This is a genomic window from Pseudomonas sp. UBA7500, assembly GCF_002478435.1.
GTDB lineage: Bacteria > Pseudomonadota > Gammaproteobacteria > Pseudomonadales > Pseudomonadaceae > Aquipseudomonas > Aquipseudomonas palmensis.
The window spans coordinates 1-52,634 of sequence record NZ_DLNW01000057.1 but is presented as its reverse complement, the minus strand read 5'-3'; the positions used below and the strand labels follow the sequence as shown (position 1 = coordinate 52,634).

General features: G+C 66.4%; 53 protein-coding genes and 1 pseudogene. 13 read left to right on the top strand and 41 right to left on the bottom strand.

Annotated features, from left to right (window positions below; all coding sequences use genetic code 11):
• Nucleotides 1-62 precede the first annotated feature (62 nt).
• From lysS to B4I46_RS25430, 10 genes and pseudogenes are all read right to left on the bottom strand, one after another.
• Nucleotides 63-1,565, bottom strand: a complete 1,503-nt coding sequence (lysS, locus tag B4I46_RS25475; protein ID WP_043863213.1) for a lysine--tRNA ligase — start codon at nucleotides 1,563-1,565, stop codon at nucleotides 63-65.
• A gap of 71 nt (nucleotides 1,566-1,636) precedes the next feature.
• Nucleotides 1,637-2,732, bottom strand: a protein-coding gene (prfB, locus tag B4I46_RS25470; RefSeq protein ID WP_100633065.1) for a peptide chain release factor 2 whose coding sequence is annotated in 2 segments (ribosomal slippage) — nucleotides 1,637-2,659 and nucleotides 2,661-2,732 — 1,095 coding nt in all. Because the reading frame shifts where the segments join, the coding sequence is not laid out codon by codon here.
• 140 nt (nucleotides 2,733-2,872) lie between these two features.
• Nucleotides 2,873-3,914, bottom strand: a pseudogene (locus B4I46_RS25465) (diguanylate cyclase); the annotation flags it as partial.
• Between the two features lie 48 nt (nucleotides 3,915-3,962).
• The gene (locus B4I46_RS25460) at nucleotides 3,963-4,976 is read right to left on the bottom strand and encodes a chemotaxis response regulator protein-glutamate methylesterase (RefSeq protein WP_043863210.1); all 1,014 of its coding nucleotides are present in this window, start codon (nucleotides 4,974-4,976) and stop codon (nucleotides 3,963-3,965) included.
• Nucleotides 4,973-7,288, bottom strand: coding sequence for a hybrid sensor histidine kinase/response regulator (locus tag B4I46_RS25455; protein ID WP_254997241.1), 2,316 nt, complete (start codon nucleotides 7,286-7,288; stop codon nucleotides 4,973-4,975). Before B4I46_RS25455 ends, B4I46_RS25460 begins: the two co-directional genes overlap by 4 nt.
• On the bottom strand, nucleotides 7,285-7,953 hold the full coding sequence (locus tag B4I46_RS25450) for a chemotaxis protein CheW (protein ID WP_054915016.1): 669 nt from the start codon (nucleotides 7,951-7,953) through the stop codon (nucleotides 7,285-7,287). Before B4I46_RS25450 ends, B4I46_RS25455 begins: the two co-directional genes overlap by 4 nt.
• The gene (locus tag B4I46_RS25445) at nucleotides 7,950-9,215 is read right to left on the bottom strand and encodes a CheR family methyltransferase (RefSeq protein WP_286902312.1); all 1,266 of its coding nucleotides are present in this window, start codon (nucleotides 9,213-9,215) and stop codon (nucleotides 7,950-7,952) included. The genes B4I46_RS25450 and B4I46_RS25445 overlap by 4 nt, the downstream gene beginning before the upstream one ends.
• Nucleotides 9,212-9,727: a chemotaxis protein CheW gene (locus B4I46_RS25440; RefSeq protein WP_286902311.1), complete on the bottom strand. Its 516-nt coding sequence runs from the start codon at nucleotides 9,725-9,727 to the stop codon at nucleotides 9,212-9,214. Before B4I46_RS25440 ends, B4I46_RS25445 begins: the two co-directional genes overlap by 4 nt.
• Nucleotides 9,728-9,734: 7 nt before the next feature.
• Nucleotides 9,735-11,297: a methyl-accepting chemotaxis protein gene (locus B4I46_RS25435; protein WP_387518486.1), complete on the bottom strand. Its 1,563-nt coding sequence runs from the start codon at nucleotides 11,295-11,297 to the stop codon at nucleotides 9,735-9,737.
• Between the two features lie 196 nt (nucleotides 11,298-11,493).
• The gene (locus B4I46_RS25430) at nucleotides 11,494-12,213 is read right to left on the bottom strand and encodes a tellurite resistance TerB family protein (RefSeq protein ID WP_054915019.1); all 720 of its coding nucleotides are present in this window, start codon (nucleotides 12,211-12,213) and stop codon (nucleotides 11,494-11,496) included.
• Nucleotides 12,214-12,388: 175 nt separating this feature from the next.
• Between B4I46_RS25430 and ydcS the strand changes: the two genes are divergently transcribed.
• The 5 genes from ydcS to B4I46_RS25405 all read left to right on the top strand — a co-directional run bounded on the left by ydcS (nucleotide 12,389) and on the right by B4I46_RS25405 (nucleotide 17,846).
• Nucleotides 12,389-13,540 (top strand): putative ABC transporter substrate-binding protein YdcS, encoded by a 1,152-nt coding sequence (gene ydcS / locus B4I46_RS25425; protein ID WP_286902310.1) that lies wholly within the window; start codon nucleotides 12,389-12,391, stop codon nucleotides 13,538-13,540.
• Nucleotides 13,541-13,650: 110 nt separating this feature from the next.
• Nucleotides 13,651-14,691 carry an ABC transporter ATP-binding protein gene (locus tag B4I46_RS25420; protein WP_043863202.1) on the top strand — a complete coding sequence of 347 codons (1,041 nt, stop codon included), beginning with the start codon at nucleotides 13,651-13,653 and terminating at the stop codon, nucleotides 14,689-14,691.
• A gap of 1 nt (nucleotide 14,692) precedes the next feature.
• Nucleotides 14,693-15,598 (top strand): ABC transporter permease, encoded by a 906-nt coding sequence (locus B4I46_RS25415; RefSeq protein ID WP_286902309.1) that lies wholly within the window; start codon nucleotides 14,693-14,695, stop codon nucleotides 15,596-15,598.
• Nucleotides 15,588-16,397 carry an ABC transporter permease gene (locus B4I46_RS25410; RefSeq protein WP_043863200.1) on the top strand — a complete coding sequence of 270 codons (810 nt, stop codon included), beginning with the start codon at nucleotides 15,588-15,590 and terminating at the stop codon, nucleotides 16,395-16,397. Before B4I46_RS25415 ends, B4I46_RS25410 begins: the two co-directional genes overlap by 11 nt.
• 24 nt (nucleotides 16,398-16,421) lie before the next feature.
• Nucleotides 16,422-17,846 (top strand): gamma-aminobutyraldehyde dehydrogenase, encoded by a 1,425-nt coding sequence (locus B4I46_RS25405; protein ID WP_286902308.1) that lies wholly within the window; start codon nucleotides 16,422-16,424, stop codon nucleotides 17,844-17,846.
• A gap of 65 nt (nucleotides 17,847-17,911) precedes the next feature.
• Here the strand turns inward: B4I46_RS25405 and B4I46_RS25400 are convergent, their stop codons facing one another.
• The 3 genes from B4I46_RS25400 to B4I46_RS25390 form a co-directional block, all read right to left on the bottom strand.
• A complete protein-coding gene (locus B4I46_RS25400) occupies nucleotides 17,912-19,018 on the bottom strand; it encodes an NADH:flavin oxidoreductase/NADH oxidase (RefSeq protein ID WP_043863198.1) in 1,107 nt (368 codons plus the stop codon).
• Between the two features lie 107 nt (nucleotides 19,019-19,125).
• Nucleotides 19,126-20,835, bottom strand: coding sequence for a single-stranded-DNA-specific exonuclease RecJ (recJ, locus tag B4I46_RS25395; RefSeq protein ID WP_274096543.1), 1,710 nt, complete (start codon nucleotides 20,833-20,835; stop codon nucleotides 19,126-19,128).
• Between the two features lie 45 nt (nucleotides 20,836-20,880).
• Nucleotides 20,881-21,423, bottom strand: a complete 543-nt coding sequence (locus tag B4I46_RS25390) for a YaeQ family protein (RefSeq protein ID WP_054915026.1) — start codon at nucleotides 21,421-21,423, stop codon at nucleotides 20,881-20,883.
• A gap of 153 nt (nucleotides 21,424-21,576) precedes the next feature.
• Between B4I46_RS25390 and B4I46_RS25385 the strand changes: the two genes are divergently transcribed.
• Both B4I46_RS25385 and B4I46_RS25380 read left to right on the top strand, forming a co-directional pair.
• Nucleotides 21,577-22,776 (top strand): CaiB/BaiF CoA transferase family protein, encoded by a 1,200-nt coding sequence (locus tag B4I46_RS25385; RefSeq protein ID WP_043863195.1) that lies wholly within the window; start codon nucleotides 21,577-21,579, stop codon nucleotides 22,774-22,776.
• 8 nt (nucleotides 22,777-22,784) lie between these two features.
• Nucleotides 22,785-23,642 (top strand): TIGR02285 family protein, encoded by an 858-nt coding sequence (locus tag B4I46_RS25380; RefSeq protein WP_043863194.1) that lies wholly within the window; start codon nucleotides 22,785-22,787, stop codon nucleotides 23,640-23,642.
• A 171-nt stretch (nucleotides 23,643-23,813) separates the two neighbouring features.
• Here B4I46_RS25380 and B4I46_RS25375 read toward each other — a convergent pair whose 3' ends face one another.
• The 6 genes from B4I46_RS25375 to xerD all read right to left on the bottom strand — a co-directional run bounded on the left by B4I46_RS25375 (nucleotide 23,814) and on the right by xerD (nucleotide 29,453).
• Nucleotides 23,814-24,101: a DUF3509 domain-containing protein gene (locus B4I46_RS25375; RefSeq protein ID WP_054915027.1), complete on the bottom strand. Its 288-nt coding sequence runs from the start codon at nucleotides 24,099-24,101 to the stop codon at nucleotides 23,814-23,816.
• A gap of 117 nt (nucleotides 24,102-24,218) precedes the next feature.
• A complete protein-coding gene (locus B4I46_RS25370) occupies nucleotides 24,219-24,617 on the bottom strand; it encodes a response regulator (RefSeq protein WP_052504291.1) in 399 nt (132 codons plus the stop codon).
• Between the two features lie 227 nt (nucleotides 24,618-24,844).
• Nucleotides 24,845-26,254: a threonine synthase gene (thrC, locus tag B4I46_RS25365; RefSeq protein ID WP_054915029.1), complete on the bottom strand. Its 1,410-nt coding sequence runs from the start codon at nucleotides 26,252-26,254 to the stop codon at nucleotides 24,845-24,847.
• A gap of 27 nt (nucleotides 26,255-26,281) precedes the next feature.
• The gene (locus tag B4I46_RS25360) at nucleotides 26,282-27,586 is read right to left on the bottom strand and encodes a homoserine dehydrogenase (RefSeq protein ID WP_043863191.1); all 1,305 of its coding nucleotides are present in this window, start codon (nucleotides 27,584-27,586) and stop codon (nucleotides 26,282-26,284) included.
• 81 nt (nucleotides 27,587-27,667) lie between these two features.
• A complete protein-coding gene (dsbC, locus tag B4I46_RS25355; RefSeq protein ID WP_043863190.1) occupies nucleotides 27,668-28,405 on the bottom strand; it encodes a bifunctional protein-disulfide isomerase/oxidoreductase DsbC in 738 nt (245 codons plus the stop codon).
• Between the two features lie 151 nt (nucleotides 28,406-28,556).
• Nucleotides 28,557-29,453, bottom strand: coding sequence for a site-specific tyrosine recombinase XerD (gene xerD / locus B4I46_RS25350; protein ID WP_054915031.1), 897 nt, complete (start codon nucleotides 29,451-29,453; stop codon nucleotides 28,557-28,559).
• 68 nt (nucleotides 29,454-29,521) lie between these two features.
• On the opposite strand from xerD, the gene B4I46_RS25345 reads away from it, so the two are divergent.
• Entirely contained in the window at nucleotides 29,522-31,324 is a 1,803-nt protein-coding gene (locus B4I46_RS25345) for a cation:proton antiporter (protein ID WP_078480092.1), read from the top strand.
• A 21-nt stretch (nucleotides 31,325-31,345) separates the two neighbouring features.
• On the opposite strand, the gene B4I46_RS25340 is transcribed toward B4I46_RS25345, so the two are convergent.
• From B4I46_RS25340 to ffh, 6 genes are all read right to left on the bottom strand, one after another.
• On the bottom strand, nucleotides 31,346-31,753 hold the full coding sequence (locus B4I46_RS25340; protein WP_043863187.1) for an acyl-CoA thioesterase: 408 nt from the start codon (nucleotides 31,751-31,753) through the stop codon (nucleotides 31,346-31,348).
• Nucleotides 31,754-31,849: 96 nt separating this feature from the next.
• On the bottom strand, nucleotides 31,850-32,200 hold the full coding sequence (rplS, locus tag B4I46_RS25335; protein ID WP_043863186.1) for a 50S ribosomal protein L19: 351 nt from the start codon (nucleotides 32,198-32,200) through the stop codon (nucleotides 31,850-31,852).
• Nucleotides 32,201-32,242: 42 nt separating this feature from the next.
• Nucleotides 32,243-32,995, bottom strand: a complete 753-nt coding sequence (gene trmD, locus B4I46_RS25330; protein ID WP_043863185.1) for a tRNA (guanosine(37)-N1)-methyltransferase TrmD — start codon at nucleotides 32,993-32,995, stop codon at nucleotides 32,243-32,245.
• Nucleotides 32,996-32,998: 3 nt separating this feature from the next.
• The gene (gene rimM, locus B4I46_RS25325) at nucleotides 32,999-33,535 is read right to left on the bottom strand and encodes a ribosome maturation factor RimM (protein WP_043863184.1); all 537 of its coding nucleotides are present in this window, start codon (nucleotides 33,533-33,535) and stop codon (nucleotides 32,999-33,001) included.
• A gap of 5 nt (nucleotides 33,536-33,540) precedes the next feature.
• A complete protein-coding gene (gene rpsP / locus B4I46_RS25320; protein WP_028942918.1) occupies nucleotides 33,541-33,792 on the bottom strand; it encodes a 30S ribosomal protein S16 in 252 nt (83 codons plus the stop codon).
• Between the two features lie 238 nt (nucleotides 33,793-34,030).
• Nucleotides 34,031-35,407, bottom strand: a complete 1,377-nt coding sequence (ffh, locus tag B4I46_RS25315) for a signal recognition particle protein (RefSeq protein WP_043863183.1) — start codon at nucleotides 35,405-35,407, stop codon at nucleotides 34,031-34,033.
• A gap of 196 nt (nucleotides 35,408-35,603) precedes the next feature.
• Here ffh and B4I46_RS25310 point away from each other — a divergent pair, with 196 nt between their 5' ends.
• From B4I46_RS25310 to B4I46_RS25300, 3 genes are all read left to right on the top strand, one after another.
• Nucleotides 35,604-36,416, top strand: a complete 813-nt coding sequence (locus B4I46_RS25310; protein WP_043863182.1) for a cytochrome C assembly family protein — start codon at nucleotides 35,604-35,606, stop codon at nucleotides 36,414-36,416.
• A gap of 10 nt (nucleotides 36,417-36,426) precedes the next feature.
• A complete protein-coding gene (locus B4I46_RS25305; RefSeq protein WP_088514564.1) occupies nucleotides 36,427-37,626 on the top strand; it encodes a transporter associated domain-containing protein in 1,200 nt (399 codons plus the stop codon).
• Between the two features lie 73 nt (nucleotides 37,627-37,699).
• A complete protein-coding gene (locus B4I46_RS25300) occupies nucleotides 37,700-39,010 on the top strand; it encodes an MFS transporter (protein WP_043863180.1) in 1,311 nt (436 codons plus the stop codon).
• Between the two features lie 101 nt (nucleotides 39,011-39,111).
• On the opposite strand, the gene purT is transcribed toward B4I46_RS25300, so the two are convergent.
• From purT to B4I46_RS25275, 5 genes are all read right to left on the bottom strand, one after another.
• Nucleotides 39,112-40,293: a formate-dependent phosphoribosylglycinamide formyltransferase gene (purT, locus tag B4I46_RS25295; protein WP_054915034.1), complete on the bottom strand. Its 1,182-nt coding sequence runs from the start codon at nucleotides 40,291-40,293 to the stop codon at nucleotides 39,112-39,114.
• Nucleotides 40,294-40,364: 71 nt separating this feature from the next.
• On the bottom strand, nucleotides 40,365-40,832 hold the full coding sequence (locus B4I46_RS25290; RefSeq protein WP_043863178.1) for a VUT family protein: 468 nt from the start codon (nucleotides 40,830-40,832) through the stop codon (nucleotides 40,365-40,367).
• Between the two features lie 62 nt (nucleotides 40,833-40,894).
• Complete coding sequence (locus B4I46_RS25285) at nucleotides 40,895-41,107, bottom strand: DUF1289 domain-containing protein (protein WP_043863177.1); 213 nt, start codon at nucleotides 41,105-41,107, stop codon at nucleotides 40,895-40,897.
• The gene (locus tag B4I46_RS25280; RefSeq protein ID WP_054915036.1) at nucleotides 41,107-41,631 is read right to left on the bottom strand and encodes a gamma carbonic anhydrase family protein; all 525 of its coding nucleotides are present in this window, start codon (nucleotides 41,629-41,631) and stop codon (nucleotides 41,107-41,109) included. The genes B4I46_RS25285 and B4I46_RS25280 overlap by 1 nt, the downstream gene beginning before the upstream one ends.
• 40 nt (nucleotides 41,632-41,671) lie before the next feature.
• The gene (locus B4I46_RS25275; protein WP_054915037.1) at nucleotides 41,672-42,271 is read right to left on the bottom strand and encodes a CoA pyrophosphatase; all 600 of its coding nucleotides are present in this window, start codon (nucleotides 42,269-42,271) and stop codon (nucleotides 41,672-41,674) included.
• A 131-nt stretch (nucleotides 42,272-42,402) separates the two neighbouring features.
• Here B4I46_RS25275 and B4I46_RS25270 point away from each other — a divergent pair, with 131 nt between their 5' ends.
• Nucleotides 42,403-42,951 (top strand): NUDIX hydrolase, encoded by a 549-nt coding sequence (locus B4I46_RS25270; RefSeq protein WP_286902304.1) that lies wholly within the window; start codon nucleotides 42,403-42,405, stop codon nucleotides 42,949-42,951.
• A gap of 34 nt (nucleotides 42,952-42,985) precedes the next feature.
• Nucleotides 42,986-43,543: a L,D-transpeptidase family protein gene (locus B4I46_RS25265; protein WP_054915039.1), complete on the top strand. Its 558-nt coding sequence runs from the start codon at nucleotides 42,986-42,988 to the stop codon at nucleotides 43,541-43,543.
• Nucleotides 43,544-43,633: 90 nt separating this feature from the next.
• Here the strand turns inward: B4I46_RS25265 and B4I46_RS25260 are convergent, their stop codons facing one another.
• From B4I46_RS25260 to B4I46_RS25210, 11 genes are read right to left on the bottom strand one after another with little or no spacing between them, the layout of a single operon-like run.
• Complete coding sequence (locus B4I46_RS25260; RefSeq protein WP_286902303.1) at nucleotides 43,634-44,257, bottom strand: general secretion pathway protein GspN; 624 nt, start codon at nucleotides 44,255-44,257, stop codon at nucleotides 43,634-43,636.
• Between the two features lie 20 nt (nucleotides 44,258-44,277).
• Complete coding sequence (gene gspM / locus B4I46_RS25255) at nucleotides 44,278-44,664, bottom strand: type II secretion system protein GspM (protein ID WP_054915041.1); 387 nt, start codon at nucleotides 44,662-44,664, stop codon at nucleotides 44,278-44,280.
• Nucleotides 44,661-45,761 carry a type II secretion system protein GspL gene (locus tag B4I46_RS25250; protein WP_167400198.1) on the bottom strand — a complete coding sequence of 367 codons (1,101 nt, stop codon included), beginning with the start codon at nucleotides 45,759-45,761 and terminating at the stop codon, nucleotides 44,661-44,663. The genes gspM and B4I46_RS25250 overlap by 4 nt, the downstream gene beginning before the upstream one ends.
• A complete protein-coding gene (locus B4I46_RS25245; RefSeq protein ID WP_043860624.1) occupies nucleotides 45,758-46,345 on the bottom strand; it encodes a prepilin-type N-terminal cleavage/methylation domain-containing protein in 588 nt (195 codons plus the stop codon). The genes B4I46_RS25250 and B4I46_RS25245 overlap by 4 nt, the downstream gene beginning before the upstream one ends.
• On the bottom strand, nucleotides 46,342-46,710 hold the full coding sequence (locus B4I46_RS25240; RefSeq protein ID WP_054915043.1) for a type II secretion system protein: 369 nt from the start codon (nucleotides 46,708-46,710) through the stop codon (nucleotides 46,342-46,344). Before B4I46_RS25240 ends, B4I46_RS25245 begins: the two co-directional genes overlap by 4 nt.
• A complete protein-coding gene (gene gspH, locus B4I46_RS25235; RefSeq protein WP_058541462.1) occupies nucleotides 46,707-47,147 on the bottom strand; it encodes a type II secretion system minor pseudopilin GspH in 441 nt (146 codons plus the stop codon). The genes B4I46_RS25240 and gspH overlap by 4 nt, the downstream gene beginning before the upstream one ends.
• Before the next feature lie 2 nt (nucleotides 47,148-47,149).
• Nucleotides 47,150-47,584, bottom strand: coding sequence for a type II secretion system major pseudopilin GspG (gene gspG / locus B4I46_RS25230; RefSeq protein WP_043860627.1), 435 nt, complete (start codon nucleotides 47,582-47,584; stop codon nucleotides 47,150-47,152).
• 13 nt (nucleotides 47,585-47,597) lie between these two features.
• Nucleotides 47,598-48,800, bottom strand: coding sequence for a type II secretion system inner membrane protein GspF (gspF, locus tag B4I46_RS25225; protein WP_058541460.1), 1,203 nt, complete (start codon nucleotides 48,798-48,800; stop codon nucleotides 47,598-47,600).
• Nucleotides 48,801-48,803: 3 nt separating this feature from the next.
• Nucleotides 48,804-50,252, bottom strand: coding sequence for a GspE/PulE family protein (locus tag B4I46_RS25220; protein WP_100633129.1), 1,449 nt, complete (start codon nucleotides 50,250-50,252; stop codon nucleotides 48,804-48,806).
• Nucleotides 50,253-50,257: 5 nt separating this feature from the next.
• Complete coding sequence (gene gspD, locus B4I46_RS25215; protein ID WP_116053021.1) at nucleotides 50,258-52,213, bottom strand: type II secretion system secretin GspD; 1,956 nt, start codon at nucleotides 52,211-52,213, stop codon at nucleotides 50,258-50,260.
• Nucleotides 52,214-52,217: 4 nt separating this feature from the next.
• On the bottom strand, nucleotides 52,218-52,625 hold the full coding sequence (locus B4I46_RS25210; RefSeq protein WP_286902313.1) for a pilus assembly protein PilZ: 408 nt from the start codon (nucleotides 52,623-52,625) through the stop codon (nucleotides 52,218-52,220).
• Nucleotides 52,626-52,634: the final 9 nt, after the last annotated feature.

The window sequence follows — 52,634 nt, the reverse complement described above, 5'->3', positions numbered from 1 at the left end:
TGATCGATCAGCTTGTCGCAGACATGAAAAAGCCGCCCCTAGAGGCGGCTTGTTCAAGACACTCAGGCCTGCGGGCGCATGTGCGGGAACAGGATCACGTCGCGGATCGACGGCGAGTTGGTCAGCAGCATCACCAGGCGGTCGATACCGATGCCCTCACCGGCAGTGGGCGGCATGCCGTACTCCAGGGCGCGCACGAAGTCGGCATCGTAGTGCATGGCCTCGTCGTCGCCGGCGTCCTTGTCGGCCACCTGGGCCATGAAGCGCTCAGCCTGGTCCTCGGCATCGTTGAGCTCGGAGTAGGCGTTGGCGATCTCGCGGCCGCCGATGAACAGTTCGAAGCGGTCGGTGACGTTCGGGTTCTGGTCATTGCGACGGGCCAGCGGCGACACTTCGAACGGGTACTGGGTGATGAAGTGCGGCTGCTCCAGCTTGTGCTCGACCAGCTCTTCGAAAATCATCACCTGCAGCTTGCCCAGGCCTTCGAAGCCCAGCACCTTGGCGCCGGCCTGCTTGGCGATGGCACGGGCCTTGTCGATGTCGTTGAGGTCGTCGGCGGTCAACTCGGGGTTGTACTTGAGGATCGAGTCGAACACCGACAGGCGCACGAACGGCTCGCCGAAGTGGAACACCTTGTCGCCGTACGGCACGTCGGTGCTGCCCAGCACCAGCTGCGCCAGCTCGCGGAACAGCTCTTCGGTGAGGTCCATGTTGTCTTCGTAGTCGGCGTAGGCCTGGTAGAACTCGAGCATGGTGAACTCGGGGTTGTGCCGGGTCGAGACGCCTTCGTTACGGAAGTTGCGGTTGATCTCGAAGACCTTCTCGAAACCACCGACCACCAGACGCTTGAGGTACAGCTCCGGCGCGATGCGCAGGAACATCGGCATGTCCAGCGCGTTGTGGTGGGTTTCGAACGGCTTGGCCGCAGCGCCACCGGGGATGGTCTGCAGCATCGGCGTTTCCACTTCCAGGAAGTCGCGCTGGATGAGGAAGTTGCGAATATGGTTGATGACCTGCGAGCGCACACGGAAGGTGTGGCGGGTTTCCTCGTTGACCATCAGGTCGACGTAGCGCTGGCGATAGCGCTGCTCGGTGTCGGTCAGGCCGTGGTGCTTGTCCGGCAGCGGGCGCAGCGACTTGGTCAGCAGGCGCACGTTGGTCATCTCGACGTACAGGTCGCCCTTGCCCGAACGAGCCAGGGTGCCTTCGGCGCTGATGATGTCGCCCAGGTCCCAGGTCTTGACCGCTGCCAGGGTTTCCTCGGGCAGGGTCTTGCGGTTGACGTAGACCTGGATGCGCCCGGTCATGTCCTGGATCACCATGAACGAGCCACGGTTGAGCATGATGCGACCGGCAACCTTGACCGGGATCGCTGCAGCTTCCAGCTCTTCCTTGGTCTTGTCGACATACTGTTTCTGCAGGTCGTTGCAGTAGCTGTCACGGCGGAAGTCGTTGGGGAAGGCGTTGCCCTTGGCGCGCTCTGCGGCAAGCTTTTCCTTGCGCAGGGCAATCAGGGTGTTTTCTTCCTGTTGCAGGTCTTGCGGGTCGAGTTTGAGGTCGCTCATGTGGTCACATTTTCCATCAGGGGTTCATTGCCCCCGCCCGCAGGCGAGGGTCTTGTAGCGGGTCGCGAAACTTACAGCCCCTGCTTGAGGCTGGCTTCCAGGTACTCGTCGATATCGCCGTCGAGCACCTTGTCGCAGTCGCTGCGTTCGACGTTGGTGCGCAGATCCTTGATCCGCGAGGCGTCGAGCACGTACGAACGGATCTGGTGACCCCAGCCGATGTCCGACTTGCTGTCTTCCAGGGCCTGCGACGCGGCGTTGCGCTTCTGCATCTCCAGCTCGTACAACTTGGCCCGCAACATCTTCATGGCGGTGTCCTTGTTGGCGTGCTGGGAACGTTCGTTCTGGCAGCTGACCACGGTGTTGGTCGGCACGTGGGTGATACGCACCGCCGAGTCGGTGGTGTTCACGTGCTGGCCGCCGGCACCCGAGGAGCGGTAGGTGTCGATACGCAGGTCGGACGGGTTGATCTCGATTTCGACCTTGTCGTCGATCTCGGGGGACACGAACACCGCCGAGAACGAAGTATGGCGGCGTGCGCCGGAGTCGAACGGGCTCTTGCGCACCAGACGGTGCACACCGATCTCGGTGCGCAGCCAGCCAAAGGCGTACTCGCCCTTGATGTGCACGGTGGCGCCCTTGATGCCGGCGACGTCGCCTTCGGACAGTTCCATGATGGTGGCGTCGAAACCACGCTTGGACGCCCAGCGCAGGTACATGCGCAGCAGGATGTTGGCCCAGTCCTGGGCCTCGGTGCCGCCGGAACCGGCCTGGATGTCCAGGTAGGCGTTGTTCATGTCCATCTCGCCGCTGAACATGCGACGGAATTCGAGCTGGGCCAGGGAGTCTTCCAGGCCCTGGAGCACTTCGACGACGTCATTGACGGCGCCTTCGTCGTTCTCCTCGACAGCCATGTCGAGCAGCTCGCGGGCGTCGACCAGGCCGCCGGACAGTTCGTCCAGGGTGTCGACGATCTGCGCCAGCATGGCGCGTTCGCGGCCCAGTTCCTGGGCGTACTCGGGCTTGTTCCAGACGTTCGGGTCTTCGAGCTCGCGGTTGACTTCGATCAGGCGGTCATGCTTGTGATCGTAGTCAAAGATACCCCCGAATGGATTCGGAGCGCTCGGTCAGGTCCTTGATGGTGTTCAGGATCGGTTGGATTTCCATGGGCGGGCAGCTCTCGTGCGTATTCTGTGAAAAGCCGGAGAGTATAAACGAGTCTGCAGGTGCGCGGCAGCCCGTCGGGCGGCCTTTGGAGAAGCCGGCGCCTGATCGCGGATCAGCCGCCCCCACAAGGGCGGCACGATGCCCATGGGAGCGGGCTTGACCCGCGATGGCGGTCTGTCAGGCCACCCCGACCTGGTTGCGCCCGCCATTCTTGGCCTGGTACAGGCCCTTGTCCGCCGCCGAGATCAACTGTCGGCAATGGCTGCCGACTGCCGGCGTGTGGGTGGCCAGGCCGATGCTGATGGTCAGCACGCTGCCCGCCTGCGGCATGTTGTGCGAGATGGCCAGGCCCACCACGGTCTGGCGCAGCTTCTCGGCCACCAGCCGCGCCCCGCCCGGCGAAGTGTTGGGCAGCACCAGGGCGAATTCCTCGCCACCGTAGCGTGCCGGCAGGTCGCTGGGGCGGCTGCACGAGGCACGAATCGCCTCGGCCACCTGGCGCAGCGCCTCGTCCCCGGCCAGGTGGCCGAACGAGTCGTTGAAGGCCTTGAAATAGTCGACGTCGATCATCAGCAACGACAGCTGCGACTGGTCACGCATGGCCCGGCGCCATTCCAGTTCCAGGTACTCGTCGAAATGCCGGCGGTTGGACAGCCCCGTCAGGCCGTCGGAGTTCATCAGCCGCTGCAGCACCAGGTTGGTGTCCAGCAACTGCTGCTGGCTGACCCGCAGCGCCCGGTAGGCTTCGTCACGCTGCAGCAGGGTGAGGTAGGAGCGCGAGTGGTACAGGATGCGCGCGACCAGCTCGATGTTGTCGGGCAGCTTGACCAGGTAGTCGTTGGCCCCGGCGGCGAACGCGGCGCTCTTGACCAGCGCGTCTTCCTTGGACGACAGCACGATGATCGGGATGTCCTGGGTGGCCGGGTTGCTGCGGTACTCGCGCACCAGGCTCAGGCCATCGAGGCCGGGCATGACCAGGTCCTGCAGGATCACCGTGGGCTTGATCCGGATCGCCTGCGCGACGGCCTGATGCGGGTCGGCGCAGAAGTGAAAGTCGATGTTGGCCTCGTTGGCCAGGCCGCGACGCACGGCTTCGCCGATCATCGCCTGGTCGTCGACCAGCAGCACCATCGCCGAGTTTTCATTGGTGGTCGGGAACCCCACGAGCGGTAGATCATTCATGCGCGCCCTGCTCCCTGGCGAACGACCGGTTTGGTTCATTACACATCGTCATTTCGAAAAAATCTCCATCAGGCGCGGCGCAATGCGCTCCAGCGCACGTATCTCGACGGCGGCATCGATGGCCGCAGCCGCCTTGGGCATGCCGTAGACCGCACTGCTCTGCTGGTCCTGGGCGATGGTCAGAAAGCCCTGCTCGCGCATCAGCTTGAGCCCCTGTGCGCCATCGCGGCCCATGCCGGTCAGCAGTACGCCCACCGCATCGCCCTGCCAGAAGCGCGCCACGCTCTCGAAGAACACATCGATCGAAGGGCGGTAGATCGCGTTGACCGGTTCGGCGGTGTAGGCCAGGGTGCCGTCCTTCAACAGACGGATATGGTGGTTGGTGCCGGCCAGCAGCACCTGCCCGGGCTGGGGTGCTTCGCCCTCGCGGGCCAGGCGTACCGGCAGGCCGGAGGCGCTGCTCAGCCACTCGGCCATGCCGGCGGCGAACACCTGGTCGACGTGCTGAACCAGCACGATGGCCGCGTTGAAATCCTGCTCCAGGCTCTTGAGCAGCACCTCAAGCGCCGCCGGGCCACCGGCCGAGGAACCGATCGCCACCAGGCGCTGGCGTTGTGCGCCCTGGCGCTGCGGTGCTGCCACTGCCCGCACGCGGTTGCTGCCATGCTGGCCGATCAGCCAGCTGATATTGAGGATCTTGCGCAACAGCGGCGCGGCCGCCTCACGCGGGTTGCCGGCGCCTACCGCCGGGGTGTCGACCACGTCCAGGGCGCCGTGGCCCATGGCCTCGAACACGCGGTGCACGTTCTGCTGGCGGTCGACCGTGACGATGACGATGGCGCAAGGGGTCCGGGCCATGATCTGGCGCGTGGCCTCCACACCGTCCATGACCGGCATGATCAGGTCCATCAGGATCAGGTCCGGGGTGTGCTCGGCGCAGCGCTGCACCGCCTCGGCGCCATTGCCGGCCACCCAGATCACCTCGTGCTGCGGCTCGAACGCCAATGCCCGGCGCAGGGCTTCCACGGCCAGGGGCATGTCGTTGACGATGGCGATCTTCATCCCTGGGCTCCCCCGATAAGCTCCACCACGGCTTCCAGCAAGGCATCATCATGAAAACTGGCCTTGGCCAAATAGTAGTCGGCCCCGGCGTCCAGTCCACGACGACGATCTTCCTCGCGGTCCTTGTACGACACCACCATCACCGGCAACGACTGCAACCGGCTGTCGCGGCGCAGCAGGGTGACCAGTTCGATACCGTCCATGCGCGGCATGTCGATGTCGGTGATCAGCAGGTCGAAATCCTCGCTGCGCAAGGCGTTCCAGCCGTCCATGCCGTCCACCGCGACGGCCACTTCGTAACCGCGGTTGGTCAGCAGCTTGCGCTGCAACTCGCGCACGGTCAACGAGTCATCCACCACCAGCACGCGCTTGCGCGTCGCTTCGCGGGCGGCGCGCTGGCCGCGCTCGATACGTTCCAGGCGGCCGGTGCTGAGCAGCTTCTCGACCGAGCGCAGCAGGTCCTCGACGTCCACGATCAGCACCACCGAGCCGTCATCGAGCAGGGCCCCGGCCGAGATGTCCTGCACCTTGCCCAGCCGCGCGTCCAGCGGCATCACCACCAGCACGCGCTCGCCGATCAGACGCTCGACGGCCACGCCATACAGGGTGTCGCGCTCACGGATGACCACCACCTTGATGGCCTGTTCCGCCGCCTGGCTGGGCGGCCGGTTGAGCAACTGGGAGGCAGCCACCAGGCCGATGTGCCGGCCTTCATGCCAGAAATGCTGGCGCCCCTCGATCTGCACGATGGCCTCGGCGGGCAGGTCCAGGGTGCGTTCGATATGCGCCAGCGGGAAGGCGTAGGCCTCGCCCCCCACCTCGACCACCAGGCTGCGCACCACCGACAGGGTCAGCGGCACCTCCAGGTGAAAGCGGCTGCCCTGCCCGCTGTGCTGGCTGAGGTCGATGAAGCCGCGCAACTGGCGCACGCTGTGCTGCACCGCATCGAGCCCCACGCCGCGCCCGGAAACCTCGGTGACCTTGTCGCGCAGGCTGAACCCCGGCAGGAACAGGAACGTCAGCAGTTCGGCTTCGCTCATCTGCGCCACGGTGTCGGCCGGCGACAACTGGCGCTCGACGATGCTGTGGCGCAGGCGTTGCAGGTCGACGCCGCCACCGTCATCGCTCAGTTCCAGCACCAGCAGGCCGGCCTGGTGCGAGGCGCGCAGGCGGATCAGGCCCTCGGCCGGCTTGCCTGCCAGCAGGCGTTGCTCGGGCAGTTCGATACCGTGGTCCACGGCGTTGCGCAGAAGGTGGGTGAGCGGCGCCTCGAGTTTTTCCAGCACGTCACGGTCGACCTGGGTCTTTTCGCCCTCGATCTCCAGGCGCACCTGCTTGCCCAGCGACCGCCCCAGGTCGCGAACCATGCGGCTCTGCCCGTTGAGCACGTCGGCGAACGGGCGCATGCGGCAGGCCAGCGCGGTGTCGTACAGCAGTTGCGCGCGCTGGCTGGCCTGCCAGCCGAACTCGTCCAGGTCGGCGGCCTGCTGCTGCAGCATCTCGCGGGTTTCGCCGAGCAGGCGCTGGGCCTGCGCCAGCGCTTCCTGCACCTCCGGTCGCTGGCCGCCGGTGTCCAGCTCGGCCTTGAGCGTATCGAGGGCGCGAATGCTCTGGCCGTGCATGCGCTTGAGGCGCTGCAGGGTGGCCAGGTAGGGCTTCAGGCGCTGGGTTTCGACCAGCGACTTGCTGGACAGGTCGAGCAGGCTGTTCAGGCGCTCGGCCGTGACCCGCAGCACCCGCTCGCCGCCTTCGCTGCGCTTGCCCGGCGCAAGGGCCACGGGCTCGGCAGACGCCTCCGGTTGCGCGAGCGCCTCAGGCTCGGGCGCCGGGGGCACCAGCTGCGGCGCAGCCGGTGCGGGTTCAGGATTCTGCGTCGGCTCGGGCGCGTCGCCGATTGCCGGCCCCGTCGCCATCAGCGCACTGGCCGGATCGAGCAGCACGGCCATCTGCACCACGAAGGCCTGGACCGCCGCCTCGGTGGCCGCACCGCCCAGGGTGGCGATGCGCATCAGCAGGTCGGTGCCCTGCAGCAGCGCATCGATGTGCTCGGGGCGCAGGCGCAGGCGGCCTTCCTGGGCCTCGACCAGGCAGTCTTCCATCACGTGGGCGACGCTGACCCCGGCGTCGATCCCCACGATGCGCGCCGCGCCCTTGAGCGAGTGGGCGGCGCGCATGCAGGCTTCGAGCTGGTCACCCTGGGTAGGGTTGCGTTCCAGGGCCAGCAGGCCGGCGCTGAGCACCTGGGTCTGCGCCTCGGCCTCCAGGCTGAACAGCTCGAGCAGCGAAGCGTCGCGCATTTGCTCTGGGGTCATGACAGGCTCCGGTTCACGGCAGACAACAGCTGTTCTTCATCCAGCACCCGCACGCTGCGACCGCGCCACTGCAATACCGCTTCGGTGAAGCGTGCATCGGTGGCGGTGTCGCTGGCCGGCTGCCCGGGGTCGAGGGCATGGATACCGTCCACTTCGTCCACCGGCAGCACCACGGCGCCGCCGCTGGCACCCAGGATCAGCATGCGCGGCATGACCCGCGCCGACACCGCCACCGGGCTGCCGGGCTCGAGCCCCAGCAGGTCGCCCAGCGACAGGCACGGCACCAGCGCACCGCGCACATTGGCCACCCCCTGCAGCACCCGCGAGCGCTGGTGCGGCAAGGAGTGCACCGGCTGCAGCGGCGCCACCTCGACCAGGCAGCGGGTCGCCAGGGCCAGCCATTCCTCGCCCAGGCGAAACAGCAACAGCGAGCGCCCGACACTCACCGGTGCCTGCACATGCATCTGCGCATGGGCGTCCTGGGCCAGCGCATAGCGGTCCAGCAGGCGCGTGGCCGCTGCCGCGTACACCTGGCAGTTGCGACAGTGAATATGCTCGGCCAGCAACGGGCAGCTCTTGTCGCCGTGCACACCGATACGGTTCCAGCAATCGTCGATGGCCTCGACCGTGGCGGCCATCACGCCCAGCTCTGCCTGGCCGCTCATCGTTCAGGCTCCCGCTCGCTGCGCTCTCGGCGCGCCGCACGCTCCTGCAGGCGCCGGGCGCCCACCTCATCGCCCTGGGACGCCAGCAGCGCCGCCAGGTGCGCCAGGGCCTCGGGGTGCTGGGGTTGCAGGTACAGCACCTTGCGGTAGTGGCTCACGGCCTGGGCCGCATCGCCGGCGGTATCGCTGAGCAGGCCCAGCCAGTAATACACCTGCGCATCCGGTGCATGCTGCTGCAGGTAGCGTTCGCAGGCCGCGCGTGCCTCGTCGCTGCGGCCCTCGTTGGCCAGCGTGGCGATCTGCGCTAGCAGCTGTTCGGCGCCGGGCTTGCCGGCGGCTGGGGGCGCAACCCGGGCAGGCTGCGGTGCCGGGGCTGGCGCACGGCGCGCCAACGGCGCAGGCGCCCGCCGTGGACTGGGTGCAGGCATCGGGGGCGGCGGCGAAAGCACTGGGGGCGGCTCCTGCGGGATATGCCGTACATAGGCGAACGACTGCGCGATACCCAGCGGGCGCATGCCCATGCGTGCCAGCAGGCTGCCTTCGGCCGGGCCGATGAACAGTACGCCGTCTTCATGGGTGAGGCTTTTCAGTACGTCGAACACCCGTTGCTGGGTGGGTACATCGAAATAGATCAGCAGGTTGCGGCAGAAGACGAAGTCGTAGCTGCCCCTGCGGGTGCGCAGCGCCGGGTCGAGCACGTTGCCCACCTGCAGCTCGACCTGCTGGCGAACCCGCTCGTCGAGGCGATGGCCCTGCTCCACCTCGCTGAAGTGGCGCTGGCGGAAGGCGATGTCACTGCCGCGAAAGGAGTTGCGGCCATACACCGCCTGTTCGGCGCGGGCGATCGAGTTGGGGCTGATGTCGATGCCGTCGACGCGAAACCCGGGGCCGGCGATACCGGCATCGAGCAGGGCCATGGCAATCGAATAGGGCTCTTCACCAGTCGAACACGGCAGGCTGAGCACCCGCAGCGGCCGGGTGCCATTGAGCTCGGCCAGGCGCCTGAGGGCAAGCCCGACCAGCGCGCTGAACGACTCGGGATAACGGAAGAACCAGGTTTCAGGCACGATCACCGCTTCGATCAGCGCCTGCTGCTCCGGGGTCGACTGCTGCAGGCGCACCCAGTAGTCGTCCAGGTCGCGGGCCTGCAGGGCAGCACAGCGCTGGCGCAGGGCCCGCTCGACCATCGGCGCGCCAACCGAGGCGACATCCAGGCCGATACGCTCCTGCAAGAAACGAAAGAACCGCTGCTCGTCGCTCATGGCTGCACCTCCACGGGCGGGTACAGCAAGGCGCGGGCCTGGTCGCTCAGCAGGTCCTGGACGCTGATGCGTTGCATCAGGCCCTGGGCATCTTCGCGCACCGGCCCCAGGTAGGGGGCCTGGAGGTTGTCGACGCCATAGGGGCGAAACTCGTCGGGGTGGCAACGCAGGGTGTCGCTGGCCTGCTGCAGGATCAGGCCCAGCAACTGCGGCTCGGCCTGCGCCTGGCCCCGGTAGTGCACCAGCACCAGCCGGGTGCTGGTACGCAGCGGCGCCGGGGTGCCGAACCCCAGGTCGCCCACGTCGATCACCGGTACCAGCGCACCGCGATGCGCCAGCACCCCCGCCACCCAGCGCGGGGTGTGGGCGATGGGCTTGAGTGTCAGGCGCGGCAGCACCTCCACTACCTCATGGGTGTCCAGGGCAAAGCGCTGCTCGCCGATACGAAATACCAGGAACAGGCGCCCTGGCGTAGGCACCGAAGTGTCGCGGCGTGACTGAAGGTCGCTCATCGGGGCTTCAGACTTTGAACCGCGACACACCACCACGAAGGCCGACCGCTACCTGGCTCAGCTCGTCGATGGCGAAACTGGCCTGGCGCAGCGACTCCACGGTCTGGCTGCTGGCATCGCCCAGCTGCGCCAGTGCATGGTTGATCTGCTCGGCACCGGTGGCCTGGGCCTGCATGCCTTCGTTGACCATCAGCACCCGTGGCGCCAGCGCCTGCACCTGGTGGATGATCTGGGTCAGTTGCTCGCCCACCTGCTGCACCTCGGCCATGCCGCGACGCACTTCCTCGGAAAACTTGTCCATGCCCATCACCCCGGCCGACACCGCCGACTGGATCTCGCGCACCATCTGTTCGATATCGTAGGTGGCCACGGCGGTCTGGTCGGCCAGGCGGCGCACCTCAGTGGCCACCACGGCAAAGCCGCGGCCATATTCGCCGGCCTTCTCGGCCTCGATGGCGGCGTTGAGCGACAGCAGGTTGGTCTGGTCGGCGACCTTGACGATGGTGACCACCACCTGGTTGATGTTGCCGGCCTTCTCGTTGAGGATCGCCAGCTTGTTGTTGACCAGGTCGGCCGCGCCCATCACCTGGTGCATGGTCTCTTCCATGCGCGCCAGGCCCTGCTGGCCGGAGCCGGCCAGTACCGAGGCCTGGTCGGCGGCGCTGGTGACCTCGGTCATGGTGCGCACCAGGTCCCGGGAGGTGGCGGCGATTTCCCGCGAGGTGGCACCGATTTCGGTGGTGGTGGCGGCCGTTTCGGTGGCGGTGGCCTGCTGCTGCTTGGAGGTGGCGGCAATCTCGGTCACCGAGGTGGTGACCTGCACCGACGAGCGCTGGGCCTGGGACACCAGCGTGGTCAGCTCGCTCATCATTTCGTTGAAGCCGGTTTCCACCGCGCCGAATTCATCCTTGCGGTCCAGGCTCAGGCGCACGCTGAGGTCACCGCCGCGCAGCTTGTCCAGCGCCCGCACGATCAGTTGCATGGGGCCGGTGATGGCGCGCATCAGCATCAGGCCGCAGATGCCGGCTGCAATGATCGCCAGCACCAGCGAGATCATCATGCTGACCTTGGCCGTGGTCACCGCGCTGACGATGGCACCGGTGGCCTGCTCGGCCGACACCCGGTTGCCTTCGATCACCGTGTTCAGGTGCTTGCGGCCCTCGTTCCAGGCCGGGGTCATGCTGTCCTGCAGCAGGCGCTGGGCCTCGGCGTAGTTCTTCTGCCGGTAGGCCTCCAGCACGCTGTCGAGCAGCTTCAGGTAGCCCTGCTCCAGGCGCACGAACTCCTCGTAGCTGGACTGGTCTTCGGAGGACTGGATGGTCTTCTGGTAATCGGCCATGTTCTGCTTGAGGCGATCCTCGAAGCTCTTGTACAGCTCGGCGTCGGCATTGGTCAGCTCGCGGTGGTTGCTCAGGCCGAGCAACTGCTGGGTGTTGACGTAGCTGTCGACCCAGGCGCTACGGATCATCGAGCTGTAGTACACGCCAGGGATGCTGTCCGAACGCACCGCCTCCTCGCTGGACTCGATCGCCACCAGGCGCGAGTAGGCAGCGACCACCATCAACAGCATGATGGCAATGATCATGGCGAAGCTCGCCAGGATGCGTTGGCGCAATGTCCAGTTCTTCACAGTCAGCCCTCAAGGATTCTACGCGAGCAGAAAAATGCGCAGATTATAGCCCACGCACCTTATCTGCACGCGCTCTGGATCAAGACGGCTCGGGCAAAATGGCCTGCGCGATGGCCATATGCCCGCATTTGCTGACTCAGGCCTGGCGAACCTGTTTTTCCAGCTCGGCCTTGAGGGCCGGGTCGAGCTTGAGCTGCTTGGCCAGCTCGTCGAGGTAGGCGCGCTCCATGAAGTGTTCCTCGTCCACCAGCATGACGCTGGCGATGTACATCTCGGCCGCCATTTCCGGCGTTGTGGCGGCGCGGGCGACGTCGGCCGGGTCCAGCGGTCGGTTGAGTTCGGCATGCAGCCACTGTTGCAGCTCGTGGTCGTTGTCGAGCTTGACGAACTCGCCTTCGATCAGCGCCTTCTCGCGCTCGTCGACATGCCCGTCGGCCTTGGCCGCAGCCACCAGCGCCTTGAGGATGGCCTGGCTGTGCAATTCGACCTGGGCGGCTGGCAGGCGATCGAGGGTCTGCGGTTCGCGCTGCGGCGCACTGCCCTGCTGGGCCTGCCAGTTGCCGTAGGCCTTGTAGGCCAGCACACCGAGGGCGGCCAGGCCACCATAGGTGAGCGCCTTGCCCCCCAGGCTGCGCGCCTTCTTGTTGCCCAGCAGCAGGCCCATCGCGCCCGCCGCCAGCGCACCACCGCCGGCACCGGAGAGCAGCCCGCCCAGGCCACCGCCACCGGCGCCGCCGAGCAACCCACCCAGCCCGCCACTGCCCCCTGGCTTGGCGCTGGCACCTTTGCCGGCCTGGTTCTGCAGCAGCTCCTGGCCGGACTTTAGCAACTGGTCGAGCAAACCTCGGGTGTTCATCTGGACGTCCTCAAACAGGAAATGAAACGCCAGAGTAAAGCCTGACCTGCGTCGTCACGCTGCGCATTTGCTTCTGGATGTTGCATTCGCGGGAACGCACTACGCTAGTAGGGAATGCACCGCTGCAGCACCGTCATCACTGCCCCTGCACAATTCCAATAAAAGAGGGAACATCATGCTTGTGCACACCACCGCATTGCTTGGCGCCCTGGGCGCCGGGATCCTCGCCAGCGCCAGCCTGCAGGCCGCCGAGCCGCTCAAGGCCGTGGGTGCCGGCGAAGGGCAACTGGACATCGTGGCCTGGCCCGGCTACATCGAGCGCGGCGAGAGCGACAAGGCCTACGACTGGGTCAGCGGTTTCGAGCAGGACACCGGCTGCAAGGTGAGCGTCAAGACTGCCGCCACCTCCGACGAGATGGTCAGCCTGATGACCAAGGGCGGCTACGACCTGGTGACCGCGTCGGGCGATGCCTCGCTGCGCCTGATTGCCGGCAAGCGTGTGCAGGCGATCAACACCGACCTGATCCCCAACTGGAAGCACCTCGACCCGCGCCTGAAGGACGGCCCCTGGTACGTGGTCGACGCCAAGGTCTACGGCACGCCGTACCAGTGGGGGCCGAACGTGCTGCTGTACAACACCGAGGTGTTCAAGCAGGCGCCCACCAGTTGGGGCGTGGTGTTCGAGCCGCAGGACCTGCCGGACGGCAAGCCGAACAAGGGCCGTGTGCAGGCCTATGACGGGCCGATCTACATCGCCGATGCGGCGCTGTACCTGAAGACGGCCAAGCCGGAACTGGGCATCGACAACCCCTACGAGCTCAACGAAACCCAGTACAAGGCGGTGCTCGACCTGTTGCGCCAGCAACGCCCCCTGATTCACCGCTACTGGCATGACGCAACCGTGCAGATGAGCGACGTCAAGAACGAAGGTGTGGCGGCTTCAAGCTCCTGGGGCTACATGGTCAACGGGCTCAAGGCCGACAAGCAGCCGGTGGCCTCGACCATCCCCAGGGAGGGCGCCACCGGCTGGGCCGATACCACCATGCTGCACGCCGAGGCCAAGCACCCCAATTGCGCCTACAAATGGATGGACTGGTCGCTGCAGCCCAAGGTGCAGAGCGACGTGGCGGCGTGGTTCGGCTCGTTGCCGGTGGTGCCGGCGGCGTGTTCGGGCAGCGAACTGCTGGGGGCCGACGGGTGCAAGACCAACGGTTTCGACCTGTTCGACAAGATCGCGTTCTGGCGCACGCCGCAGGCGCAAGGGGGCAAGTTCGTGCCCTATAGCCGCTGGACCCAGGACTACATCGCGATCATGGGCGGCCGTTAGGGCCTCTTCGCCGTCAAGGCCGGCCCCTGCAGGCGACTCGCACACCTGCAGGGGCCGGCTTTGACGGCAAAGCGAGCGCACCGCCCTCGCAGAACCGTGGAGTACCTCGCATGCCCCCAGCCGTACAGTTCACCCAAGTGTCCCGCCTGTTCGGCGAGGTCAAGGCCGTCGACCGGGTCTGCATCGACATCGAAGACGGCGAGTTCTTCTCCATGCTCGGCCCTTCGGGCTCGGGCAAGACCACCTGCCTGCGCCTGATCGCCGGGTTCGAACAACCCAGCCACGGCTCGATTCGCATCCACGGCGTGGAAGCCGCCGGCCTGCCGCCCTACCAGCGCGACGTCAACACGGTCTTCCAGGACTACGCGCTGTTCCCGCACATGAACGTGCGCGACAACGTGGCCTACGGGCTCAAGGTCAAGGGCGTGGCCAAGGCCCAGCGCCATGCCCGCGCCGAAGAGGCCCTGGGCATGGTGGCCCTGGCCGGCTACGGCGAGCGCAAGCCGGTGCAGTTGTCCGGCGGGCAGCGCCAGCGCGTGGCCCTGGCCCGCGCGCTGGTCAATCGTCCCCGGGTACTGCTGCTGGACGAGCCCCTCGGCGCGCTGGACCTCAAGCTGCGCGAGCAGATGCAGGGCGAGCTGAAGAAGCTCCAGCGCCAGCTGGGCATCACCTTCATTTTCGTCACCCACGACCAGACCGAGGCGCTGTCGATGTCCGACCGCGTGGCGGTGTTCAACCGCGGGCGCATCGAACAGGTCGACACGCCGCGCAACCTCTACATGCAACCGGCCACCCCCTTCGTTGCCGAGTTCGTCGGCACCTCCAACGTGCTGCGCGGCGAGCTGGCCCAACACCTGGTGGCCAGCCCGCAGCCGTTCTCGATCCGCCCGGAACACATTCGCCTGAGCGCGTCGGCCATCCCGGGCGACGTCCTCCAGCTCAGCGGCGTGCTGCACGATATCCAGTACCAGGGCAGCACCACCCGCTACGAACTGCAGCTGGACAACGGCCAGTTGCTGGCGGTGAGCCAGGCCAACAGCCAGTGGCATGCCGACGCCGCCCCCTGGCAGCCCGGCCAGCGCCTGCACGCCCACTGGCCGCGCGAGGCCATGACCGCGCTGCGCGAAACCGTGCTCGACGAGGGCCGCTGAGATGATGCGGCGCCTGGCCACCTTGCTCTACCGTCGCCCCAACCTGTACCTGGCGATGCTGTTGATACCGCCGCTGATCTGGTTCGGCGCGATCTACCTGGGCTCGCTGCTGGCGCTGCTGTGGCAAGGTTTCTACACCTTCGACGACTTCACCATGGCGGTGACGCCCGAGCTGACCCTGGCCAACTTTGCCGCGCTGCTGCAGCCATCCAACTTCGACATCATCCTGCGTACTCTGGGCATGGCGGTGGCGGTGTCGATCGCCAGCGCGGTGCTGGCGTTTCCCATCGCCTACTACATGGCCCGCTACACCCGCGGCAGCACCAAGGCGTTCTTCTACATCGCGGTGATGATGCCGATGTGGGCCAGCTACATCGTCAAGGCGTATGCCTGGACCCTGCTGCTGGCCAAGGGCGGGGTGGCACAGTGGTTCGTCCAGCAGCTGAACCTGGAGCCACTGCTGCAATGGCTGCTCGGCATTCCCGGGGTGGGCGGCAGCACCCTGTCGACCTCGCACCTGGGGCGCTTTATGGTGTTCGTGTACATCTGGCTGCCGTTCATGATCCTGCCGATCCAGGCCGCGCTGGAGCGCCTGCCGCCCTCGCTGCTGCACGCCTCGGCCGACCTTGGCGCACGCCCGCACCAGACGTTCGTGCAGGTGACCCTGCCGCTGGCGGTGCCGGGCATCGCCGCCGGCTCCATCTTCACCTTCTCGCTGACCCTGGGCGATTTCATCGTGCCGCAGTTGGTGGGCCCGCCCGGCTACTTCATCGGCAGCATGGTGTACGCCCAGCAAGGCGCCATCGGCAACATGCCGATGGCCGCCGCCTTCACCCTGGTGCCGATCATGCTGATCGCCGTGTACCTGACCCTCGTCAAACGCCTGGGAGCCTTCGATGCACTCTGACAACGCCTCGCCGGGGCTGCGCCTGGCCGCCTGGGGCGGGCTGCTGTTCCTGCACTTTCCGATCCTGATCATCGTGCTGTACGCCTTCAATACCGAAGACGCGGCCTTCAGCTTTCCGCCCCGGGGCCTGACCCTCAAGTGGTTCGGCGTGGCGTTTTCGCGCCCCGACGTGCTCGAGTCGATCAAGCTGTCGCTGCAGGTGGCGTGCCTGGCCACGCTGATCGCCCTGGTGCTTGGCACCCTGGCCGCCGCGGCCCTGTACCGGCGCAGCTTCTTCGGCAAGGAGAGCCTGTCGCTGATGCTGATCCTGCCCATCGCCCTGCCCGGCATCATCACCGGCATCGCCCTGCTGTCGGCGTTCAAGACCCTGGGCATCGAGCCCGGGATTTTCACCATCGTGGTGGGCCACGCCACCTTCTGCGTGGTGATCGTCTACAACAACGTCATCGCGCGTCTGCGGCGCACCTCGCAGAACCAGATCGAGGCGTCGATGGACCTGGGCGCCGACGGCTGGCAGACCTTTCGCTACATCGTGCTGCCCAATCTGGGGTCGGCCCTGCTGGCGGGCGGCATGCTGGCGTTCGCGCTGTCGTTCGACGAAATCATCGTGACCACCTTCACCGCCGGCCACGAACGCACCCTGCCGATCTGGCTGCTCAACCAGCTCAGCCGCCCGCGCGACGTGCCGGTGACCAACGTGGTGGCCATGCTGGTGATGCTGGTGACCATGCTGCCGATTCTGGGCGCCTACTACCTGACCCGTGGCGCCGAGAACGTGACCGGCAGCGACGGCAAATGACCTGAACCAGGAGGATCGAACACCATGCAAACCCGACTGCTGATCAACGGCCAGCTCGTCGCCGGCGAAGGCCCGGCCCACAGCGTGCTCAACCCCGCGCTGGGCAGCGTGCTGGTGGACATCAACGAGGCCAGCCAAGCGCAGGTGGATGCGGCGGTGCGCGCCGCCGACCATGCCTTCGACGGCTGGTCGCAGACCGCACCGAAAGACCGCGCCGCAGTGCTGCTAAAGCTGGCCGACCTGATAGACGCCCATGCCGGGGAGCTGGCCAGGCTGGAATCGGACAACTGCGGCAAGCCCTACCCGGCCGCGCTGAACGACGAACTGCCGGCAATCGCCGACGTGTTCCGCTTCTTTGCCGGGGCCAGCCGCTGTCTGGGCGGCTCGGCGGCGGGCGAGTACCTGGCGGGACACACTTCGATGGTGCGCCGCGACCCGCTGGGTGTGGTGGCGTCCATCGCGCCGTGGAACTACCCGCTGATGATGCTGGCATGGAAGATCGCCCCGGCCCTGGCCGCCGGCAACACCGTGGTGCTCAAGCCTTCGGAACAGACCCCGCTGACCGCCCTGCGCCTGGGCGAACTGGCGGCCGAGCTGTTTCCGGCCGGGGTGCTCAACATCCTGTTCGGCAAGGGCCAGAGCGTAGGTATGCCCCTGGTCACCCACCCCAAGGTGCGCATGGTGTCGTTGACCGGCTCGATCGCCACCGGCAGCCAGATCATCACCGGCACCGCCGACAGCGTGAAACGCCTGCACATGGAACTGGGCGGCAAGGCCCCGGTGATCATCTTCGACGATGCCGACATCGACGCTGCGGTGGAAGGCATTCGCACCTTCGGCTTCTACAATGCCGGGCAGGACTGCACCGCGGCCTGCCGGATCTATGCCCAGGCCGGCATCTACGACACCTTCGTGAACAAGCTCGGCGAGGCAGTGGCCAGCCTCCGGCACGGGTTGCAGGACGACCCGGACACCGAACTCGGGCCGCTGATCAGTGCCGCACACCGCGACCGGGTGGCAGCGCTGGTGGAGCGCGCCGTGGCCCAGCCGCATATTCGCCTGGTCACCGGCGGCAAGGCGGTGACGGGCGACGGGTTCTTCTTCGAGCCGACGGTGCTGGCCGACGCCCAGCAGGATGACGAGATCGTGCGCCGCGAGGTATTCGGGCCGGTGGTGTCGGTGACCCGCTTCGAAGACGAAGCGCAGGCGCTGGCCTGGGCCAACGATTCGGACTACGGCCTGGCCTCATCACTGTGGACCGCCGATGTCGGCCGCGCCCACCGGGTGTCCGCCCGGTTGCAGTACGGCTGCACCTGGGTCAACACGCACTTCATGCTGGTCAGCGAAATGCCCCACGGCGGGCAGAAGCTGTCGGGCTACGGCAAGGACATGTCGATGTATGGGCTGGAGGACTACACCTGCGTGCGGCATGTGATGTTCAGGCATTGAGGCCCACGGCGCAGGCAGGCGTTACCTGCGCAGGAGGGCCGCTCGGCGGCCCTTTGGCATAGCCTTCAGTCGCGCAGGTCGGACTCGTGGATCGGCTGGTCGCGGTGGGTCGCACGCTGGTACTGCGCCGGCCATATGGCCTTCTGCCCGCCCAGGTCGTCGTCGGCATGCAGCGGCCAGTACGGATCGCGCAGCAGCTCGCGGGCCAGCAGGATGATGTCGGCCTGGCCGGTGCGCAGAATGTGCTCGGCCTGGGCCGGCTCGGTGATCATGCCCACCGTGCCGGTGGCGATCCCCGATTCCTTGCGCACCCGCTCGGCAAAGCGTGTCTGATAGCCAGGCCCGGTGGGAATCTCGGCATTCATCGAGGTGCCCCCCGACGAAACGTCGATCAGGTCGGCGCCCAGGGCCTTGAGGCGCTTGGCCAGCTCGACGGTTTCATCCGGGTTCCAGCCATCCTCCACCCAGTCGGTGGCCGATACCCGCACGAACAGCGGCAACTCCGACGGCCACACCTCGCGCACCGCCTCGGTCACCTGCAGGGTCAGGCGAATGCGGTTCTCGAACGAGCTGCCGTACTGGTCGCGACGCTGGTTGCTCAATGGCGAGAGAAACTGGTGCAGCAGGTAGCCATGGGCGGCATGCACTTCCACGACCTTGAAGCCGGCCACCAGTGCACGCCGGGCGGCTTCGACAAAGGCCTGGATCACCTCGTGGATCTGCCCTTCGCTCAATTCGGTGGGCGCCGTGTGCTGCGGGTCGAAAGCGATTTTCGACGGCCCCACCGGCACCCAGCCACCGTCCTCGGGCTTGACGCTGCCGTGCTTGCCCAGCCACGGCCGATGCGTGCTGGCCTTGCGCCCGGCGTGCGCCAGCTGAATGCCGGGCACCACGCCCTGGGCTGTGATGAAGCGGGTGATGCGTTGCAGGGGCGCGATCTGTTCGTCGCACCACAGGCCCAGGTCCTGGGCGGTGATGCGGCCCTCGGCCGTGACGGCGGTGGCTTCGGTGAAGATCAACCCGGCACCGCCGACCGCGCGGCTGCCCAGGTGCACCAGGTGCCAGTCGTTGGCCAGGCCGTCGACGCTCGAATACTGGCACATCGGCGAGACCGCAATGCGGTTGGGCAGCGTCAGTTGACGCAGGGTATAGGGCTCAAGCAGCAGGCTCATGGGGCACCTCTCCAGTCTCCGAATGGTGGACCGGACCGAGCGCCTTGGCTTCCCCGCGGCTCAGTGCCGGTCTCTGAGAGACTAGACCAGTTTGCCCACCCAGGGGTTCAGCGCGGCTCGATGTGGGCGATCATCAGCTGCACCGTCTCGTTGCCGCGAAACTCGTTGACGTCCAGCTTGTAGGCCAGCTCCACCCAGCGCACGGTGGGGTTGGGCCATACCTCGCGGTCGATGCCGAAGGCGATGCCGTCGAGGGTCACCGAACCGCATTCGCTCTTGAGCACCACCTTCAGGTGACGCTCGCCCACCACCCGCTGCTGCACCAGCTGGAACACGCCATGAAACAGCGGCTCGGGAAAATGCTGCCCCCACGGCCCGGCGTTGCGCAGGGCGCGGGCCAGCTCCAGGTGGAACTCCTCGACCGCCAGGCTGCCGTCGGACAGCAGCCGGCCGGTGAGGTCGTCCTCCTGCAACTGGCGGCGGACTTCTTCGTCGAACGCCTGGGCGAACGCCGGGAAGTTCTCGGCCGGCAGCGACAGCCCCGCCGCCATGGCGTGCCCGCCGAACTTGCTGATCAGCTCCGGGTTGGCCGCCGCCACGGCGTCCAGCGCATCGCGAATGTGAAAGCCCGGCACCGAGCGCGCAGAGCCCTTGAGCATGCCTTCGCCGGCGTCGGCAAAGGCGATGGTCGGGCGGTGATAACGTTCTTTCAGACGCGAGGCCAGAATGCCGATCACGCCCTGGTGCCAGTCAGCCTCGTACAGGCACAGGCCGAACGGCATCGACTCCAGCGGCAGGTCCTTGAGCTGGGCCAGCGCCTCGCGCTGCATGCCCTGTTCGATGGACTTGCGGTCCTGGTTCAGTTCGTCCAGCTGCACCGCCATCTCGCGGGCCAGGCTCGGGTCGTCGCTGAGCAGGCATTCGATGCCCAGGCTCATGTCGTCCAGGCGCCCGGCAGCATTGAGCCGCGGGCCCAGGATGAAGCCCAGGTCGGTGGAGGTGATGCGCGCCGCTTCGCGCCGGGCCACCTCGAGAATCGCCTTGAGCCCCGGGCGCGCACGACCGGCACGGATGCGCTCCAGGCCCTGGTGCACGAGGATGCGGTTGTTGGCATCCAGCGGTACCACGTCGGCCACGCTGCCCAGCGCCACCAGGTCGAGCAGCTCGCCGATGTTCGGCTGCGGGCGGTCGTCGTAGCGGCCCAGGCTGCGCAGGCGCGCACGCAGCGCCATCAATACGTAGAAGATCACCCCGACCCCGGCCAGTGCCTTGCTCGGAAACTCGCAGCCCGGCTGGTTGGGGTTGACGATGGCATCGGCCGCCGGCAGCGCATGGCCCGGCAAGTGGTGGTCGGTGACCAGCACCTTCAGGCCGGCCGCCTTGGCCGCCGCCACGCCTTCGACGCTGGAGATGCCGTTGTCCACGGTGATCAGCAGCTGCGGCGTGCGCTGCAGTGCCACCTCGACGATTTCCGGGGTCAGCCCGTAACCGTATTCGAAACGGTTGGGCACCAGGTAGTCGACGTGCGCGGCGCCCAGCAGACGCAGGCCCAGCACGCCCACGGTGCTGGCCGTGGCACCGTCGGCGTCGAAGTCGCCGACGATCAGGATGCGCTGGCGCTGGTCCAGTGCCTCCACCAGCAGGTTTACCGCCGCGTCGATACCCTTGAGCTGCTGATAGGGCAGCAGGCGTGCCAGGCTCTTGTCCAGCTCGACGGCGCTCTGTACGCCACGGGCGGCGTACAGGCGGGTCAGCAGGGGCGGCAGGTCGCCAAGAAACGGCAGGGTGGACGGCAGTGAACGCGGTTCGATACGCATGGAGTGATCAAGGCTTCTCTGGTTTGAAAAAGGTCGGCGGGCGGATCAGCCGCGCTCGCCCAGCAGCCATTGCAGCTGGACTTCGTGCTGGCCGCGGTCGTCGGTGACGAACACCGTGCCTTCGCTGATCATCACATCCCACTTGATGGCGCGTGGCATGTCCTTGGCCAGGACTTCCAGCACCTCTTGCGGCACGGCGGCGATGTTGAGGTTCTTCAGGTTCTTGACCGCCGGGATCACCTTGGTTTCCCACACCCGCAGGCTGCCGTAGGCCAGCAGACTGGTGCGCTCGGTGCGGCGCGAGCACCAGGTCAGGCGGTCGGCATCGGGCTGGCCGACTTCGATCCAGTGCAGCACCCGGTCATCCAGGCTTTTTTCCCACAGCGCCGGCTCGTCGACGTCCGACAGGCCGCGACCGAACGACAGCTGCTCGTTGTACCAGAGGGCATAGGCCAGCAGGCGCACGGCCATGCGCTCTTCGGTTTCCGAAGGGTGGCGGGCGATGGTCTGCTTGACGCTTTCGTACACGCCGCGGTCGAGATCGGTGAGGTTCAGTTCAAACTTGTAGGTGGTGGACGGCTGGGCCATGGACGGGCTTCTGGTAACAGGAAAAGTCGCCCAGTCTAACCGATGCGCTGGCAATCAACGAACCGAACCGTACAATCTGCGGCCAACAGCAGTATCTGCCGCTGCCGCCCTGTGATAAAAACTAGCGCTCTGCCCTGCTGCCACGGAAGCCCCATGTCGTTGCCCACCAAACCGCTTGCCGGCCTCAAAGTCATCGAACTCGGCACCCTGATCGCCGGCCCCTTCGCCTCGCGCATCTGCGCCGAATTCGGCGCCCAGGTGGTCAAGGTCGAATCGCCCGATGGCGGCGACCCGCTGCGCAAATGGCGCAAGCTGTACGAGGGCACCTCGCTGTGGTGGTTCGTGCAGGCGCGCAACAAGCAGTCGCTCACGCTCAACCTCAAGCACCCCGAAGGCCTGGCCATTCTCAAGCAGCTGCTGGGCGAGGCCGACATCCTGATCGAGAACTTCCGCCCCGGCGTGCTGGAAAAGCTCGGCCTGGGCTGGGAGGTACTGCACGCGCTGAACCCGAAGCTGGTGATGGTACGCCTGTCCGGCTTCGGCCAGACCGGGCCGATGAAAGACCAGCCCGGCTTCGGCGCGGTCGGCGAGTCGATGGGCGGGCTGCGCTACATCACAGGTTTCGAGGACCGCCCGCCGGTACGCACCGGCATTTCCATCGGCGACTCGATTGCCGCGCTGTGGGGCGTGATCGGCGCACTGATGGCGCTGCGTCATCGCGAGGTCAACGGGGGCCAGGGCCAGGTGGTCGACGTGGCCCTGTACGAGGCCATCTTCGCGATGATGGAGAGCATGGTGCCGGAGTTCGACGTGTTCGGCTTCATCCGCGAGCGCACCGGCAACATCATGCCGGGCATCACCCCCTCCTCCATCCATACCAGCGCCGATGGCAAGCATGTGCAGATCGGCGCCAATGGCGATGCGATCTTCAAACGCTTCATGCAGGCCATCGGGCGCGACGACCTGGCCGCCGACCCGGCGCTGGCCAGCAATGACGGGCGCGACCTGCGCCGCGACGAGCTGTATGCGGTGATCGACCGCTGGGCCCGCAGCGTGCCGCTGGACACCCTGATGCAGGTGCTCAACCAGGCCCAGGTGCCGGCCAGCCGCATCTATTCGGCCGAGGACATGTTCAGCGACCCACAGTTTCTCGCCCGCGAGATGTTCCTCCAGGCCAGGCTGCCCGACGGCAAGCCGTTCAAGATGCCGGGCATCGTGCCCAAGCTGTCGGACACCCCAGGCTCCAGCGAATGGGTGGGGCCGGCGCTGGGCGAGCACACCGCGCAGTTGCTGGGCGAGCTGGGCTATGACGCGGCGCAGATCGCCCATCTTCGCGAACAGGGCGCGGTCTGAGTCGCGCCATGTGCTGCAACCTGCACGGCGCACTGCTGGCTGTGCTGCTGAGCCTGCTGCCTGCCTCGAGCTGGGCCAAGGAAACCCTCACCTGGCTGTTGCGCGACCTGCCGCCGCTGACCGTGTTCGAGGGCCCCAAAACCGGCCAGGGCGCCATGGACCAGCTGCTGCCGCTGCTCATTGCGCAGATGCCCGAGTACCAGCACAGCATCGTGCGGGTCAACCGCGCGCGCGGCATGCAGATGCTCCAGGAGCCCTCCTTCACCTGCGACCCCACGCTGCTGCGAACCCCGGAGCGCGAGCGCTTCGTGAAGTTCTCGATACCGGCGCTGGCTGCGCAGAGCAACATGGTGATTGCCCGCCAGAGTGACCAGGCAAGCCTTGCGCCGTACCTGCATGATGGCGAAATCGACCTGGACGCCCTGCTGGCAAGCAACACGCACAAGCTCGGTGTCGTCGGCCAGCGCAGCTACAGCCCCGCCGTGGACGCGATACTGGCCAACGCCCCGCCCGCCACCATCAGCCGCCATTACGGCAACGATGCGGTGGGCAGCCTGCTGCAGATGCAGCAGCTGGGGCGCCTGAACCTGCTGCTGGCCTACTGGCCGGAAGTGCGCTACATGAACGAAAAGCAGCCGCAGCCCCAGGCCCTGACGTACTTTCCGATCAAGGGCGTGGCGCGCTACCAGCTGACCTACGTGGGTTGCTCCGACACCCCGCTGGGCCGCGAGGCCATCAGCCACCTCGACCAGTTGCTGCGCAACCTGCGCCTGCAGACCCTGGCACCGCTGTATGCACAATGGCTAGAGCCCGACCAGCGCAAGACCTACCTCGATGCGGCGCGCGAGCTGCTGAGCCAGCACTGACCCCGGCACGCGCTTTTACGCAGGCAAAAAGAAACCCCGAGCGGTGGGGAGGCCGTCGGGGTTAAACGAGGGCTGCTTGGAGCCTCGCACGAACAGCCTGGCGGCATCGGAGCAAAATGCCGTTCAACTGTCCTTAAGCTGTCTGAGTACCTGTCTGGACAAAGGTTCCCGTCACGCCGCAACGATTTGCGCGCGGCCCTGGCGGGCATGTTTGAGGGCTGCGATCACGCAGGGTTGCAGGCGTCCTTCGTGGATGCGCAGGTCACGTTGGATACCGTCCACCAGGTCGATGAGCAGGCGCTGGTCATGCAGCTGGCTGGCCTTGACACTGCGCTGCAGCACGGTGTCGCCGGCAGGGTCGACCAGCTGCAGGTCGAAGTCGGCACTGGCATGCCGGGAGGTCAGCGTGACCTGATAGGGCGTCAATGCTTCACTTAGCAACAAGCTGATATTGTCCATCCATTCACCGTTCACGTTGTTGTTGAAGGGGGTCTTTCACTGACCCTCGGCACAGGCTGAAAGTTCTGCCGCGGCGCGCTGCACGTTCATCGAGCATGCCCGGTGCACATGACAGATTCATGCCACGGGCCCGGCCTCCGGGTGTTGCAGCAGCAACGGGTGCAACTGGCTGGGGCTGGCTGGCGCGGGGGTGCTGCCCAGCACCCGCAGGCCCGACAGCTCGATCAGTTCGACAACCCCCTGGAGCACGCTGCGTCTGGCGCCACTGAGGACAATCAGGGCACTGGCGAGGCCGTGCAGCGCCAGGTGCTCGATGAAGCCCATGCCATCGTGCTCGGGCGACAGCGGGTCACAGATGACGATATCCACCGGCCCCCGTCGTTCGAGCACACCGTGCGCCTGGAGGGTCGTTTCAGCCACGCGCACGTCGTAGATGCCCAGGCCATTGAGCATCTGGTGCAGGTTCATCAGCCGATAGGCATGGGGCTCCAGAAGCAGAACCTTGAGTGAGCGCATGGGCGACTCCGGATTGGACGGGCGCCCACTCTAGGAAAGCCCGCGCGGGCGTCCCATAGGAAAAATCCGAAACCAGGGGGCGGCAACGTCCTCCTGTCGCCACGGTATCGACGCGTCGCGTCGGTTCGCCAGCAAGCCAGGTTCCTGCCGTGGCATGGCGGGCCGCGCAACAAAAAGCCCCGGGGCTTGCGCACCGGGGCCTGGTTCAACGCTGCATACCTCTGCCGTCAGAGCGGCTTGCCACGGTTGCCGTGCTGGCTGACGAAGGCCTGCACCGCTTTCAGGTCGTTGGGCAGTACCGTGCATTTCTCCTCGCGGGAGAACAGGTCGGTCAGGTGCGCCGGCAGCTCCAGGGCTTTGCCCACGCCCGCCTTCTCCACCGCCTCGGGGAACTTGACCGGGTGCGCGGTACCCAGCACCACCATCGGCGTGTCCAGGCTGCGACGGCACTCGCGGCCGGCCTTGACGCCAATCGCGGTGTGCGGGTCGAGCACTTCGCCGGTTTGCGCGAACACGTCGGCGATGGTCTCGCAGGTTTGCGCATCATCCACCGCCAGCGAATCGAACAGCTTGCGCGCCTCGGTCCAGCGGTCTTGCTCGACGCTGAAGCCGCCACCCTGCTTGAAGGTGTCCATCAGGCCGGCAATCTCGGCGCCATTGCGACCGTGCAGGTCGAACAGCAGGCGCTCGAAGTTCGACGACACCATGATGTCCATCGACGGCGACAGGGTGGCGTGCAGGGTTTCCTTGACGTACTGGTTGCCGCTCATGAAGCGGTGCAGGATGTCGTTGCGGTTGGTTGCCACGATCAGCTGGCTGATCGGCAGGCCCATGTTGCGCGCCAGGTAGCCGGCGAAGATGTCGCCGAAGTTGCCGGTAGGCACCGAGAACGCCACCGAACGCGCCGGGCCACCCAACTGCAGGGCGGCGTGGAAGTAGTACACGATCTGGGCCATGATCCGCGCCCAGTTGATCGAGTTCACGGCCACCAGGCGGGTGCCCTTGAGGAAGCCCTGGTCGGCGAAGCTGGCCTTGACCATCTCCTGGCAGTCGTCGAAGTTGCCTTCGATGGCGATGTTGTGGATGTTCTCGCCGAAGATGGTGGTCATCTGGCGGCGCTGAACTTCCGACACACGCTGGTGCGGATGCAGGATGAAGATGTCGACGTTGTCGCAACGCCGGCAGCCTTCGATGGCAGCCGAACCGGTGTCACCGCTGGTGGCACCGATGATCACCACGCGCTCGCCGCGCTTGGCCAGCACGTGATCGAGCAGGCGGCCGAGCAGTTGCAGGGCGAAGTCCTTGAACGCCAGGGTCGGGCCGTGGAACAGCTCCAGCACCCACTCGTTGCTGTTCAGCTGACGCAGCGGGGCAACCGCGGCGTGGGCGAACTCGCCGTAGGTTTCTTCGAGGATCTTCTTGAAGTCGGCATCGGCAATGGAGCCGGTGACGAACGGGCGCATCACTCGGAAGGCCAGCTCGTGGTACGGCAGGCCGGCCCACGAGGCGATTTCTTCCTGGGTGAAGCGCGGCAGGTTTTCCGGCACGTACAGGCCGCCATCGCTGGCCAGGCCGGCCAGCAGGACATCTTCAAAATTCAGGGCCGGTGCCTTGCCGCGGGTACTGATGTAACGCATGACCTATTCCTCTAACTCAAAGACGGCTCAGTTCAGTTGTTCGACGCGGATGCGCACAACGCTGCCAACCACATCCTGCAGGGCTTCCAGGGCGGTGATCGCGTCGTCCATGCGCTGCTCGAGCACGCTGTGGGTGAGCAGGATCATCGGCACCAGGCCATCGTGCTCCTCGACTTCCTTCTGCATGATCGACTCGATATTGATGCCGCGCTCGGACAGGATGCTCGCCACCTGGGCCAGCACGCCCGGACGATCCTTGGCCTGGATGCGCAGGTAGTAGGCGCTCTCGCAGGCTTCGATCGGCAGGATCGGGTGAGCCGACAGCGAGTCGGGCTGGAAGGCCAGGTGCGGCACGCGGTTTTCCGGGTCGCTGGTCATGGCACGGACCACGTCGACCAGGTCGGCGATCACCGACGAGGCGGTCGGTTCCATGCCGGCGCCGGCGCCGTAGAACAGGGTGGAGCCTGCGGCGTCACCGTTGACCATCACCGCGTTCATCACGCCGTTGACATTGGCGATCAGGCGGTCGGCCGGAATCAGCGTCGGGTGCACGCGCAGCTCGATGCCATTGGCCGTGCTGCGGGCCACGCCCAGGTGCTTGATGCGGTAGCCCAGCGCTTCGGCGTAGTTCACGTCGGCCGTGGTCAGCTGGGTGATACCTTCGGTGTAGGCCTTGTCGAACTGCAGCGGGATACCGAAAGCGATGGACGCCAGGATGGTGAGCTTGTGCGCGGCGTCGATGCCCTCGACGTCGAACGTCGGGTCGGCCTCGGCATAGCCCAGCGCCTGGGCTTCGGCCAGCACGTCGGGGAAGGTGCGGCCCTTCTCGCGCATTTCGGTGAGGATGAAGTTGCCGGTGCCGTTGATGATACCGGCCACCCAGTTGATGCGGTTGGCCGACAGGCCTTCGCGGATCGCCTTGATCACCGGGATGCCGCCGGCCACGGCCGCTTCGAAGGCGACGATGACGCCCTTCTCGCGCGCCCTGGCGAAGATTTCGTTGCCGTGCACGGCAATCAGCGCCTTGTTGGCGGTGACCACGTGCTTGCCGTTCTCGATGGCCTTGAGCACCAGCTCGCGGGCAATGGTGTAGCCGCCAATCAGTTCAATGACGATATCGATCTCGGGGTTGCTCGCGACCTCGAACACATCAGCGGTAATGGGGGTACCGGTAATCTGGCAGTTCGGGTTTGGCGTACGCATGGCGATTTGTGCCACTTCGATTCCACGCCCGGCGCGGCGGGCAATCTCCTCGGCGTTACGCTGAAGTACATTGAAGGTACCGCCACCGACGGTCCCCAACCCACAGATGCCTACTTTGACCGGTTTCACTGTGAACTCCCCATTGAACGACCGGCCATGCGCCGGTCGAAAAAACAGCCGTCTCCCCATGGTGACGGCTCACTGATTGAATTACTTGCTTGCGGTCAATGCCAGCTTGGCCACTTGCGGGGCCGGCTGATAACCCGGGATCACCTGACCGTCCTCGAGCACGATGGCCGGCGTGCCATTGACGCCGATCGACTGCCCCATCTGGAACTGCTTGCTGACCGGGTTCTCGCACTTGGCGGCCTTGATTTCCTTGCCGTCGACCATCTTGTCCATGGCCGCCTTGCGGTCGGTGGAACACCATACCGCCTGCAGCTGCTGGTCACCCGACGAGCCCAGGCCCTGACGCGGGAAGGCCACGTAGCGCACCTCGATGCCGCGCTTGTTCAGCTCGGGCACTTCGGCATGCAGCTTGTGGCAGTACGGGCAGGTGGTGTCGGTGAACACGGTGATGTGCGACTTGGTTTCGCCCTTGGCAGGGTAAACCACCATTTCGGAAGCCGGAATCGCATTGATGGTCTTGGCGATGGCCACGCGCTCGGCCTTTTCGGTCAGGTTGACCGGCTTGCCGTCCTGGATCTGGAACAGATAGCCCTGTACCAGGAACTGGCCGTCGGCGCTGGCGTACAGCACACGGCCGCCCTTGAGCTTGACCTCGTACAGGCCGTTGACCGGGCTGGCAGCGATGCTGTCGACCGGTATTTCCGACTCCAGCGACTGCAGCGACTTGCGAATCGCCTGCTCGGCATCGTTGGCCGCAGCCACGGCGAAGGAACTGGCCAGCGCCAGGGCGGCGGCGGCTAAAATCTGGGTCACGCGCATGAAAACTCCTGAAGGCGGACAGGGGGCCGAAAGCGGAACAGACGTACCGAAAAACGGCCGCGATCCAGGGCCCGGGTGTAAACCGCGAAAGCGTACCACATTCGCCGCCCTGCATTGACTGCTGGCGACGCATGCAATGTGCGATCAGCGCTCAGCCGCGCGGGTGATGACGGGCATGCAGTTCCTGCAGGCGGGCGCGGGCCACATGGGTGTAGATCTGGGTGGTCGACAGGTCGCTGTGGCCCAGCAGCATCTGCACCACGCGCAGGTCGGCGCCGTGGTTGAGCAGGTGGGTGGCGAAGGCATGGCGCAGGGTGTGCGGCGACAGCGCCTTGCCGATCCCGGCCACCTGGGCCTGGTGCTTGATGCGGTGCCAGAAGGTCTGGCGGGTCATCTGCTCGCCACGCTGGCTGGGGAACAGGACATCGCTGGGGCGGCCGTTGAGCAGTTCGACGCGGCCGTCGCGCAGGTAACGTTCTACCCACACCACCGCCTCCTCCCCCATCGGCACCAGGCGCTCCTTGCTGCCCTTGCCCATCACCCGCAGCACGCCCTGGCGCAGGTTGACCTGATCGAGGGTCAGGCTCACCAGCTCGGTGACGCGCAGCCCGCAGGCATACAGCACCTCGAGCATGGCGCGGTCGCGCTGGCCGATGGCCTCGCCAAGGTCGGGAGCCTTCAACAGGGCCTCCACATCGGCCTCGGACAGCGACTTGGGCAACGGCTTGCCCAGTTGCGGCATGTCGACCTGCAGGGTCGGGTCGAGGGCGATCAGCTTCTCGCGCAGCAGGTAGCGGTAGAAGCCACGCGCGCCCGACAGGAACCGCGCCGTGGAACGGGGCTTGTAGCCCTGGTCGAGGCGCCATGCCAAGTGGTCCAGGATCAGCTCGCGACCAGCATCGGGCAACGCCATGCCCCGCTCCTGGAGCCAGCCGTTGAACAGGGCCAGGTCGCTGCGGTAGGACGCTCGGGTGTTGTCGGAAAGCCCCTTCTCCAGCCACAGGGCGTCGAGGAACTGGTCGATCAGCGGGTGGTCGATGGCGGGCATGAAGACTCGGTGGTAGGCCGTAAAAATACCGCTAGTCTTCCATAACACCGCCGGCATAGGGAGCCCGAATGAACGAACAAGAGATATTGCTGGCATTCGGCGGGATCGGTGTCGCGGCCCTGGGCTGCCAGTGGCTGGCCTGGCGGCTGAAGCTGCCGGCGATCCTGTTCCTGCTGCTCAGCGGCATAATGGCCGGGCCGATCCTGGGTTGGCTCGACCCGCAGGAAATGTTCGGCCCGCTGCTGATGCCGCTGGTGTCGCTGGCGGTGGCGCTGATCCTGTTCGAGGGCAGCCTGACCCTGCACCTGTCGCAATGGCGCGAGATCGGCACGGTGGTGCGGCGCATGGTGACCCTCGGCGCGCTGTCCACCTGGGTGGTGATCAGCGCGGCCACCCACTGGCTGCTGGGGTTCGACTGGCTGCTGGCGATCCTGTTCGGCACCCTGACCCTGGTCACCGGGCCGACCGTGATCGTGCCGATGCTGCGGGTGGTACGGCCCAAGGCGGCGGTGGCCAACATCCTGCGCTGGGAAGGCATCGTCATCGACCCGATCGGCGCCCTGCTGGCGGTGGTGGTGTACAGTTTCATCATTGCCAGCGCCGCTGGCGACGGCCTGAGCCAGAGCCTGCTGACGTTCGCCGGGGTGATCCTGTGCGGCAGCGCCTTCGGCGTGGCCGGTGGCTGGCTGCTGGGCCAGGTGATCCGCCATCAATGGCTGCCCGAGTACCTGCACAACCTGGCCTCGCTGGCAGCGGTGCTGGGGATCTTCATCGCCTCCAACCAGGTGATGCACGAGTCGGGGCTGCTGGCGGTGACCCTGATGGGCATGTGGCTGGCCAACATGAAGGGCGTGGATGTGCGCCAGATCCTGCACTTCAAGGAGAACCTCAGCGTGCTGCTGATCTCCGGCCTGTTCATTCTGCTGGCGGCGCGCCTGGACCTGAATGCCCTGCTCGGCCTGGGCCCTGCGGTGCTGGCCCTGCTGCTGGTGATCCAGCTGATTGCGCGGCCGCTGAACGTGGCGCTGTCGACCTGGGGCTCGCAGCTCAACTGGCGCGAGCGTGCGCTGCTGGCCTGGATCGCTCCGCGCGGCATCGTGGCCGCGGCAGTGTCGGCGATTTTCGCGATACGCCTGGACGAGGCCGGGCACGCGGGGGCCTTGCTGCTGGTGCCGCTGACGTTCGCGGTGATCATCGGTACGGTGGTGCTGCAAAGCGCCACGGCGCGGCCGCTGGCGCGCCTGCTCAAGGTGGCCGAGCCTGCCCCCAGCGGGTTTCTGATCGTGGGCGCCAACGCGCCGGCCAGGGCCCTGGGCACGGCCTTGCAACAACTGGGCAGCCGGGTGCTGCTGGCCGATTCGAGCTGGGAGAACATCCGCGCGGCGCGCATGGAGGGGTTGCCGACCTATTTCGGTCACCCGGCCTCGCAGCATGCCGATGCGCACCTGGACCTTGTAGGCCTGGGGCACCTGCTGGGGCTGTCGCCGGCGGGCGAGCTCAACACCCTGGCATGCACGCGCTTTCGACATGATTTCGGGCATCAGCGCCTGTTCGTGCTGGCCAGCGGGCTGGAGCGCCAGCGCAGCGACAAGCACCGCGCCAGTGACGAACATCGCGGGCGCCTGTTTGGCAGCCAGGCGTTGACCTATGTGCAACTGGCCAACCTGTTCAACCAGGGCGCCGAGCTGTACACCACACACCTGACCGAGGCGTTTGGCTGGGCGGACTACCAGGCGTTGCATGGCGATCGCGCGACCTTGCTGTTTGCCCGCGATGCCAGTGGCTGGGTGTATGTGGTAGGACCGGATACGGCGCTGAAGCCGGGGCCTGGGTGGACGCTGGTGGCGCTGGTCCAGCCGCAGGCAGGTTGATCGCGCGGGCTTGTTGGCCGTTCAGAAGCCGGGCAACACCGGCACCGGCCGCTTGTCTTCGTCGATGGCGACGAAGCTGAACAACCCGTGAATCGCCTTCTCGCGACTGTCGCAGCTCATGCTTTCGACAAACACCTCCACCTCGACCTTCAGGCTGGTGGTACCCACCTTCACCACCGTCCCCACCAGTTCCACGATCGAGCCGGCGGCAATCGGGTGCTTGAAGTCGATGCGGTCGGTCGACACCGTCACCAGCGGCAAGCGGCAGAAGCGCGTGGCGGCAATGAACGACACCTCGTCCATCCACGCCAGCGCGGTGCCGCCGAACAGGGTGTTGTGATGGTTGGTGGTCGAGGGGAACACCGCCTTGGTCACGCGGGTCACCGACAACTGGGTACGGCGCTGGATCTCTTGCTCTCTACTGTTCATGACATCTCTGAAACACGAATGACGGACAACAAAAAAGCAGCCCGAAGGCTGCTTTCTTTTCGCATGGCGGTCCCGTGCCCGCCGGTCAAACTAGCCTCAGGCCAGTTTTTCCTTGATGCGAGCGGCTTTGCCGGACAGGTCGCGCAGGTAGTACAGCTTGGCTTTACGCACGTCACCACGACGTTTCACGGCCAGGCTGTCGATCTGCGGGCTGTAGGTCTGGAAAGTACGCTCTACGCCAACACCGTTGGAGATTTTACGAACAGTGAAAGCACTGTTCACACCACGGTTACGCTTGGCGATAACAACACCTTCGAACGCCTGCAGACGCGAACGGTCGCCTTCCTTCACTTTCACCTGAACGACAACAGTGTCGCCTGGGGCAAAGGTCGGGATCTCTTTGGTCATCTGCTCGGCTTCGAGTTGCAGAATGATTTTGTTGGTCATGCTGTGCTCCTAAGATAGGTCGTCAGACCCACCATCGATACGTTAACTATCGTCCCGCTCTCGGAGATACTCCTCGAGCAGCTTCTTCTCTTCTCCAGAAAGTGAGCGACTTTCCAGAAGATCGACGCGTCGTTCATAGGTCCGCCCAAGGGACTGCTGTAAACGCCAGCGCCGGATGTGTGCATGGTTGCCACTGAGCAACACGTCGGGAACACGCTGATCCGCATACACCTCCGGTCGGGTGTAGTGCGGGCAATCGAGCAGACCATCGGTGAAGGAGTCTTCCTCCGCCGAGTCCGCATGCCCTAAAGCTCCGGGCAGCAGCCGCGTAACCGCATCGATCAGGACCATCGCCGGCAGCTCGCCGCCAGACAGTACATAGTCGCCAATCGACCACTCTTCATCGACATGAGCCTGAATGAACCGCTCGTCAATGCCTTCATAACGACCTGCGATGAGAATCAACGACTCTGCATTCGCCAGTTCGCGTACCGCCGACTGATTCAGCTGACGGCCTTGTGGCGACAGGTAGATCACCTTCGCCGCTTCCCCTGCCTGCTGCCTGGCCTGAACCAGCGCATCTTCCAGGGGCTTGATCTTCATCACCATGCCCGGACCACCGCCAAACGGCCGATCATCCACGGTGTGGTGGCGATCTGTGGTGTAGTCCCGCGGATTGTGGCAGGTCAGTTGCAACAACCCCTGCTTCACCGCGCGGCTGGTAATGCCGTACTCACTGATGGCCGAGAACATCTCGGGGAACAACGTAATGACTTCGACACGAAGGCTCGCCATCGTCTAGAAGTCCGCGTCCCATTCCACCCTCATTTCGCCTGCAGCCAGGTCGACCTTCAACACGCACTGCCCGGTATAGGGCAACAGGCGTTCACGATCATCCAGACTGCCCACGCAGGGCTTGACCACCATTACATCGTTCGCGCCGGTCTCCAACAGGTGATCAACCGTGCCGAACAGCTGTTCGTCCTGGTTGATGACTTTCAGACCTACCAACTGGTACCAGTAGTACTCGTCTTCGGTCAGGTCGGGCAAAAGGCTACGCGAGATGCAAATCTCGTAACCGCTCAGAAGACGGGCTTCATCGCGATCGTCGAGGCCTTTGAGCTTGGCAACCAGATCCTTTTGAGTGGATCGGCCGCTGACCAGCTCGACCTGCTTGACCACACCTTCGCGCCGGAGCGTCCAGTTGCGGTAATCCAACAGGTTTTCAATCGGATCGGTAAAGGAAAAGACCTTCACCTCGCCGCGAACGCCGTGAACCGAAAAAATCTTGCCAACAACGATCAGGTCGTCAGCTTTTTCTGGCGTCGCGCTCATACTATTCAGGCAGCAGCCTTAGCAGCATCTTTCAGCAGTTTTGCAACGCGCTCGGATGGCTGTGCGCCAACGCTCAGCCAGTGAGCAACGCGATCCTGCTTAACGGACAGGCGAACTTCCTGGCCACGAGCGATAGGGTTGAAGAAACCAACCTGCTCGATGTGCGAACCGGTAACCGGGTTACGCGAGTCGGTCACGGTCAGGGTGTAGAATGGGCGCTTTTTGGAGCCGCCACGGGCAAGACGGATGGTTAGCATAGAACATCGTTCCTGTAGTCGGTGCTGCAAATCATAATGCACAGCGGGCACACGGGTGCCCGAAAGGCCGCATATTCTCAAGGAATACACGGACTTTTGCAAATGCCTTTTCACGGCGAGCGACAAGCCGCCGTGCTGATCTGCGAATGAGCCGCTTCTGTATATAGAAGGCGGCACGGGTCCCGCCAGCGGCGGGGTTCCGGTCGGTGCCCCACGGGAGGCACCGGCCTGAATGTGGTTACAGCTTGGGCATGCCGCCGCCAGGCAGCATGCCGCCAAGGCCGCGCATCATCTTCGACATGCCGCCCTTGGTGGAAAACTTCTTCATCATCTTCTGCATCTGCTTGTGCTGCTTGATCAAGCGGCCGATGTCCTGCACCTGGGTGCCCGAGCCCATGGCGATGCGGCGCTTGCGCGAACCGCTGATCAACTCGGGGTCGCGGCGCTCGGCCGGGGTCATGGAGTTGATGATCGCCTCCATCTGCTTGAACTGCTTCTCTGCCGCGCCCTGGGCATTGCCCATCTGCGACAGGTTGACGCCGCCGATGCTCGGCATCTTGTCCATCAGGCCGCTCAGGCCGCCCATGTTCTTCATCTGCTGCAGCTGGTCGCGGAAGTCCTCGAGATCGAAGCCCTTGCCCTTCTTCAGCTTCTTGGCCAGCTTGTCGGCCTTTTCCTTGTCCAGGGTCTGCTCGGCCTGCTCGATCAGGCTGAGCACGTCGCCCATGCCCAGGATCCGCGAGGCAATGCGGTCCGGGTGGAACGGTTCGAGCGCTTCGCTCTTCTCGCCCATGCCGATGAACTTGATCGGCTTGCCGGTGATCGCGCGTACCGACAGCGCGGCACCGCCACGGGCATCACCGTCGACCTTGGTCAGGATCACGCCGGTCAGCGGCAGCGCCTCGCCAAACGCCTTGGCAGTGTTGGCGGCGTCCTGGCCGGTCATGGCATCGACCACGAACAGGGTCTCGATCGGCTTGACCGCAGCGTGCAGCTGCTTGATCTCGCCCATCATCTCGGCATCGATATGCAGACGCCCGGCGGTGTCGACGATGACCACGTCGATGAACTTGAGCTTGGCTTCGCGAATCGCCGCCTCGGCGATGGCCACCGGCTTCTGGGTGATGTCCGACGGGAAGAAGGTCACGCCGATGTCGTTGGCCAGCGTTTCGAGCTGCTTGATGGCCGCCGGACGGTACACGTCGGCCGACACCACCATCACGCTCTTCTTCTTGCGCTCCTTGAGAAAGCGCGCCAGCTTGCCGGCGGTGGTGGTCTTGCCCGCACCCTGCAGGCCGGCCATCAGCACAACGGCAGGCGGCGCGCTGTTGAGCGCGAGGTCTTCGTTGGCCGCGCCCATCAGCTCTTCGAGTTCGGCCTGGACGATCTTCACGAACGCCTGGCCAGGCGTCAGGCTGCGCGACACCTCGGTGCCGACCGCGCGCTCCTTGACCTTGTTGACGAAATCCTTGACCACCGGCAGGGCGACGTCGGCCTCGAGCAACGCCATGCGCACTTCGCGCAGGGTGTCTTTAATATTGTCCTCGGTGAGCTTGGCTTTACCGGTGACATGGCGCAGCGTCTGTGACAGACGGTCGGTCAGGTTTTCAAACATGGGGATCCTTTCAGGCTCTGTAGAACCGAGGTTTATCAGCTGCCCCTGGCGCATTAGGCCAGCCTTGGGCAAGGGCAGGCCGGCGATTATAGCGAAGACTCGCGCACGCGCACACCATGGCGTCGGCCACCAGTCTTCCTTGGCAGGCGCGTTGTATGCCAAACTCAGGGCCTTTCGGGCTTGCCTAACAGGACTTATGCTCCCCTTGTCACCCAGCTTGCTACCCAATCTGATCGCCGCCTGCCTGTACGCCGCCGCGATTTTCTATCAAGGCACCCGCCTGGCCCGAGGCACCAAGGCCGACAAGCGGCTGCTCGGAATGCTCGGCGCCTTCGCCGTGGTCGCTCAGGGCACCGCGTTGTGCTGGCAGCTGCTCACGCCGCTGGGCCTGAGCCTGGACTTCTTCAGCGCCGCCAGCCTGATCGCCACCGCAGTGATTGCCCTGACCCTGGTCGCCACCCTGCGCATCCCGGTGGAGAACCTGTTGCTGCTGCTGTTCCCGCTGGGCCTGCTGACCGCGCTGATGGCGCAGTTCGCGCCCTCGGGCACGGTGCCGCTGGTCAACGAGGAGCCCGGCATCCTGGCGCATATCCTGCTGTCGATCCTGGCCTACGGGCTGTTCACCATCGCGGTGTTCCAGGCCTTGCTGCTGCTGGTGCAGGATTACCAGCTCAAGCACAAGCACCCCTCGGGCCTGATCCGCAACTTCCCGCCGTTGCAGACCATGGAGAGCCTGCTGTTCGGCTTCCTGTGGGCCGGCTGGGCGCTGCTGTCGCTGTCGCTGATCTCCGGCTGGCTGTTCCTGGACAACCTGTTCGCCCAGCACCTGGTGCACAAGACCCTGCTCGCCTGCGTGGCCTGGATCGTCTTCGGCGTCCTGCTGTGGGGCCGCACCCGCCTGGGCTGGCGCGGTCACAAGGCGATCCGCTGGACCCTGGCCGGTTTCTGCCTGCTGATGCTGGCGTATTTCGGCAGCAAGCTGGTACGCGAATTCATTCTGCATATCTGACAGGCGACCTATGAACACTCTGCCGTTAGGCCCACAGGTCGCGGTACTGGCACTGACCCTGGTGTGGTCGGCGCTGTTCAGCGCAGTGGATGCCGCCCAGCAGCAACAGGGCGGCACCCGCCGCAATGGCCCCAGAAGCGAACGTGCACTGATGCTGGGCGCCACCCTGGGCAAGCTGCTGGTGTTCGCCCTGGCCTCGCTGCTGGGCTTTGCCCATGCCGGCGAGCGCGGCTTCTGGCTGGCCTGCGCGGCAGCGGCACTGGCCGTGCTGGTGCTCACCGACTACCTCCCCCGCCAGCTGGCCCGACGCTACCCCGACGCCCTGCTGGGCCTGGGCGAGAGCCTGCTCAAGGTGCCGCTCATGCTGCTGCAGCCACTGGCCTGGCTGCTCGATGGCGTTGCACGCCTGTTGCTGCGCCCCTTCGCGGGCAAGGTCACGGCTGTCACCCAGCATGACAATCGCCACGACACCCCCGGCGCCTCCGGTGCGCCGGACGAGGAACATGCCCAGCACAGGAGCGACCTGCTCGGCAGCCTTCAGGCGCTGGACAAGGTGACGGTCAACGACATCCTGGTGCCGCGCAACGATGTCGACGGGATCAACCTCGACGAGCCGATCGAAAAGATCATCGAGCAACTGATCGTCAGCCGTCACACCCGCCTGCCGGTGTTCCACAGTGATATCAACCAGGTCGAGGCGATCCTCAACACGCGCCAGATCAGCCACCTGCTGCCCAAGGCCGAGCTGACCCTGGCCAACCTGCTGGCGGCGTGCTACGAGCCATACTTCGTGCCCGAAAGCACCCCGCTGCAGCTGCAGCTGCTGAACTTTCACAAACAGCAGCGGCGCCTGGGCGTGGTGGTGGACGAATATGGCGAAGTGCAGGGCATCGTCACCCTGGAAGACATTCTTGAAGAGATCGTGGGCGAGTTCGAGGAAGAGCACAGCCTGGACAACCCGCACATTCACCCGCAGCCCGATGGGCGCTACGTGATCGAGGGCAACATTTCGATCCGCGAGCTCAACCGCAGCCTGGGCTGGCACCTGCCCAGCGACGGCCCGAAAACCCTGAACGGCCTGGTGACCGAGGCGCTGGAAAGCATCCCCGCCAGCGCGGTGTGCCTGAAAATGGGCCGTTATCGCATGGAAATCCTCGAAACCGAGGACAATTGCGCCAGCCGCATACTGGTCTGGACCGTTTCCCGCTAGCTATACTCGAGCCCGCCGGCGCTTGCCCGCGGCAGGTGCCGGAGCCTTCGCAGCACTCGACAGGGAAACGTTCATGACGACCAGCAGCACCTATAACAACAACGATGAAACCGCAGCGCCCCCAGTCAACTCGCCCGCCCGGGTAGCCACGGCCAGCTTCATCGGCACCGCCATCGAGTTCTACGACTTCTACGTATACGCCACGGCAGCGGCCCTGGTGATCGGCCCGGTGTTCTTCCCGCAGACCTCGGGCACCGCGCAGATGCTCTCGGCCTTCCTCACCTTCGGCATCGCGTTTCTGGCGCGCCCGCTGGGTTCGGCGCTGTTCGGCCATTTTGGCGACCGCATCGGCCGCAAGTCGACGCTGGTGGCCTCGCTGCTGCTGATGGGCATCTGCACCACGCTGATCGGCGTGCTGCCGGGTTACGACAGCATTGGCGCCTGGGCACCGATCCTGCTGTGCCTGCTGCGCTTCGGCCAGGGCCTGGGGCTGGGCGGCGAATGGGGCGGTGCAGCGCTGCTGGCCACCGAGAACGCGCCCAAGGGCAAGCGGGCGTGGTTCGGCATGTTCCCGCAGCTGGGCCCTTCGATCGGCTTTCTGGCGGCCAACGGCCTGTTCCTGACCCTGGCCATGACCCTTTCCGACGAGCAGTTCCGCAGCTGGGGCTGGCGCATTCCGTTCCTGCTCAGCGCCGCGCTGGTGATCGTGGGGCTGTATGTGCGTCTCAAGCTCGAGGAGTCGCCGGTGTTCGCCAAGGCCGTGGCGCGCCACGAGCGGGTGAAGATGCCGGTGGTCGAGCTGTTCGCACAGTACTGGGCGCCGACCCTGCTGGGCGCGGCGGCGATGGTGGTGTGCTACGCGCTGTTCTACATCTCGACGGTGTTCTCGCTGAGCTACGGGGTATCGACCCTTGGCTACAGCCGCGAGACCTTTCTGGCACTGCTGTGCTTTGCGGTGGTGTTCATGGCCCTGGCCACGCCGCTGTCGGCCTGGCTGAGCGACCGGTACGGACGCAAGCCGGTGCTGATCGTGGGTGGGGTGCTGGCCATCCTGTCGGGGTTCACCATGGAGCCGCTGCTGACGTCGGGGTCGACCGCGGGCGTGGCGCTGTTTCTGGCCATCGAACTGTTTCTGATGGGGGTGACGTTCGCGCCGATGGGGGCGTTGCTGCCTGAGCTGTTCCCCACGCACGTTCGCTATACCGGGGCCTCGGCGGCGTACAACCTGGGCGGGATCGTCGGGGCCTCGGCGGCGCCGTTCTTTGCGCAGAAGCTGGTGGCCATGGGCGGCCTGAGCTGGGTGGGCGGGTATGTGTCGGCGGCGGCAGTACTGAGCCTGATTGCAGTGCTGTGCCTGAAAGAGACCCGGCATACGGAGCTCTGAAGACGGGCTGCTGCGCAGCTATCGCGGGTCAGGCCCGCCCCCACAGGCATCATCACTGTTTCTGTGGGAGCGGGCCTGGCCCGCGATGAAGTATCGAAGCCTTACAGCTCTACGTTGACTGCCTGCGAAGCCCGGGTCGCCTTGGCCCGCGCGGCTTCGATCGACTCGTCACGCGCCAGGCACACGCCCATGCGCCGCTGGCCATTCACCTCTGGCTTGCCGAACAGGCGCAGCGCGGTGTCCGGCTCGCTCAGCGCCGCGCCGAGGTTGGCGAAGGCGGTCTGCTGCGAAGTGCCTTCCACCAGAATCACTGCCGAAGCCGACGGCCCGAACTGGCGAATCAGCGGAATCGGCAGGCCCAGGATCGCCCGCGCATGCAGCGCGAACTGCGACAGGTCCTGGGAGATCAGGGTCACCAGGCCAGTGTCGTGCGGGCGCGGCGAGACTTCGCTGAACCACACCTGGTCGCCCTTGACGAACAGCTCCACGCCGAACATGCCGCGACCACCCAGGGCCTCGGTCACCGCACGCGCCACGCGCTCGGACTCGGCCAGCGCCTTGGGGCTCATCGCCTGCGGCTGCCACGACTCCTGATAATCGCCCTTCTCCTGGCGATGCCCGACCGGCGCGCAGAAGGTGGTGCCGCCCACATGGCGCACGGTGAGCAGGGTGATCTCGTACTCGAAGTCGATGAAGCCCTCGATGATGACCCGGCCCTTGCCGGCACGCCCGCCTTCCTGGGCATAGTCCCAGGCAGCCTGCACGTCATCGACGCCCTTGAGCAGGCTCTGGCCCTTGCCCGACGAGCTCATCACCGGCTTGACCACACACGGGAAGCCGAGGTCTTCGACGGCCTTGCGGTAGTCTTCGAAGGTGTCGGCAAAGTGGTAAGGCGAGGTTGGCAGGTCCAGCTCCTCGGCGGCCAGGCGGCGGATGCCCTCGCGGTTCATGGTCAGCTGCGCGGCGCGTGCGGTCGGCACCACGGTAAAGCCTTCGGCTTCCAGCTCCACCAGGGTGGCGGTGGCGATGGCTTCGATTTCCGGCACGATGTAGTGCGGCTGCTCGGCCTCGATCACTGCGCGCAGGGCGGCGCCATCGAGCATGTTGATCACGTGGCTGCGGTGCGCCACCTGCATGGCCGGGGCATCGGCGTAACGGTCCACGGCAATCACTTCAACGCCCAGGCGTTGCAGCTCGATCACCACTTCCTTGCCCAGTTCGCCACAGCCACACAGCAGTACTCGGGTCGCGGTCGGCGACAAGGGGGTTCCGATACGGGTCATCTCAGGTCCTCAGAGGGAAGGAATCCAGGGCCGCCCCAGCACGGTGCAACCCGGTGAAAAGAAGCGCCATTTTACATGGCGCAGGCGTTCTTGCGTGCGCGCCAGGCCATCGCCAGCCACACCACCGTCACCCCGGCGAACTTGGAGCCCAGCGCGGTACCGACCACGGCCGGGGTCAGTGCGCCGATCATGCCGAAGAAGATGAAGGTATCCAGCGGGATGCTCAGCGCCGAGCTGAGCCACAGGCGGTCATGCAACGGGCGCTTGGTGATGCTGAACACCAGCCAGTCGATCAGCTCCGATACCGCGAACGCGGTGGCGCTGGCCAGGGCGATGGCAGGCTCGGAGGTGATATAGGAGAGCACCAGGGCGCCAAGCATGGCCAGCAGGGCGCCGTGGCCGAAGCGGGTCTGCACCATGTCGCGCAGGATGAACACCAGCCCGCCCCAGGCGGACCAGATGACGTCCAGGTGCGGGGCACTGGAGAACGCGTAGTTGATCAGCACCACGCTGGCGATATAAGCAATCAGAAAGAACATAGAAACACCGGTTGGCAAGCCGTACAGGGTACTTGAGTGCCCCCGCACGGCCAAGCCCGGGATCAGCCGGCGGCCTTGCCCACCGTCATCACCAGCCCCGCCGCCACGGCGCGCTCATGGCACAGCACCAGCACCTGGCGCCGTTCGTCGTTGGCCATGCGGCCCCAGCGCGTGATCTCGCTGGCGGTGCGCTGGCAGCCGGTGCAGATATCCTGCTCGTCCAGCGCGCAGATGTGCACGCAAGGCGAGGCCACCGGTCGTTCAGGGCTGCTCATCAGTCCTCCTGGGGTACAAGGTCACGGGCATAGCGCTGGGCGTTGTGCACATAGTGGGCAGCGCTGGCCTCGAGCAGTTGCTGCTGCGCCGGGGTCAGTTCGCGCACCACCTTGCCCGGCGAGCCGACCACCAGCGAACCATCGGGAATCTCGCGCCCCTCGGGCACCAGCGCATTGGCGCCGATGATGCAGTGCTTGCCGATGCGCGCACCATTGAGGATCACCGCACCGATGCCCACCAGGCTGTAGTCGCCGACCGTGCAGCCATGCAGCATGGCGTTGTGGCCGACCGTCACGCCCTTGCCCAGGGTCAGTGGCCAGCCCATGTCGGTGTGCATCACCGTACCGTCCTGCACGTTGCTGTTCTCGCCGATGTCGATCAGCTCGTTGTCGCCGCGCAGCACCGCGCCGAACCAGACGTTGGCCCCCGCCTGCAGGCGTACCTTGCCGATCAGCGTGGCGGTGGGCGCTACCCAGCTCTGTGGGTGGGTTTCGACGCGCAGGTCGCCCAGACGGTATTTCATGCGTGGTTCCTCACGGTGGGAAGGCGGCGGGTGGGCCCGCTCATCTTGTAGGGGTGCGCTCAGGCGGGTGGTGCAGGCTGATGCGCGCATCGTATAGCAGGTTGACCAGCTCGACGATCATGATCGCCGACAGGCCCCAGATCTTGTACTCGCCGAAACGGTAGCTGGGCACGTACCAGCTGCGGCCCTGGTAGTCGATGCGGTGGGTATGGTCGCGCGGGTCCTGGCGGAAGAACTCCAGCGGCACGCTGAACACCGCGGCAATCTCGGCATCGTTGGCGCGGTACTCGACATAGTCGGGAATCAGCCCGACAAACGGCGTGACCTTCAGCCCGTGCAACGAAACCAGCGGGCTCAGCGGGCCGATGACTTCGACCAGCCCGGGCGGCAGGCCGATTTCCTCCTCGGCCTCGCGCAGCGCGGTGAACACCAGGTCCGGATCTTCGGGGTCTCGCCGCCCGCCGGGGAAGGCCACTTCGCCGCCATGGGTCGAGAGCCCCTTGGCGCGCAGGGTCAGCACCAGTTCGGGCGACTCGCTGCGGGTGATGGGCAATAACACGGCAGCCTCGGGGAACCGACGATCGGTCTCCAGGGTGCCCGGCGTGTGATTGCTCATTCGGCGAAGTAACTCGTCCAGCATGGTCTCTCTCGTTCTGTCGGGTCTCTGCATGATGCACCAAAGGCGCAGCCCGCCCAAGCCCCCGCGACAATCGCGCTTGCGGGCCTGCGCGCACTGGCGCGAAGATAGGCGCAGCCACCAGGAAGATAAGCATGAATTACTGCAGTGCGTGCGGCAAACCGGTCACTCATCGCATCCCCGACGGCGACACCCGCCTGCGTCATGTCTGCGATCATTGCCACACCATCCATTACCAGAACCCCAATATCGTCGCCGGCGTGCTGCCCAGCCATGGCAGCCAGGTGCTGCTGTGCCGACGCGCCATCGAGCCGCGACGTGGCTACTGGACCCTGCCGGCCGGCTTCATGGAAAACGGCGAGACCATGGAGCACGCCGCCCGCCGCGAGGCCGACGAGGAAGCCTGCGCGCGCCTGGGGCCGATGGCCCTGTACCAGCTGTTCGACCTGCCGCACATCAACCAGGTGCACGTGTTCTACCGCGCCGAGCTGGCCGACCTGGCATTTGCGGTGGGCGTCGAGAGCCTGGAAGTGCGCCTGTTCGAGGAAAGCGAGATCCCCTGGGACGAGCTGGCTTTCAGGACCGTGAGTCGTGCCCTAGAATGCTACTATCTCGACCGCCAGGGGCAGCATTACCCGGTACGCACCGAATGCCTGTCCCCGCGGGTCGAACCGCTCACTTGAACCCATACGTCGCCACTTTCAGGGATACCGTTTCATGCGCTGGTTGCTTGCCCTCTTCTGCCTCGGTGTGGCGTCGGTGTCCCAGGCGGCGTTTACCGAAACCATTGTGCGAAAACCGCTTGGCCAGGTGACGCCCTCGACCCCGGCGCCCACCCCCTCCGGCGCCCCGTTGATCGACAAGGTGCTGGTGATCAAGTCCGAACGCCGCCTGCAACTGATGAGCGGCGACACCTCGATGAAGAGCTACCGCATCTCGCTGGGCAAGCAGCCCACCGGTGCCAAGCTGCGCGAGGGCGACAAGCGCACGCCCGAGGGGTTGTACTGGCTCGACTGGCGCAAGGTGTCCGACCGTTACAACCTGGCCATCCACGTTTCCTACCCCAATGTCAGCGACTCGGCCCGTGCCCGCCGCGAAGGGGTGAAGCCGGGCAGCATGATCATGATCCACGGCACCCCGGACAGTGCGGACTACCCCGAGGCGCTGTTCCACACCCTGGACTGGACCGAAGGCTGCATCGCCATGACCAACCGCGACATGCGCGAAGTGTGGAACCTGGTCAGCGACGGCACGCTGATCGAGATTCGGCCCTGACCGAGCGTGCCCCTTCGCCGGCTCCTACCTGCCGCCCCCCCAAAACCTGCAGGAGCCGGCCTTGCCGGCGAAAAAGCGCCCACTGGCGAATCACCAGTTGAAGGACCACCGCACCGCGTGCTCTCCGGCCTGCAGCCACTGCCCGCCGACCAGCACCGGATACAATGCCGCCCCCTGCTCCACCTGCCCTTGCAGCGTACCGCCTGCCACCCCGGCATCCAGCGCCAGGTGGTGCTGCCCCGCCGCCGCCAGTCGCGCCGATAGCCGCCAGCCTTCGTTGCACACCACGCGCACCTCGCCGCGCCCCAGGGCCAGCGTCCATGGCGCCACCAGGGCCAGCTGATCCGCCACCAGCGTACCCTGCCCGCTCACGCACCGCGCGCCACGCCCACTCAGTGCCAGTTGCCCCGACCACTCCCCCCCCAGGCGATACGCCGAAGGCACACGGCTGGCCGGCCCCTGCGGCAGGACGCTCGCTTGCCAGTCCCACGGCCAGCCGCGCAATACCAGCCCCCAGCGCTGGCCCTGATACCCTGCCTGCACCTGCACCGCCCACGGGCGCACCTGCCAGCTCAACGGGCCAACGTCGCCGATCCGCCCGGCCTGCCCCTGCCACACGCTACCGGCCACGTCCTGCGCAGGCCACGGCGCAGCCTTGAACAACCAGCGCGCCGGCAACCCCGCCAGCAACGTCAGGCAGAACACCAACAGCATCCACCCCAACCTCCTGCGGCTCATCGCGCCAGCACCAGATCGAAACTCAGGCCCGACGGCGCCTGCTCCAGCCCCCATTGAAGCGGCTGAACGCCTTCACGCTGCAAGCTCAGCAACCACGCCTGAAGCCGCCGCTCGTCCTTGACCTGGCCGCGCACCTGCCACCCCGCGTCAACCGGCTGCACGTCGCTGAGCACGAGCTGCTGCGCCGCAGCCGACTGCTGCAATCGCTCCAGCGTCACCTCGGCGCCTGAGTGCATGGCCGTCGCCGAGGCGGCCAGTTCGCGCCACTGCGAAAGCTCGCGCCATTGGCCAAGGCCCTCGCGCACCACCAGGCTCAACAGCAAGAGGGCCACTGCGGTCCAGGCCAGCGGCATCAACCAGCGCCGTGCGGTGACGCTGCTCATGCTCCTGCCCCCAGGTCGAACACCAGTTGCACGGCATCTGCCGTGGCCGGCTGCACCGCCACCTGCGCCCCGGCACTGGCGGCCATGGCAGCCCACGGCGTGTCCGACGGTGCCTGCGCACCCTGCAACTGCAAGGTCCAGCGTGTGCCATCAAAGCGCGCACGCTGCAGCCGCCAGCCAGGCTGCGCCGAAAGCCACTGCACCATGGCGCCCTGCAATGCCTCCAGCTGGCGCAGTCGCAGGTTGCGCTCATCCCGCGTCTGGCGCTCGCGCTTGAGCCACTGCGTAGCCTGGCGCGGGGTGCTCAGCGGCCCGGTCACGGCCACCACCTGCGCCTTGTACAGCGTGGCCTGGCGCCACTGCAGGCCGAGCCACAGGGCACACCACACCACACCCAGCACGGCGCAAGCCGTCGCCAAGCGCCGTTGCCCCTGTGCCAGGTGCGGTCGCGCGCGGGGCGTGCGGCGCAGCTCGAACAGGCCGGGCAGACGTTCCAGCGCCGCCAGCGACGCCGGCCACGCGCCCTCGAATGCCTGCACCTGCCTGTCGCACCACACCGACGGCGGGGTTGCCCCCAACGCCGTCGGCCAGGCCAGCCACGCCTGGCGCCGGTCGGCGCCGCAGCTCTTGAACAGGCTAAGGTCCGGGCTGCGTCGCCAGCACCAGGCATCGCCGGGGGCAAGCTCCGGCAGCAGCTGGAACTCCGCCCAGCAGCGCTCGACCTGCAGGCCCCAGCCCTGGCAAGCCTGCAACCAGCCCGCCAGGCGTTGCCGGTCAATCACCGCCAGCTCAAGCCATCCCGAACCTCGCGACACACAACCGACATGGATCGCCTCGGCTGGCTGCAACACGCGATCTTCAAGCAGCAATGGCCACTCTTCACGCTTGAGACCCGGCGGCGCCTGCAAATGGAAGTGCGCGCATTCACTGCCCGGCACCACCAGCGCCACGCGACCGGCACCTTCCGGCGGTTGCCCGTGCCCCGCGCGCAGCACCTCACCGGCCCGCACCTGCAGCCAGCTCCAGCCGGCCTCATCGGGGCGCACCAGCAACCACGACCCAGGCTGGCGCCGTCGCCAGTATCGAATGTCAATCATTGGCTCTCCGGCAGGGCAAACGTACACACATAGGGGGCTCCATCACGCTGGAACTCGAGCCGTACACCACGATCGGGCGCAGCGCGTTCGGCAGAGGGCCAGGCCAGCCAACGGCTGCCCTGGCGAAACTCGAAAACGGGGCTGGACACCCCGGCCAGGCTGTCGCGCAGCACCCAGTGCGGGCGCTCGACGGCATACAGGTCGGCAGAGGTCTCCAACAGCAGGCGTGCATCGCGCCGGTCATAGCGCAGGCGTTGGCGCTGCAAGCGCGAGCCGCCTTCGGCCGCCGGCCACGCCGCCAGCGCCACCCATTGCAGCTGCAACTCGGCAGGCTGCCAGTCCAGCCAGTTCAAGGCCAGGGGCAGGCGCTGCTCGTACAACTGGCGCAGCACCGTGGCGTCGAAGCGGCGCTCCAGCCCGAGGCAGAAGCTCAGCACCGGGCTCGCCTGCGGCGCTTGGTCGAGTCGCTCACGTACGCTCAGCCAGCCATTGACCAGCGCCGCCAGCAGCACGCCCAGTACAGCGGTCAGTGCCAGCGCCACCAGCAGTTCGAGCAGGGTCAGGCCCTGCTGCCTGCGCCTCACGGGCGCACCAGAAACAGGCGGTATTGACCCAGCGGCTCACGTTCATCGCGGTCGGCAAACAGGCGCAGTTCGCCACCGCGCAGGTTGCGCACGCCGGTGGAACCCAGTTGCAACCGCCAGTGGCAGGTGCCCGGCCCCTGACGCAGCTCGCCGCTACTCAGTGCCTGCGCCGGCCAGTACTGCTCCACCACAAAGCGCGCCTGCAGTTCCCGGGCACACAGGCTGCCCAGCCAATGCTGCTGCACGCCCTGCTGCACCACCAGGCGCTGGCGCAGTACCTGGCTGCTGATGATCGCCATGGTCGCGGCGATGCCCAGGGCCACGCTCACTTCGAGCAGAGTGAAACCACGCTGGCGGGCCTTCATGGCACGTTCACCACCTGCAGGCCGGCAGCATGACGCCAGTGCCAGCGCTGCCGGCCCTCGGCCCAGCGCCACTCCAGCCTCACCGGCCGGGCCAGCCCGGAGGGGGTGAACATCACCCGTGGCGTGCTGCCCGCAGGCCAGTCCGGGCGCAGCCCGGCCGGCCACTCGCCCAGCGCCACCGGCTCCACCTGCCACTGGTCGCCCTCGACCAGGCGCACGAACTCGGGCCGCTGCCCGTTCCAGCGCAGGCCGCGCACCTGCCCGCCATGCAGGGCCAGGTCGGCCTGCGCCCGCGACGCCGCGGCCAGGCGCTCCAGGGCCTGGTGCAAAGGCGCCTTGGCACCGTCGAGCGAGGCCACCGCCAGGGCGCTCATCAACCCGGCGATGGCGATCACCACCAGCAGTTCCAGCAGGGTGAAGCCACGCTGGGCCGGCATGCCTAGAGGTCCCAGTTACCGATGTCGGCATCGATCCCCTCGCCGCCCTCCACCCCGTCGGCACCCAGCGAATAGATGTCGATGCGCCCATGCTGCCCCGGCGCCCGGTACTGGTACGGTGTGGCCCACGGATCCTGCGGGAGCCTGCGAATATAGCCATCGGCCCGCCAGGCACGCGGCACCGGCTCGGCCTGCGGCTTGCTCACCAGGGCCGACAGCCCCTGCTCGGCGGTGGGGAAGCGCAGGTTGTCGAGGCGATACATGTCCAGCGCCTGCTCCAGGCTCGACAGGTCGGCCATCACCTTCTGCTTCATGGCCTTGTCCTGGCTGCCCAGCACACTGGGCGCCACCAGCGCGATCAACAGGCCGATGATGAAGATCACCACCATGATTTCCATCAGGGTGAAGCCGTGCTGGCGGGAACGTCGTGTCTGCATGGTAGTGCTCCTATTAAAGTGTGAGGCCCTGGTTGAGCTGCATGATCGGCAACAGCACCGCCAGCACGATGAACAGCACCACCGCGCCCATGACCAGGATCATCAGCGGCTCGAACAACGCCATCACGGTGTCGACCTGACGGGCAAAGCCGCGCTCCTGGTTGTCGGCCACGCGCTCGAGCATGTCGGGCAAGGTGCCGCTGGCCTCGCCGCTGGCGACCATGTTCAGCAGCATCGGCGGGAACTGCCCGCTGGCATCCAGCGCGCGGTGCAGGCTGACGCCGCCTTGCACATCGACCTGCACCCGCTCCAGCGCCAGGCGAATGCGTCGGTTTTCCAGGGTGGCGGTGGCCACCTGCAAGGCTTCGAGCAGCGGTACCCCGCTGCCGACCAGAATCGCCAGGCTGCGCGACAGCCGCGCGCTTTCCAGCACCCGCAGCAGCGCACCCACGCGCGGCAGGCGCAACAGCAGGTCGTCACGGCGCAGGCACCAGTGCGGCCGACGCAGCAGCCGCGCCGCGCCTGCCGCCCCCAGCACCGCGGCGCCCAGCAGCCACGGCCCGGCCAGCAACAGGGCTTCGCTGGCGCCGATCAGCAGGCGCGTGATCAACGGCAGGCTCTGCCCGGAATGGGCGAATTGTTCGGTCAGCCTGGGCACCACGAAGCTCATCAGGCCGACCACCACCGCCAGCGACACCCCCATCAGCACGCACGGGTAGATCAGCGCGGTACGCGCCTTGTGCTGCTGGCGCTGCACCTGCTCAAGGTGGTCGGCCAGGCGTTCCAGCACCTGGGCCAGGCGCCCCGAGCGTTCGCCGGCCTCGACCAGCGCGCAGTACAGCGTTGAAAACACCCCGCCCTGGCGTGCCAGGCTGCGGGCCAGGCCCAGCCCCTCTGCCAGCGCGCCGCGCACCCCCACCAGCAGATTGCGCAGGGCCGGCTCCACCAACTGCCGCTCAAGGGTGGCCAGGGCATCCACCAATGCAATGCCGGCCCCTGTCAGCGTGGCCAGTTGCCGGGTCAGTTCACACAGCTGTGCGCGGCTCACGCGCTGGCGCCGTGGCAACACCTGCGCGTTGCCCTGCACCTGCAACTGGCGCGCGAACAGCCCCTGCTCGCGCAGCAACTGGCGGGCATGGCGCTCGCTTTCGGCCTGCAGGCTGGCCTTGAGGGTGCGCCCGGCGAGGTCAACGGCCTGGTATCGGTAGGTCGGCATGGCTCAGCCCTGCACCGCGCGCAGCACTTCGGCCAGGCTCGTCTGGCCCTGGCGCAGGCACTCGCTGGCCATGCCGGCCAGGCTCTGGCGCCGGCCCTGCAGATGCGCCTGCATGGCCACCTCACTGGCCCCGTCATACAGCAGGCCGATCAGCCCGGCGTCCAGCTCGATGAACTCATACAGCCCCAGCCGGCCGCGATAGCCGCTGCCCTGACACTGCGCGCAGCCCACTGCGTGATAACTGTGCTCAAGCTCGACCAGCTCCGGCCACAACGCCCGCTCGGCCGCCTGCAATGGCTGCGCCACGGCGCAACTGCACAGGCGCCGCACCAGGCGCTGGGCCATGACCCCGCGCAGGCACGAGGCAATCAGAAAAGGCTCCACGCCCATGTCGCGCAGACGCGTCACCGCGCCCACCGCACTGTTGGTGTGCAGGGTCGAAAGCACCAGGTGGCCGGTGAGGCTGGCCTGCACCGCAATCTGCGCGGTTTCGCGGTCGCGGATTTCGCCAAGCATGATCACATCCGGGTCCTGGCGCAGAATCGCGCGCAAACCGCTGGCAAAGGTCAGCCCGGCACGCGGGTTGATGGCGGTCTGGCCGATGCCGGTGATGGCGTACTCCACCGGGTCCTCGACGGTGAGGATATTGCGGCTGCCGTCGTTCAGGCTGTTGAGGCTGGCGTACAGCGTGGTGGTCTTGCCCGAACCGGTCGGGCCGGTGCTCAGCACGATACCGTTGGGTCGCCCCAGGCAGGCGCGCAGGCCCGCCTCGACGGCACCGGGCATGCCCAGGTTGCCCAGCGAGAGCAGGCTGGCCTGCTTGTCGAGCACGCGCATCACCACTCGCTCGCCGTGGATACCCGGCAGCGTCGAGACACGCACATCGACCTCGCGCCCACCCGAGCGCAGGGTGATGCGCCCGTCCTGGGGCTGGCGCTTCTCGGCGATGTCCAGGCGCGCCATGACCTTGATCCGCGACACCAGCATGGCCGACAGCGCACGTGGCGGGCGCAGCACCTCGCGCAGGTGGCCGTCGACCCGCAGGCGCACCACCAGGCTCTGCTCGAAGGTTTCCACATGGATGTCCGAGGCCTGCTGACGCAGCGCCTCGCCGAACAGCCCGTTGATCAGGCGGATCACCGGGGCTTCGTCATCGCTTTCGAGCAGGTCCTCGACCCGCGGCATCTCGCTGATCAGGCCGTCCAGGTCGACCTGTTCGCCAATGCCCTCGATCAGCGCCGCCGTGGCGTTCTCGCCGGCCTGGTACAACTGGCCCAGGCGCGTGTCGAACTCCCCCGCGTCGAAATGGCACACGGTCTGGGGCGGGCCATACACCCGCAGCAGCTCGTGCAACTGGTCGCTGTCGACATCCGGGCGCAGCCACAGGCTCCAGCCGTCGGCGCCAGGCGCCATGGCCAGCCCGCCCTGGCGCGCCAGGCGATAGGGCAGCAACGGTTTCACCAGGTGCCCTCGTCCAGGCGCTGGCGGCTGGCCGGGAACACCCGCAGCAACTCGCTGCCATCGGCCAGGCTGGGCAGGGCAAGCGGCGTGGTCTGTTGCAGGCTGCGGTATTTTTCGCTGCTGAGGCTGGTCAGGCTGGCCCCGTCACGCAGGATCCGCGGGCGGATGAACACCATCAGGTTCTGCTTCACGCCACGGCTGGCATCGGAGCGGAACAACCGGCCCAGCCCGGGGATATCCCCCAGAAACGGCACCTTCTGATGGCTGGAGGTGACCTCGTCGCTGATCAGCCCGCCGAGAATGATCAGGCCGTTGTCCTCGACCATGACCTTGGTCTTGATCTCGCGCTTGTTGGTGATCACGTCGCTGGCCGCAGCGGTGTCGGCAATCGACGAGACCTCCTGCACGATGTCCAGGCGCACGGTGTTGTCACTGTTGATCTGCGGCTTGATGCGCAGTTTTACACCGACCTCCTTGCGCTCGATGGTCTGGTAGGGGTTGGTGTTGTCCTGGGTTACCGAGCCGGTCACGAAGGGCACTTCCTGGCCGACCAGGATCGACGCCTCGGCGTTGTCCAGGGTCAGCAGGGTCGGGGTCGACAGCAGGTTGAAGCCACTGTTGCTCTTGAGTGCATTGACCAGCATGGCGAAGTTGAAGCCGCCGCCGAAGTTGCCGATGCCGGCCGTCACGCCGTTCACGCCCGACAACAGTTTGCCCAGCGCCGCGTTGTCGCCGCTGGCCACGGCCCCGGCAATGCCGGTGATGCTGGCACCGCCGGTACCGAAGTTGACCGCGCCGGCACCGAATTTCTCGTCGGCGAACAGCCACTGCACGCCCAGCTCCTGGGCCCGCGAGTCGGACACTTCGGCGATGATCGCCTCGACCACCACCTGCGCACGGCGGATGTCCAGTTGCTCGACGATGGTGCGGTAGGCCGCCAGCTCGCTGTCGGGCCCGACCATGACCACGGCGTTGGTACCCTCCTCGTATTCCAGGCGAATGCCCGAGAGGTTGACCGGCACGGGCGCCTTGGCGTCCTTGTCAGCTTCGCCCGGCGCAGCGCCGGCATCCTGGCTGAGGCTGCGCAGCACCTTGACCACCTCGCCGGCATTGGCGTGACGCAGGTAGATCACCTGAGTGTTGGAGCTGCGCAATGCGTCGCCGGGGCGGTCCAGCTGCGCCAGCAAGGCACGCACGCGCTCGCGGCTGTCGGCACTGCCGCGCACCAGCAGGGCATTGCTGCGCGGGTCGGCGACCACCTGGGCACTGTCGGCGCCCTGCTCGCGGGCCAGCAGGCGGGTGATCAACTGACCGGTATCGCTGGCGCTGGCATGGTGCAGCGGCATCACCTGCAGCGGCTCCTCGCTGACCTGATCGAGCTGGCGCAGCAGGCTGTCGATGCGCTCCAGATTGCTGCGCCAGTCGGTCACCACCAGCAGGTTGGCGGCCGGGTACGGCGTGATCACCCCCACACGGGGGTCGATCAGCGGCTTGAGGATCGCCAGCATCTGTTCGCTGGCGGCGTTGCGCACGTTGAACACCCGGGTGGCGATGCCATCGCTGCCGGCCTGGGCCTTGCGCCCGCTCTCGACGGGCACCGGCTCCAGCCGCGCCGCCTGATCGGGCACGATCTTCACGCTGCCGTTGGGCAGGTCCACTGCAGCAAAGCCCTGGGCCCGCAGCTGGGCCAGGAAGATATCGTAGATCGCCTCGCTGTCGTGACGGTCCACCGTACGTACCGTGACCTTGCCTTTTACCCGCGGGTCGACGATGAACGTGGTCCCGGTGATGCGCGACACGCTGTCGATGAACTCGCCCAGGTCGGTGTCGACGAAATTCACCTCGTACAGCGGTGTACCGTCTTCGTCCGCTACCGCTTCGGGCTCGTCGAACGCCCAGGCCAGGTTGAGCCCCAGGGCCAGTACGCCAGCCACGCAGAATCTTGCGATCATCCCTTCATCCTTGGCGCTTGAAGCCGGTCACGGCGGGCCGTGGCGGCCAGGGCAAGCGCTCGCGCCGCCCCTGGTTGTCGAAAATCAGGCCATCGTCATCGATGTCCTGCAGCACGATGCCCGGTGCCAGGCGCTGGCCGCGAACGTAGGTACGCACCGCCTGCTCGTAGCGCAGCACCACCACTGTGGCGCTGGCGGGCACGGCCTTGAGGCCGCCCAGGTAATGCACGGGCAAGCGCGTGAGCGGCAGCGCGTCACTGGCCGGCGGCGCCTGCCAATGCCCGACCAGCAGGCCGGGCAGCTCAGCCGGTTCGGCCTCTGCGGCCGGCGCCGGCAGCGGCTCGCGGGCGGCCAGCAGCACGCCCTGCGCAGCCAGCCAGCCGGCCAGGCTCAACAGCACGCCGTCGAGCACGCGGCCCGG

Excerpts from the sequence above, each read along its gene's own strand:
- trmD (WP_043863185.1), bottom strand. The coding sequence starts at position 32,995 with ATGGCGAGCCTTCGTGTCGAAGTCATTACGTTGTTCCCCGAGATGTTC.
- B4I46_RS25305 (WP_088514564.1), top strand. The coding sequence starts at position 36,427 with ATGAACACTCTGCCGTTAGGCCCACAGGTCGCGGTACTGGCACTGACC.
- B4I46_RS25375 (WP_054915027.1), bottom strand. The coding sequence starts at position 24,101 with ATGGACAATATCAGCTTGTTGCTAAGTGAAGCATTGACGCCCTATCAG.
- ydcS (WP_286902310.1), top strand. The coding sequence starts at position 12,389 with ATGCTTGTGCACACCACCGCATTGCTTGGCGCCCTGGGCGCCGGGATC.
- thrC (WP_054915029.1), bottom strand. The coding sequence starts at position 26,254 with ATGCGTTACATCAGTACCCGCGGCAAGGCACCGGCCCTGAATTTTGAA.
- recJ (WP_274096543.1), bottom strand. The coding sequence starts at position 20,835 with ATGCGTATCGAACCGCGTTCACTGCCGTCCACCCTGCCGTTTCTTGGC.
- B4I46_RS25345 (WP_078480092.1), top strand. The coding sequence starts at position 29,522 with ATGAACGAACAAGAGATATTGCTGGCATTCGGCGGGATCGGTGTCGCG.
- B4I46_RS25435 (WP_387518486.1), bottom strand. The coding sequence starts at position 11,297 with ATGCTGTTGATGGTGGTCGCTGCCTACTCGCGCCTGGTGGCGATCGAG.
- B4I46_RS25285 (WP_043863177.1), bottom strand. The coding sequence starts at position 41,107 with ATGAGCAGCCCTGAACGACCGGTGGCCTCGCCTTGCGTGCACATCTGC.
- B4I46_RS25310 (WP_043863182.1), top strand. The coding sequence starts at position 35,604 with ATGCTCCCCTTGTCACCCAGCTTGCTACCCAATCTGATCGCCGCCTGC.
- B4I46_RS25420 (WP_043863202.1), top strand. The coding sequence starts at position 13,651 with ATGCCCCCAGCCGTACAGTTCACCCAAGTGTCCCGCCTGTTCGGCGAG.
- B4I46_RS25405 (WP_286902308.1), top strand. The coding sequence starts at position 16,422 with ATGCAAACCCGACTGCTGATCAACGGCCAGCTCGTCGCCGGCGAAGGC.
- B4I46_RS25380 (WP_043863194.1), top strand. The coding sequence starts at position 22,785 with ATGTGCTGCAACCTGCACGGCGCACTGCTGGCTGTGCTGCTGAGCCTG.
- rimM (WP_043863184.1), bottom strand. The coding sequence starts at position 33,535 with ATGAGCGCGACGCCAGAAAAAGCTGACGACCTGATCGTTGTTGGCAAG.
- dsbC (WP_043863190.1), bottom strand. The coding sequence starts at position 28,405 with ATGCGCGTGACCCAGATTTTAGCCGCCGCCGCCCTGGCGCTGGCCAGT.
- B4I46_RS25280 (WP_054915036.1), bottom strand. The coding sequence starts at position 41,631 with ATGAAATACCGTCTGGGCGACCTGCGCGTCGAAACCCACCCACAGAGC.
- B4I46_RS25450 (WP_054915016.1), bottom strand. The coding sequence starts at position 7,953 with ATGAGCGGCCAGGCAGAGCTGGGCGTGATGGCCGCCACGGTCGAGGCC.
- B4I46_RS25270 (WP_286902304.1), top strand. The coding sequence starts at position 42,403 with ATGAATTACTGCAGTGCGTGCGGCAAACCGGTCACTCATCGCATCCCC.
- xerD (WP_054915031.1), bottom strand. The coding sequence starts at position 29,453 with ATGCCCGCCATCGACCACCCGCTGATCGACCAGTTCCTCGACGCCCTG.
- B4I46_RS25400 (WP_043863198.1), bottom strand. The coding sequence starts at position 19,018 with ATGAGCCTGCTGCTTGAGCCCTATACCCTGCGTCAACTGACGCTGCCC.
- lysS (WP_043863213.1), bottom strand. The coding sequence starts at position 1,565 with ATGAGCGACCTCAAACTCGACCCGCAAGACCTGCAACAGGAAGAAAAC.
- B4I46_RS25415 (WP_286902309.1), top strand. The coding sequence starts at position 14,693 with ATGATGCGGCGCCTGGCCACCTTGCTCTACCGTCGCCCCAACCTGTAC.
- rplS (WP_043863186.1), bottom strand. The coding sequence starts at position 32,200 with ATGACCAACAAAATCATTCTGCAACTCGAAGCCGAGCAGATGACCAAA.
- purT (WP_054915034.1), bottom strand. The coding sequence starts at position 40,293 with ATGACCCGTATCGGAACCCCCTTGTCGCCGACCGCGACCCGAGTACTG.
- B4I46_RS25430 (WP_054915019.1), bottom strand. The coding sequence starts at position 12,213 with ATGAACACCCGAGGTTTGCTCGACCAGTTGCTAAAGTCCGGCCAGGAG.
- B4I46_RS25250 (WP_167400198.1), bottom strand. The coding sequence starts at position 45,761 with ATGATTGACATTCGATACTGGCGACGGCGCCAGCCTGGGTCGTGGTTG.
- B4I46_RS25455 (WP_254997241.1), bottom strand. The coding sequence starts at position 7,288 with ATGACCCCAGAGCAAATGCGCGACGCTTCGCTGCTCGAGCTGTTCAGC.
- rpsP (WP_028942918.1), bottom strand. The coding sequence starts at position 33,792 with ATGCTAACCATCCGTCTTGCCCGTGGCGGCTCCAAAAAGCGCCCATTC.
- gspF (WP_058541460.1), bottom strand. The coding sequence starts at position 48,800 with ATGCCGACCTACCGATACCAGGCCGTTGACCTCGCCGGGCGCACCCTC.
- B4I46_RS25460 (WP_043863210.1), bottom strand. The coding sequence starts at position 4,976 with ATGAAGATCGCCATCGTCAACGACATGCCCCTGGCCGTGGAAGCCCTG.
- B4I46_RS25275 (WP_054915037.1), bottom strand. The coding sequence starts at position 42,271 with ATGCTGGACGAGTTACTTCGCCGAATGAGCAATCACACGCCGGGCACC.
- B4I46_RS25370 (WP_052504291.1), bottom strand. The coding sequence starts at position 24,617 with ATGCGCTCACTCAAGGTTCTGCTTCTGGAGCCCCATGCCTATCGGCTG.
- B4I46_RS25390 (WP_054915026.1), bottom strand. The coding sequence starts at position 21,423 with ATGGCCCAGCCGTCCACCACCTACAAGTTTGAACTGAACCTCACCGAT.
- B4I46_RS25260 (WP_286902303.1), bottom strand. The coding sequence starts at position 44,257 with ATGCTGTTGGTGTTCTGCCTGACGTTGCTGGCGGGGTTGCCGGCGCGC.
- B4I46_RS25240 (WP_054915043.1), bottom strand. The coding sequence starts at position 46,710 with ATGAAGGCCCGCCAGCGTGGTTTCACTCTGCTCGAAGTGAGCGTGGCC.
- B4I46_RS25410 (WP_043863200.1), top strand. The coding sequence starts at position 15,588 with ATGCACTCTGACAACGCCTCGCCGGGGCTGCGCCTGGCCGCCTGGGGC.
- B4I46_RS25340 (WP_043863187.1), bottom strand. The coding sequence starts at position 31,753 with ATGAACAGTAGAGAGCAAGAGATCCAGCGCCGTACCCAGTTGTCGGTG.
- gspG (WP_043860627.1), bottom strand. The coding sequence starts at position 47,584 with ATGCAGACACGACGTTCCCGCCAGCACGGCTTCACCCTGATGGAAATC.
- B4I46_RS25440 (WP_286902311.1), bottom strand. The coding sequence starts at position 9,727 with ATGAGCGACCTTCAGTCACGCCGCGACACTTCGGTGCCTACGCCAGGG.
- B4I46_RS25265 (WP_054915039.1), top strand. The coding sequence starts at position 42,986 with ATGCGCTGGTTGCTTGCCCTCTTCTGCCTCGGTGTGGCGTCGGTGTCC.
- gspH (WP_058541462.1), bottom strand. The coding sequence starts at position 47,147 with ATGCCGGCCCAGCGTGGCTTCACCCTGCTGGAACTGCTGGTGGTGATC.
- B4I46_RS25290 (WP_043863178.1), bottom strand. The coding sequence starts at position 40,832 with ATGTTCTTTCTGATTGCTTATATCGCCAGCGTGGTGCTGATCAACTAC.
- B4I46_RS25300 (WP_043863180.1), top strand. The coding sequence starts at position 37,700 with ATGACGACCAGCAGCACCTATAACAACAACGATGAAACCGCAGCGCCC.
- gspM (WP_054915041.1), bottom strand. The coding sequence starts at position 44,664 with ATGAGCAGCGTCACCGCACGGCGCTGGTTGATGCCGCTGGCCTGGACC.
- B4I46_RS25445 (WP_286902312.1), bottom strand. The coding sequence starts at position 9,215 with ATGAGCGACGAGCAGCGGTTCTTTCGTTTCTTGCAGGAGCGTATCGGC.
- gspD (WP_116053021.1), bottom strand. The coding sequence starts at position 52,213 with ATGATCGCAAGATTCTGCGTGGCTGGCGTACTGGCCCTGGGGCTCAAC.
- ffh (WP_043863183.1), bottom strand. The coding sequence starts at position 35,407 with ATGTTTGAAAACCTGACCGACCGTCTGTCACAGACGCTGCGCCATGTC.
- B4I46_RS25385 (WP_043863195.1), top strand. The coding sequence starts at position 21,577 with ATGTCGTTGCCCACCAAACCGCTTGCCGGCCTCAAAGTCATCGAACTC.